Annotated in this window: 54 protein-coding genes (1 of these 54 running past the window's edge); 28 read left to right on the forward strand and 26 right to left on the reverse strand. The window is 59.8% G+C overall.

Features of this window, described 5'->3' with window-relative positions:
• The first annotated feature begins 577 nt into the window (after nt 1-577).
• The 6 genes from GNF76_RS00005 (at nt 578) to moaE (ending at nt 8875) form a co-directional block, all read left to right on the forward strand.
• Nucleotides 578-1702 (forward strand): polysaccharide deacetylase family protein, encoded by a 1125-nt coding sequence (locus GNF76_RS00005; protein ID WP_178123102.1) that lies wholly within the window; start codon nt 578-580, stop codon nt 1700-1702.
• Between the two features lie 348 nt (nt 1703-2050).
• Complete coding sequence (locus tag GNF76_RS00010) at nt 2051-3445, forward strand: PhoH family protein (RefSeq protein WP_155581154.1); 1395 nt, start codon at nt 2051-2053, stop codon at nt 3443-3445.
• Nucleotides 3446-3767: 322 nt separating this feature from the next.
• Nucleotides 3768-7502 (forward strand): autotransporter domain-containing protein, encoded by a 3735-nt coding sequence (locus GNF76_RS00015; protein ID WP_155581155.1) that lies wholly within the window; start codon nt 3768-3770, stop codon nt 7500-7502.
• Between the two features lie 208 nt (nt 7503-7710).
• Entirely contained in the window at nt 7711-8184 is a 474-nt protein-coding gene (moaC, locus tag GNF76_RS00020) for a cyclic pyranopterin monophosphate synthase MoaC (protein ID WP_178123103.1), read from the forward strand.
• Nucleotides 8181-8423: a molybdopterin converting factor subunit 1 gene (gene moaD / locus GNF76_RS00025; protein WP_155581156.1), complete on the forward strand. Its 243-nt coding sequence runs from the start codon at nt 8181-8183 to the stop codon at nt 8421-8423. Before moaC ends, moaD begins: the two co-directional genes overlap by 4 nt.
• Before the next feature lie 2 nt (nt 8424-8425).
• Nucleotides 8426-8875, forward strand: a complete 450-nt coding sequence (gene moaE / locus GNF76_RS00030) for a molybdopterin synthase catalytic subunit MoaE (protein WP_155581157.1) — start codon at nt 8426-8428, stop codon at nt 8873-8875.
• An 84-nt stretch (nt 8876-8959) separates the two neighbouring features.
• Here moaE and GNF76_RS00035 read toward each other — a convergent pair whose 3' ends face one another.
• The 3 genes from GNF76_RS00035 to GNF76_RS00045 form a co-directional block, all read right to left on the reverse strand.
• Nucleotides 8960-10087, reverse strand: a complete 1128-nt coding sequence (locus GNF76_RS00035; protein WP_155581158.1) for an NAD(P)/FAD-dependent oxidoreductase — start codon at nt 10085-10087, stop codon at nt 8960-8962.
• A gap of 162 nt (nt 10088-10249) precedes the next feature.
• On the reverse strand, nt 10250-11725 hold the full coding sequence (gene rhlB / locus GNF76_RS00040; protein WP_155581159.1) for an ATP-dependent RNA helicase RhlB: 1476 nt from the start codon (nt 11723-11725) through the stop codon (nt 10250-10252).
• Nucleotides 11726-11821: 96 nt separating this feature from the next.
• A complete protein-coding gene (locus tag GNF76_RS00045; RefSeq protein WP_155581160.1) occupies nt 11822-12478 on the reverse strand; it encodes an alpha/beta hydrolase in 657 nt (218 codons plus the stop codon).
• A 345-nt stretch (nt 12479-12823) separates the two neighbouring features.
• Between GNF76_RS00045 and GNF76_RS00050 the strand changes: the two genes are divergently transcribed.
• From GNF76_RS00050 to GNF76_RS00065, 4 genes are all read left to right on the forward strand, one after another.
• Nucleotides 12824-13852, forward strand: a complete 1029-nt coding sequence (locus GNF76_RS00050; RefSeq protein WP_155581161.1) for an amino acid ABC transporter substrate-binding protein — start codon at nt 12824-12826, stop codon at nt 13850-13852.
• Between the two features lie 72 nt (nt 13853-13924).
• Nucleotides 13925-15106, forward strand: coding sequence for an amino acid ABC transporter permease (locus GNF76_RS00055; protein ID WP_155581162.1), 1182 nt, complete (start codon nt 13925-13927; stop codon nt 15104-15106).
• A 10-nt stretch (nt 15107-15116) separates the two neighbouring features.
• Nucleotides 15117-16214 carry an amino acid ABC transporter permease gene (locus GNF76_RS00060; protein ID WP_155581163.1) on the forward strand — a complete coding sequence of 366 codons (1098 nt, stop codon included), beginning with the start codon at nt 15117-15119 and terminating at the stop codon, nt 16212-16214.
• A gap of 28 nt (nt 16215-16242) precedes the next feature.
• On the forward strand, nt 16243-17007 hold the full coding sequence (locus GNF76_RS00065; protein ID WP_150765918.1) for an amino acid ABC transporter ATP-binding protein: 765 nt from the start codon (nt 16243-16245) through the stop codon (nt 17005-17007).
• 57 nt (nt 17008-17064) lie between these two features.
• On the opposite strand, the gene GNF76_RS00070 is transcribed toward GNF76_RS00065, so the two are convergent.
• Together GNF76_RS00070 and GNF76_RS00075 are read right to left on the reverse strand one after the other, a co-directional pair.
• The gene (locus GNF76_RS00070) at nt 17065-17559 is read right to left on the reverse strand and encodes a type II toxin-antitoxin system MqsA family antitoxin (RefSeq protein ID WP_155581164.1); all 495 of its coding nucleotides are present in this window, start codon (nt 17557-17559) and stop codon (nt 17065-17067) included.
• Nucleotides 17556-17867, reverse strand: coding sequence for a type II toxin-antitoxin system MqsR family toxin (locus GNF76_RS00075; RefSeq protein ID WP_155581165.1), 312 nt, complete (start codon nt 17865-17867; stop codon nt 17556-17558). Before GNF76_RS00075 ends, GNF76_RS00070 begins: the two co-directional genes overlap by 4 nt.
• A 158-nt stretch (nt 17868-18025) precedes the next feature.
• Between GNF76_RS00075 and GNF76_RS00080 the strand changes: the two genes are divergently transcribed.
• Together GNF76_RS00080 and GNF76_RS00085 are read left to right on the forward strand one after the other, a co-directional pair.
• A complete protein-coding gene (locus tag GNF76_RS00080) occupies nt 18026-18685 on the forward strand; it encodes a FadR/GntR family transcriptional regulator (RefSeq protein WP_155581166.1) in 660 nt (219 codons plus the stop codon).
• Nucleotides 18675-19955, forward strand: coding sequence for a CynX/NimT family MFS transporter (locus tag GNF76_RS00085; RefSeq protein ID WP_155581167.1), 1281 nt, complete (start codon nt 18675-18677; stop codon nt 19953-19955). The genes GNF76_RS00080 and GNF76_RS00085 overlap by 11 nt, the downstream gene beginning before the upstream one ends.
• Here GNF76_RS00085 and GNF76_RS00090 read toward each other — a convergent pair.
• From GNF76_RS00090 to GNF76_RS00125, 8 genes are all read right to left on the reverse strand, one after another.
• Nucleotides 19952-20599, reverse strand: coding sequence for a DUF1120 domain-containing protein (locus GNF76_RS00090; protein ID WP_178123104.1), 648 nt, complete (start codon nt 20597-20599; stop codon nt 19952-19954). The genes GNF76_RS00085 and GNF76_RS00090 overlap by 4 nt on opposite strands.
• Before the next feature lie 17 nt (nt 20600-20616).
• A complete protein-coding gene (locus tag GNF76_RS00095; protein ID WP_155581168.1) occupies nt 20617-21756 on the reverse strand; it encodes a DUF1120 domain-containing protein in 1140 nt (379 codons plus the stop codon).
• An 11-nt stretch (nt 21757-21767) separates the two neighbouring features.
• On the reverse strand, nt 21768-24200 hold the full coding sequence (locus GNF76_RS00100; protein ID WP_178123105.1) for a fimbria/pilus outer membrane usher protein: 2433 nt from the start codon (nt 24198-24200) through the stop codon (nt 21768-21770).
• Nucleotides 24201-24294: 94 nt separating this feature from the next.
• The gene (locus GNF76_RS00105; protein WP_155581169.1) at nt 24295-24987 is read right to left on the reverse strand and encodes a fimbria/pilus chaperone family protein; all 693 of its coding nucleotides are present in this window, start codon (nt 24985-24987) and stop codon (nt 24295-24297) included.
• A 33-nt stretch (nt 24988-25020) separates the two neighbouring features.
• On the reverse strand, nt 25021-25647 hold the full coding sequence (locus GNF76_RS00110) for a DUF1120 domain-containing protein (protein WP_155581170.1): 627 nt from the start codon (nt 25645-25647) through the stop codon (nt 25021-25023).
• 86 nt (nt 25648-25733) lie between these two features.
• Nucleotides 25734-26354 (reverse strand): DUF1120 domain-containing protein, encoded by a 621-nt coding sequence (locus GNF76_RS00115; protein WP_155581171.1) that lies wholly within the window; start codon nt 26352-26354, stop codon nt 25734-25736.
• 39 nt (nt 26355-26393) lie between these two features.
• Nucleotides 26394-27008: a DUF1120 domain-containing protein gene (locus tag GNF76_RS00120; protein WP_155581172.1), complete on the reverse strand. Its 615-nt coding sequence runs from the start codon at nt 27006-27008 to the stop codon at nt 26394-26396.
• Nucleotides 27009-27054: 46 nt separating this feature from the next.
• On the reverse strand, nt 27055-27693 hold the full coding sequence (locus GNF76_RS00125; RefSeq protein ID WP_155581173.1) for a DUF1120 domain-containing protein: 639 nt from the start codon (nt 27691-27693) through the stop codon (nt 27055-27057).
• Nucleotides 27694-28136: 443 nt separating this feature from the next.
• Between GNF76_RS00125 and GNF76_RS00130 the strand changes: the two genes are divergently transcribed.
• From GNF76_RS00130 to GNF76_RS00150, 5 genes are all read left to right on the forward strand, one after another.
• Complete coding sequence (locus GNF76_RS00130) at nt 28137-28943, forward strand: response regulator (RefSeq protein ID WP_257033947.1); 807 nt, start codon at nt 28137-28139, stop codon at nt 28941-28943.
• A 191-nt stretch (nt 28944-29134) separates the two neighbouring features.
• Nucleotides 29135-29770, forward strand: coding sequence for a response regulator (locus GNF76_RS00135; protein ID WP_155581174.1), 636 nt, complete (start codon nt 29135-29137; stop codon nt 29768-29770).
• Nucleotides 29771-29867: 97 nt separating this feature from the next.
• Nucleotides 29868-30338, forward strand: coding sequence for a nuclear transport factor 2 family protein (locus GNF76_RS00140; protein ID WP_155581175.1), 471 nt, complete (start codon nt 29868-29870; stop codon nt 30336-30338).
• Between the two features lie 36 nt (nt 30339-30374).
• Complete coding sequence (locus GNF76_RS00145) at nt 30375-30665, forward strand: GIY-YIG nuclease family protein (RefSeq protein ID WP_178123106.1); 291 nt, start codon at nt 30375-30377, stop codon at nt 30663-30665.
• Nucleotides 30666-30750: 85 nt separating this feature from the next.
• Entirely contained in the window at nt 30751-31686 is a 936-nt protein-coding gene (locus GNF76_RS00150) for a glutathione S-transferase family protein (RefSeq protein WP_155581177.1), read from the forward strand.
• 24 nt (nt 31687-31710) lie between these two features.
• On the opposite strand, the gene GNF76_RS00155 is transcribed toward GNF76_RS00150, so the two are convergent.
• Together GNF76_RS00155 and yejK are read right to left on the reverse strand one after the other, a co-directional pair.
• Complete coding sequence (locus tag GNF76_RS00155; RefSeq protein WP_155581178.1) at nt 31711-32061, reverse strand: glutaredoxin family protein; 351 nt, start codon at nt 32059-32061, stop codon at nt 31711-31713.
• A complete protein-coding gene (yejK, locus tag GNF76_RS00160; RefSeq protein WP_155581179.1) occupies nt 32061-33065 on the reverse strand; it encodes a nucleoid-associated protein YejK in 1005 nt (334 codons plus the stop codon). The genes GNF76_RS00155 and yejK overlap by 1 nt, the downstream gene beginning before the upstream one ends.
• A gap of 397 nt (nt 33066-33462) precedes the next feature.
• On the opposite strand from yejK, the gene GNF76_RS00165 reads away from it, so the two are divergent.
• Nucleotides 33463-33744, forward strand: coding sequence for an HU family DNA-binding protein (locus GNF76_RS00165; protein ID WP_155581180.1), 282 nt, complete (start codon nt 33463-33465; stop codon nt 33742-33744).
• A 64-nt stretch (nt 33745-33808) separates the two neighbouring features.
• On the opposite strand, the gene rlmF is transcribed toward GNF76_RS00165, so the two are convergent.
• From rlmF to GNF76_RS00190, 5 genes are all read right to left on the reverse strand, one after another.
• Complete coding sequence (gene rlmF, locus GNF76_RS00170; protein WP_155581181.1) at nt 33809-34831, reverse strand: 23S rRNA (adenine(1618)-N(6))-methyltransferase RlmF; 1023 nt, start codon at nt 34829-34831, stop codon at nt 33809-33811.
• A 223-nt stretch (nt 34832-35054) separates the two neighbouring features.
• The gene (locus GNF76_RS00175) at nt 35055-37901 is read right to left on the reverse strand and encodes a valine--tRNA ligase (RefSeq protein WP_155581182.1); all 2847 of its coding nucleotides are present in this window, start codon (nt 37899-37901) and stop codon (nt 35055-35057) included.
• A gap of 213 nt (nt 37902-38114) precedes the next feature.
• Nucleotides 38115-38537, reverse strand: a complete 423-nt coding sequence (locus GNF76_RS00180; protein ID WP_155581183.1) for a DNA polymerase III subunit chi — start codon at nt 38535-38537, stop codon at nt 38115-38117.
• 7 nt (nt 38538-38544) lie between these two features.
• The gene (locus GNF76_RS00185; RefSeq protein ID WP_155581184.1) at nt 38545-38973 is read right to left on the reverse strand and encodes a DNA polymerase III subunit chi; all 429 of its coding nucleotides are present in this window, start codon (nt 38971-38973) and stop codon (nt 38545-38547) included.
• Nucleotides 38974-39024: 51 nt separating this feature from the next.
• On the reverse strand, nt 39025-40515 hold the full coding sequence (locus GNF76_RS00190) for a leucyl aminopeptidase (protein ID WP_155581185.1): 1491 nt from the start codon (nt 40513-40515) through the stop codon (nt 39025-39027).
• A gap of 282 nt (nt 40516-40797) precedes the next feature.
• On the opposite strand from GNF76_RS00190, the gene lptF reads away from it, so the two are divergent.
• The 10 genes from lptF (at nt 40798) to tadA (ending at nt 51165) form a co-directional block, all read left to right on the forward strand.
• On the forward strand, nt 40798-41916 hold the full coding sequence (lptF, locus tag GNF76_RS00195; protein WP_155581186.1) for an LPS export ABC transporter permease LptF: 1119 nt from the start codon (nt 40798-40800) through the stop codon (nt 41914-41916).
• Nucleotides 41909-42988 (forward strand): LPS export ABC transporter permease LptG, encoded by a 1080-nt coding sequence (lptG, locus tag GNF76_RS00200; protein WP_178123107.1) that lies wholly within the window; start codon nt 41909-41911, stop codon nt 42986-42988. The genes lptF and lptG overlap by 8 nt, the downstream gene beginning before the upstream one ends.
• Before the next feature lie 152 nt (nt 42989-43140).
• Nucleotides 43141-44940, forward strand: coding sequence for a translation elongation factor 4 (lepA, locus tag GNF76_RS00205; protein WP_178123108.1), 1800 nt, complete (start codon nt 43141-43143; stop codon nt 44938-44940).
• Nucleotides 44941-44945: 5 nt separating this feature from the next.
• Entirely contained in the window at nt 44946-45800 is an 855-nt protein-coding gene (lepB, locus tag GNF76_RS00210; protein WP_155581187.1) for a signal peptidase I, read from the forward strand.
• A gap of 148 nt (nt 45801-45948) precedes the next feature.
• Nucleotides 45949-46638 carry a ribonuclease III gene (rnc, locus tag GNF76_RS00215; protein WP_178123109.1) on the forward strand — a complete coding sequence of 230 codons (690 nt, stop codon included), beginning with the start codon at nt 45949-45951 and terminating at the stop codon, nt 46636-46638.
• The gene (era, locus tag GNF76_RS00220) at nt 46631-47533 is read left to right on the forward strand and encodes a GTPase Era (RefSeq protein WP_155581188.1); all 903 of its coding nucleotides are present in this window, start codon (nt 46631-46633) and stop codon (nt 47531-47533) included. Before rnc ends, era begins: the two co-directional genes overlap by 8 nt.
• A gap of 166 nt (nt 47534-47699) precedes the next feature.
• On the forward strand, nt 47700-48389 hold the full coding sequence (gene recO / locus GNF76_RS00225; protein ID WP_155581189.1) for a DNA repair protein RecO: 690 nt from the start codon (nt 47700-47702) through the stop codon (nt 48387-48389).
• Between the two features lie 52 nt (nt 48390-48441).
• A complete protein-coding gene (gene pdxJ, locus GNF76_RS00230) occupies nt 48442-49185 on the forward strand; it encodes a pyridoxine 5'-phosphate synthase (RefSeq protein WP_169356208.1) in 744 nt (247 codons plus the stop codon).
• 103 nt (nt 49186-49288) lie between these two features.
• On the forward strand, nt 49289-50668 hold the full coding sequence (locus tag GNF76_RS00235) for a multicopper oxidase family protein (RefSeq protein WP_178123110.1): 1380 nt from the start codon (nt 49289-49291) through the stop codon (nt 50666-50668).
• Nucleotides 50668-51165, forward strand: a complete 498-nt coding sequence (tadA, locus tag GNF76_RS00240; protein WP_155581190.1) for a tRNA adenosine(34) deaminase TadA — start codon at nt 50668-50670, stop codon at nt 51163-51165. The genes GNF76_RS00235 and tadA overlap by 1 nt, the downstream gene beginning before the upstream one ends.
• A 156-nt stretch (nt 51166-51321) precedes the next feature.
• On the opposite strand, the gene cmoB is transcribed toward tadA, so the two are convergent.
• From cmoB to GNF76_RS00270, 6 genes are all read right to left on the reverse strand, one after another.
• On the reverse strand, nt 51322-52278 hold the full coding sequence (cmoB, locus tag GNF76_RS00245; RefSeq protein WP_155581191.1) for a tRNA 5-methoxyuridine(34)/uridine 5-oxyacetic acid(34) synthase CmoB: 957 nt from the start codon (nt 52276-52278) through the stop codon (nt 51322-51324).
• Entirely contained in the window at nt 52275-53018 is a 744-nt protein-coding gene (gene cmoA, locus GNF76_RS00250) for a carboxy-S-adenosyl-L-methionine synthase CmoA (protein WP_178123111.1), read from the reverse strand. Before cmoA ends, cmoB begins: the two co-directional genes overlap by 4 nt.
• 74 nt (nt 53019-53092) lie before the next feature.
• Nucleotides 53093-53728, reverse strand: a complete 636-nt coding sequence (locus tag GNF76_RS00255; protein ID WP_155581192.1) for a lysoplasmalogenase — start codon at nt 53726-53728, stop codon at nt 53093-53095.
• Between the two features lies 1 nt (nt 53729).
• Complete coding sequence (locus GNF76_RS00260) at nt 53730-54122, reverse strand: protease inhibitor I42 family protein (RefSeq protein WP_155581193.1); 393 nt, start codon at nt 54120-54122, stop codon at nt 53730-53732.
• Nucleotides 54123-54257: 135 nt separating this feature from the next.
• Entirely contained in the window at nt 54258-56678 is a 2421-nt protein-coding gene (gene lon / locus GNF76_RS00265; RefSeq protein ID WP_155581194.1) for an endopeptidase La, read from the reverse strand.
• 233 nt (nt 56679-56911) lie between these two features.
• Nucleotides 56912-57671: the 3' portion of a GntR family transcriptional regulator gene (locus GNF76_RS00270; RefSeq protein WP_155581195.1), read on the reverse strand. Its footprint extends 230 nt past the window's final position; only the last 760 of its 990 coding nucleotides appear in the window; its start codon lies beyond the right edge, outside the window; its stop codon occupies nt 56912-56914.

Raw genomic sequence — 57671 nt, forward strand, 5'->3', positions numbered from 1 at the left:
GTGGTAGAAGCAAAAGCAAGGCCCAGCAAGGGCCAGAGCGAAAGCAGATCTGCTTTTCTGTGGGAGCTGGCTTGCCTGCGATGGCATCACCTCGGTGTTCCTGAAAGACCGAGTTGCCTACATCGCAGGCAAGCCAGCTCCCACAGTCGACCGTGCTCGCTTTTGATCTTGCCTTTGCTCCACACCACTCAAGCCGGCCGGTAGGCCGCTGTGTTCTTGATCTGCTTTTGAGGTTGATCTTAGGCGCCCCGTTAAACCACGATGGCTGAACGCAGGCATTGGTCCGTGGGTAAACCGGCAGGACGCCGGTTTAGCCGCACTGGGCCATGGATGGCCCATTGCGGCGGCCCACGGAGTAATGCCGGAGTGAGGGCATGCCGAGCCTAAGCGAGGCACCGAGTGGTGGGGCAAGAGCCTTTTGGTTACTTTTGGGCTCTTTTCAAAAGTGACCCGCTGTAAGAGCGGAACCAATAGCCGCCGTGACCGCAGCAACGGATATGCACACCACACCACACCACACCAACCCAACCACCTGATCAGCTATAGTGCCCGACGACTCTGGATAGGGAGACCCTCCGTGCGAATCGCACTCATACTGTCCGCCTGGCTGCTCTGCCTGACCGCCCAGGCCGCCCCGGTAGACGTGGCCAGCCTCGACCGCAGCACCTGGCCCGAAAAGCTCAGCAGCCCAGCCCTGTTCGACGTCGCGTCCCGCGCAGAAATCCTGATGTTCGCCCATGCCTTGCTGGCCAGCGAAGCCCTGGATGAACCCGGACTCAAACAGCGCCTGGGTCTGAAAAATATCAACCTGGCCTCTATTGATGACCTGCGCCGCCAACTGTGGCAGCGGCTGCTGGAGAACTACACATTTGCCCAACAAAGCTGCGAGCAGGACGCCTCATTCTGCTACCTGGTGGAAAACATGGACGACCTGCGCGAGCAGGCCGGCAAGTTCGCGGTCAGCGACAACTCCTTCTATATAGGCTGGGCCGCACCCAGCCGGGCGTTCCATGAGCGCTATCTGGATGAACAACTGCGCAAGGCCGCTCTATTTCCGCAGATCAGCAGCGAGATTGCCCGCTTCGGCGACCATGAGCGTAATGGCGATGAACTCAACGACCGGTTGTTCCTGCTGACTTTCGATGGCGGTCCGGCGCCGGTCGCTGGCAATACTGATTGGCTGGCTGACTACCTGCGCAAACAGAAAATGCACGCCACGTTTTTTGCCCTTGGCAACAGCCTGCAAACGCGCCTGGAAAAGACGTCGCCAGCGGATGTGCAGCGGCTTTACCAAGGGCAGTGCGTGGGCATCCAGGGGTGGCAATACCGCTCCCACAGCCATTGGGTGGATTGGCAGAATTCCATCACCCGTAGCGCCAGCCTGGTGCAGAACCTGTTGCCGGAGAACTACGTGCCGTTGTTCCGCCCACCCTATGGCCAACGCCGCGCTGACAGCCAGGGATTCTTCCAGTCCCAGGGGTTGCAAGTGGCGTTGTGGGACATCGATTCGGAGGACGAAGCTGGCAAGCTCAGGGCCGACGAATCCGCCCAGCGGGTGCTGACATTGATGCTGTTGTGGCGTCGTGGGGTGATCGTTTTTCATGACACCCAGGACAAGGCACGGGTGGCATTACCCTGGCTGTTGCAGGCGACGGCTGAAAGTGGACTTGGCTGGCAGGATTGCCGGGAAGCGTTTCGCTGAAAATGACAAAACGCCCGGCCCTGTTGGGGCTGAGGTTTTTTGGGGTAAAAATTGGGAGATATTTCGATACAGGCGGACTTCCGACTTTAACGGTGCTTGGGGCGCTCGCCTAGTGCTATTCGTCATCCTGAAAAATAAACTTCAAAAAAACGTCAAAGTGCTTTTTCCTGTCATGGGTTTTGCGGTATTACGAAGACAGACCGCCGAAACCTGCAACACAGGTGGCGTCTTCCAAGACACCTCTTGTGTGCACCGCACTTGACGCCCCTCAGGTGCGTTCGATGGTCAAATCGAGGCGCAGCACTGTCGCGGTATTGCGTCGACTGGCTCCCACAAAGGTGACCGAGTATGGATGATCATGGACGTAACCCTTCTTCCAACCAGCCAATCCTTTATGTGCTTGATACCAACGTATTGATCCACGATCCAAACGCGCTGCTTAATTTCGAAGAACACCACGTCGCCATCCCGATGATCGTGCTCGAGGAGCTCGATAAACTCAAAAGCGGGCACCACAGTGTCGCCGCCGAGTGCCGTCAGGCTATCCGCCTGATCGACAAGACCCTGGGCGAAGCCTCTCCCGAGGACGTTGAGCAGGGCGTGCCGATCCAGCGTGGCAAAAGCGGATCCAAGGGTTTGCTGTCGATCCTGATGAGCAAACGCAGCGAGCCCAACAGCCTGCTGCCGGAAAACCTCAACGACAACAAAATCATCAACCAATTGATCGACCTGCACGCGCGCGACAAGGACCTGCGCCTGGTGCTGGTGACCAAAGACATCAATATGCGCCTCAAGGCTCGAGCGTGTGGGATCGCTGCCGAGGACTACAGTACCGACCAACTGGTTGACGACGTATCGATGCTGTCCCGTGGTTATCACACCATGACCGGCTCGTTCTGGGATCGCGTCAGCAAGGTGGAAACCCGTCAGGACCATGGCCGCACCTGGCACCAGGTACAACTGACCGACAACCTGCCGGCCGTGCACATCAACGAGTTCATTATTGACGAACAGGGCTTTGTTGGCTGGATCAAAGAGATCCAGGTCGACAAGTTGCTGATCCTCGACTTGCATCAAGAGCCCCTGTTGCACCAGGAAGCCTGGGGCCTGAAACCGCGTGATATTTACCAGAGCCTGGCGCTGTATGCGCTGTTGGATCCGGACATCCACCTGGTCAACCTGACCGGCGCCGCCGGTTCCGGGAAAACTATCCTGGCCCTGGCTGCCGCCATCGAGCAGACCATGGTCACCAAACGTTATCGCCGCATCATCGCCACCCGCAGCGTGCAGGGCCTGGACCAGGAAATCGGCTTTCTGCCCGGCACCGAAGCGGAAAAAATGGAGCCGTGGCTGGGGGCGATCACCGACAACCTCGAAGCCTTGCACATGGATGACGAAAACACCCATGGCAGCGTCGATTACATCCTCAGCAAAGTGCCGTTGCAGTTCAAATCCCTCAACTACATTCGAGGTCGCAGCTTCCAGCAAAGCCTGATTCTGATCGATGAATGCCAGAACCTCACGCCGCACCAGATGAAAACCATCATCACCCGTGCCGGCGCCGGTTCCAAAGTGGTGTGCCTGGGCAACCTGGCACAGATCGACACCCCTTACCTGTCCGCGACCAGCTCCGGGCTGACCTACCTGACGGAACGTTTCAAGGACTTCCCCAACGGCGTGCACATCGCCCTGCAAGGGGTCCCTCGTTCGATTCTGGCCGAATACGCCGAGTCGCATCTGTAACCACTCTCGTCGTAGTTAGTGGCTAAATGCCACAAAACAGCCCGGATTTCTCGCGAAATCCGGGTTTTTTATTTTACGCGAGATTTGTCGGTGTTTTACGGGCCAAGGGTGCTTGTGGTTTTTGTATTTATTTTGTTACATTTTTTGTCGCCGCAAACAGACGGCAACCAAAATAAAAATATTGCGTGACCCCGTCGGAAAACTACCTCACTGATTCGACGACGTTTTGAAGCCCATCGTTGGTCTTCAACGTGATCCTGCCTATTACAAAAAGCCCGATACACCGCTCATTGATGACGCACATATCCAAAGGGAAAGGAAAATGGACGCAGCAGGTAATGGTTTCACTCTGTCTCAACGCAAATACGTCACGCGCCTTAAATCGATACCCCTGACCCCTATCGCACTCGGGCTGGCCGTATGGCTGGGTCAGGGGCCAATGGCCTGGGCAGACGACAGCAATCCTTACACCTCTCAGGTGCTGGAGTCGGCCTTCAGGAAAGCTGTTTCATCGTTTGGTCCCAACACCGATGTCTACAAGAACCTGCGGTTTGCCTATTCAGATATCGTGGACCTGGCCGCCAAAGACTTCGCCGCCCAGTCCGGCAAGTTCGATTCGGCCCTCAAGCAAAACTATGAGTTGCAGCCAGAAAACCTGACCATCGGCGCCATGCTCGGCGACACCAAGCGGCCGTTGGACTATGCCTCGCGCCTGGATTACTACCGCAGCCGGTTATTCAGCAACAACGGCAAATACACCACCAATATTCTCGATTTCTCCAAAGCGATCATCGCCAATCTGCCCGCCGCCAAGCCCTACACCTATGTCGAGCCGGGTGTCAGCAGCAACCTGAACGGGCAATTGAACGCAGGCCAGTCTTGGGCGGCCGCTACCCGTGACTGGAGCGCCAACGCGCAAACCTGGAAGACCCCGGAAGCCCAGGTCAACTCCGGCCTGGACCGCACCAACGCGTATTACGCCTATGCCCTGGGCATGACCGGCAAGGGTGTGAATGTGGGCGTGCTGGACTCAGGCATCCTCACCGAACACTTCGAGTTCCAGGGCAAGAATGCCCAGGGTCAGGACCGTGTGCAGGCGGTGACTTCCACCGGCGAGTATTACGCTACCCACCCTCGCTACCTCCACGACACCCCGGATGGCGAGTTTCAGAAGGGCGAGCACTTCAGCATTTCCGGTGAATACGACCCGGTGATCAACGACGGCCACGGTACGGAAATGTCCGGTGTATTGGGTGCCAGCCGCAACGGCACCGGCATGCACGGCATCGCCTTCGATGCCAACATATTTGTCGCCAACACTGGCGGCACCGATGACAACCGCTTCCAGGGCTCCAACGACCTCGACTACAACGCGTTCATGGCCAGCTACAACGCCCTGGCCGCGAAAAACGTCTCGATCGTCAACCAGAGCTGGGGGCAGAACTCGCGCAACGACGTGGAGAATCACTTCGGCAACGTTGGCGACAGCGCGGCCGATAACCTGCGGGACATGACGGCCGCTTATCGCCCGTTCTGGGACAAGGCGCACGCCGGACAAAAGACCTGGATGGACGCCATGGCCGATGCCGGACGGCAAAACACCTTTATCCAGATCATCTCGGCGGGCAACGACAGCCACGGCGCCAACCCGGATACCAACGCCAACCTGCCGTTCTTCAAGCCCGATATCGAATCAAAATGGTTGTCGATCACCGGTTATGACGAGACCAGCGCCCAGGTGTACAACCGCTGCGGCACGTCGAAGTGGTGGTGCGTGATGGGCGTTTCGGGTATCCCGTCCACCGGGCCCGAGGGTGAGATCATCCCCAATGCCAACGGCACGTCAGCCGCCGCGCCAAGCGTTTCCGGGGCACTGGCGCTGGTGATCCAGCGCTTCCCCTACATGACCGCAACGCAGGCCCGTGATGTGTTGCTGACCACCTCCAGCCTGCAGGCACCGGACGGCCCGGACACGCCCGTCGGCAACCTGACCGGTGGTCGAACCTACGACAACCTGCAACCGGTACACGACGCTGCGCCTGGCACGCCGCAAGTGCCGGGCGTGGTCAGCGGTTGGGGCTTGCCCAACCTGCAAAAAGCCATGCAGGGCCCAGGGCAATTCCTTGGCTCGGTGGCCGTGGCATTGCCCACTGGCACCCGGGACATCTGGGCCAACCCGATTTCCGATGAGGCCATTCGCGCTCGTCGTGTAGAAGACACCACCGAACAGGCGACCTGGACCGCCACCAAGCAGCAAAAAGGTTGGCTTAACGGACTGCCGGCCAATGCCTCGGCAGATGATCAGTTCCAGTACGAGATTGGTGCGGCACGGGAACAGGCGACCCTGACACGAGGCAAGGACCTGCTCACCGGTGGTACCTACGTCGGCAGCCTGGCCAAGTCGGGTGACGGCGAATTGGTCCTCGAAGGCAAGAACACTTACTCGGGCAGCACCTGGGTGCGCGGCGGCAAGCTGTCGGTGGACGGCTCACTGATATCTGCCGTGACCGTGGATGGCAGCGCCGTAGGCACGCGCAACGCGGATAACGGCGTAGTGACCACCCGGGGCGGCACACTGGCCGGCAACGGTACGGTCAGCGCCTTGACTGTCAACAGTGGCGGTACTGTTGCGCCGGGTCATTCGATCGGCACACTGAACACCGGCGATGTCACCTTCAACCCAGGTTCAGTCTATGCCGTTGAAGTCGGTCCCAACGGGCAAAGCGACAAGATCCAGAGCACTGGCGTGGCCACCCTTAACGGTGGTGTCGTGACCGTGTCTCTGGAGAACAGCCCCAACCTGCTGTCCGCCACCGAGGCCCGTAGCCTGCTGGGGCAGCAGTTCAACATCCTCAGCGCCAGCCAGGGCATCAATGGCCAGTTTGCGGCCATCTCGCCCAACTATCTGTTCATTGGCACCCAGCTGAACTACCAGCCGAACCAGTTGACCCTGGCGGTGGCGCGCAACCAGACGACGTTCGCCAGTGTCGCGCAAACCCGCAACGAGCGTGCCGTGGCGGCGGTAGCCGATACATTGGGCGCCGGCAACCCGGTTTACGAAAGCCTGCTGGCATCGGACTCGGCAGCCCAGGCGCGGGACGCGTTCAAGCAGCTGTCGGGGCAACTGCACTCGGACGTGGCAGCGGCGCAAATGGCTGACAGTCGCTACATTCGTGAAGCGGTCAACGGCCGGCTGCAACAAGCCCAGGCGCTGGATTCCAGCGCGCAGATCGATGCCCGCGATAACGGTGGTTGGGTACAGCTGCTGGGCGGTCGCAGTAACGTCAGTGGCGACAACAATGCCAGTGGCTACACCTCGTCCACCAGCGGCGTGCTGTTGGGCCTGGACACGGAGGTAGGCGACGGTTGGCGTGTGGGCGCAGCCACCGGCTACACCCAGAGCCACCTCAATGGCGAGTCGTCTGCCTCGGCGGACAGCGACAACTATCATCTGTCGATCTACGGCGGCAAACGCTTTGATGCGATCGCCCTGCGCTTGGGCGGCGCCACCACCTGGCACCGTCTGGACACTTCGCGGCGTGTGGTTTACGCCAACCAGTCGGACCATGAACGAGCCGACTACAACGCACGTACCGATCAAGTATTCGCCGAGGTCGGTTACACCCAGTGGACTGCGTTCGAACCCTTTGCCAACCTGACGTATCTGAACTATCAGAGCGACTCGTTCAAGGAGAAAGGCGGCGCTGCGGCCTTGCATGCCAGCAAGCAAAGTCAGGATGCGACACTCTCCACCCTGGGTCTGAGGGCACATACCCAACTGCCGGTCAGCAGCACCTCGGCGGTGACCTTGCGTGGCGAGTTGGGCTGGGCACATCAGTTCGGCGATACCGATCGTGAGGCCTCGCTGAAATTCACCGGCAGCGACAACGCCTTTGCGGTCAATAGCGTGCCAGTTGCCCGTGACGGCGCGATTATCAAGGCCAGCGCGGAAATGGCCCTGACCAAGGACACTTTGGTGTCCTTGAACTACAGCGGTTTGCTGTCCAACCGTGGCAACGACAATGGGATCAACGCTGGATTCACTTTCCGCTTCTGACCCAGGCTGAACCCTGTAGCCGCTGCCGAGGCACGAGGCTGCGATGGGTCGCGTAGCGACCCTTTGCGGCGCTCCTGCGGCCCGCATCGCAGCCTCGTGCCTCGGCAGCGGCTACAGGTCAGTGCGGCCCTTTTTTTGTTGGATAAACAGCCCTGCGCAAAATTGACCCACGGGTTTACAATTGCGGCTCCTGATCAGGAGTATCCCTGTGCTGACTCATCTCGATTCCCAAGGTCGCGCCCACATGGTCGACGTCACTGAAAAAGCCGTGACGTTCCGTGAGGCGGTGGCCGAAGCGCGGGTGCGCATGCTGCCCGAAACCCTGAAAATGATTGTCGACGGCGCTCATCCCAAGGGTGACGTATTTGCCGTGGCCCGAATCGCCGGGATCCAGGCGGCGAAAAAGACCAGTGATTTGATTCCCCTGTGCCACCCGCTGATGCTGACGGGCGTCAAGGTCGAGCTCAGTGCAGAGGGTGATGACGCGGTGCATATCGTCGCCCGGTGCAAGCTCTCCGGCCAGACTGGTGTGGAAATGGAAGCACTGACGGCAGCCAGCGTCGCCGCGCTGACGATCTACGACATGTGCAAGGCCGTGGACCGCGGCATGACCATCGAAAACATTCGCCTGCTGGAAAAGCTCGGCGGCAAGAGCGGGCATTTCAAGGCGGATGAACAATGAGTATCACGGTGCTGTTTTTTGCCCGTTACCGCGAAGCCTTGGACCTGGACTCGCTGGAGGTCGAAGGTGACTTCGCCACGGTCGAGGCGGTGCGCCAGACATTGGCGGCGGATCCCGGCTTTGAAGTTCTCAACGAGACGGGCTTGATGTGCGCCCGTAATGAAGAACTTTGCTCCCTCAGTGAGCCGCTCAATGACGGCGACGAAGTAGCCTTTTTCCCCCCAGTGACAGGAGGCTGAACATGGCTATTCGTGTGCAGTCCGAGGCGTTTGATCCCGGTGCTGAAGTCAACGCCATGCACGCGGCGAATGTGGGCGTGGGTGCGGTGGTGAGTTTTGTCGGCTACGTGCGCGACTTCAATGATGGTCTCGATGTGGCGGGGATGTTTCTGGAGCATTATCCGGGCATGACCGAAAAGGCCCTCGGCAAGATCGCCGTGGAGGCCGAGCAACGCTGGCCGCTGCTCAAGTTGGAAGTGTTGCACCGCATTGGCGCGTTGGAGCCGGGGGAACCGATCGTCTTCGTTGCGGCTGCCAGTGCCCATCGCCAGGCAGCCTTCGATGCCTGTGCGTTTGTAATGGATTACCTGAAGACGCGTGCGCCGTTCTGGAAGAAAGAAAACACCACTGAAGGGCCGCGCTGGGTAGAAGGGCGGGACAGCGATCATACCGCCGCCGATCGCTGGAAATAATCCTTCAAACACACAACAACGAACGCCGTTGTAGCCGCTGCCGAAGTATGAGGCTACACGTTCGCGAGCAAGTCCATGCAGGGGTTAGACAAGGCGTTTGGGCGACAACATTGCCTCGGTCAATCCTAATGCCGCCAATGCCTCTGGCAACTTCTCACCGCGCACCAATGCCGCACTGGCCTGCCCCATGGCCGGTGACGTCTGAATTCCGTAGCCACCCTGGGCCGCGATCCAGAAAAAGCCGTCCACCTGCGGATCAAACCCGCACACCAGATCCCCATCGCTGACAAAACTGCGCAGCCCCGCCCAAGTCCGCGTAGGGCGGCGGATGGTCAGGGTGGTGGCTTCCTCGATGTGATAGATACCCGTCGCAATATCCAGCTCTTCAGGCTGCACATCATGGGGGGCCACCGGGTCGGCATTGGCCGGCGAGCCGAGGAACATGCCGGCGTCTGGCTTCATGTAGAACGAGCCGTCGAGGGCTGCCAGCTCCGGCCAGGCATGGATGTTCACATCCGCGGGCGGGGCGAAGATGAAAGCACTGCGGCGTTTGGGTTGCAGGCCGATTTTACGGGCGCCGGCCAACTCACCGATAGCGTCGGCCCAGGCGCCGGCAGCGTTGATGATCACCGGGGCACTGAAGCGTTGTTGTGAGGTGCGTATTTGCCACTGGCCTTCGCCGTCTCGGGTCAGTTTCTGCACGTCGTTATCGGTGTGGATTTCACCGCCGTTGCGCCGAATACCGCGCAAGTAACCTTGGTACAGCGCATCGGTGTCGATGTCGCAGACCGTTGGATCGTAGATCCCGCCATGGACTTTTTCCCGGCGCAGGATCGGCATCATCGCCATGGCTTCATCGACGTCGAGCAAGCGGGTTTCCGGCACCAGGGCCTTGGCACTCAAGTATTGGCGCTGCAGTTCTTCAGGATCACCGATCAGGTCCACCAGCAGCTCGGCGCGGGGTGTGAGCAGCAGGTGTTCGGCAAAGCCTGTAGGCGGATGATCGAAGAAGGCACGGCTGCCCAGGGTCAGGGCGCGGACTTGCGGCGTGCCGTAGGCGGCGATGTACAGGGCGGCGGAGCGACCGGTGGAGTGATAGCCCGGCAGCGACTCACGCTCCAGCACGATTACCCGGGCGTGTCGGGACAGCCAGTAGCCGGCAGATGCCCCGGCGATTCCGCCACCGATGATGATGTAGTCGGCCTGGTTCATACCTTCCTCCTGGAATGCAGACTTGAGCACACTAAAACCAAATGTGGGAGCTGGCTTGCCTGCGATAGCATCACCTCGATGTATCAGTTACACCGAGGTGATGCTATCGCAGGCAAGCCAGCTCCCACACAAGCCAGCTCCCACAGTTTATTGCGTTTGCGCTTAAGGGCGTTTGCGCTCCACTGGACGCAACAAATGCGTCGGTGGCGTTTCGCAGCTGATCTTGCGACCCAGCAGGGTCTCGATCGACGGCAACTGGTACGAGTCATCTTCGCCGGCAAAGCTGATGGACACCCCGGCAGCACCGGCACGGCCAGTACGGCCAATGCGGTGTACGTAGTCGTCTGGCACTTCCGGCAGGGTGAAGTTGATCACATGGCTGATGCCGTCGATATGAATCCCACGGCCGGCCACGTCGGTGGCCACCAGCACGCGAATCTTGCCTTCGCGAAAGCCTTCAAGGGTCTTGATCCGTTTGTGCTGCGGCACGTCGCCGGACAGTTGCGCGGCGTTGACACCATCGCGCACCAGGCGCTCTTCAATGCGGCGCACTTCGTCCTTGCGGTTGGCGAACACCATGACCCGCTCCCAACCGTTGTCGTTGACCAGGTTGTAGAGCAGCTTGTACTTGTCGGCACCGGCCACGGCGTAGATGTGTTGTTCGACGTTTTCGCTGGCGACGTTTTCCGCTTCGATCTCGACGATGGACGGGTCGGTGGTCCACTGCTTGGCGAGGTTCATCACGTCTTCGGTGAAGGTCGCGGAGAACAGCAGGGTCTGGCGTTCGTTTTTCGGCGGGGTCTGGCGAATGATCTGACGCACTTGCGGGATGAAGCCCATGTCGAGCATGCGGTCGGCTTCGTCCAGTACCATCACTTCGACCATGTCCAGGTGCACGTCGCCGCGCTGGTTGAAGTCCAGCAAACGGCCCGGTGTGGCGACCAGGATGTCGCAGTGGCGCGCTTCCAGGTGCTTGAGCTGTTTGTCGAAGTCCATGCCACCGACGAACGTCATCACGTTGAGGCCGGTGTACTTGGTCAGGTCGGCAGCGTCCTTGGCGATCTGCACCACCAGCTCTCGGGTCGGGGCGATGATCAGCGCACGCGGTTCACCCATGTAGCGCTCTTTGGGCGGCGGGGTTTGCAGCAGTTGGGTGATGATCGAAATCAGGAACGCGGCCGTCTTGCCGGTGCCGGTCTGGGCGCGACCAATGGCGTCTTTGCCCGCCAGGGTGAAGCCCAATACTTGTGCCTGGATCGGCGTGCAGTACGGGAACCCCAGGTCCTGGATGGCGTGCATCAGCTCCGGGGCCAGCTTGAAATCGTGAAAGCGGGTCTTGCCTTCCTGGGGTTCGACAACGAAGTCTTCCAGTTTCCAGGGAATGACCACCGGTTTCGGTGCGCGCTCGCGGCGCGGTTTTTCCTGGCGCGTGTGTGCTACAGGCTGTTCTTCAGCGGCTTCTACCGGCGCAGGTTGGGTCACCGGCGGTTTTTTTGGCGAGGCAACAGGTGCGGTCCGGCCAGGCTGTTTACCGTCATTGCGGCTGCCGTGTGCGTGGACAGGAGCGCTGGGAACAGGGGCGAGCGGCTCAGCCTCGCTTTTACCGAACATCTTCTTGAGTGCTTTGAGCACGGTCATCTCATCAATTGGTTAAGGAATGTACGCCGGCCAGTGTAATGCAAGAATCGGGCGCGGCGTAGTGCGTTGGTCATACGGCTACACAATGTGTGGTTTTCAGCCCAGGCGCTTGCTCAGCCAGTCCCCAATGTCGCGTATCTCCTGGGGTAACACTTCGTGGCCCATTGGGTATTCCTGCCATGTGACGGTGACACCGCGCGTCTTTAAATGCTCAAAGGCGCTTCGGCCCATGGAAGGCAGTACCACTTCATCCTCCACGCCGTGCAGGCACAGCACCGGAATGCGTTGCTGGCTGGCGGACAACTCCAGCTCGTCGCCGAAAGTAGGCGCGTAGGTGGAGAGGGCAAGTACGCCACCCAAGGCACCCTGCCATTTCAGGAAAGCGGTGTGAAACACCACGGCGCCGCCTTGGGAAAAGCCTGCGAGAAAAATCCGCGAAGGGTCTATCCCGCTGCTTTTTTGCTCCTCGATCAGGTCAGTGACCATTTTGGCCGACGCTTCGAGTTCCTCGATGCTGATGGAGCGGGCCGGACTCATGGCCTTGATGTCGTACCAACTGGGCATCTCGTAGCCGCCATTAATGGTCACCGCACGGGTCGGTGCCTGGGGCAAAACGAAACGGGTGGACAGCAGTTGTTCTTGTAGGGCTTCGGCCACCGGCAGGAAGTCGTAGCGATCGGCGCCCAGGCCATGCAACCAGATAACGCAGGCGTCTGCGGGCTTGGCGGGCTGAAGAATCAAGGGGTCGGTCATATCTGCTCCATTAATGTGCGTGCGCGCTGATTGGGTGCGTCGGCACGGTGCGCGACGGGATGATCTGTTAAGAAGATGTCGCAAGGTTGAATCTTTTTGGGTTGACCTGCGGCTGAAACGACTCGCCCGGCAGTCTGGTACGGGGCTTGCTATGAGAACCCCGATGTCAACGCTTACCTCAGGCGGTAACACTATCAGTGACTGGCGCTTGAGGGATAGCAACTGGACTTACAGCGACAGTCTCATGCCGTTTGACCTCAAAAAAAGCCAACACAGGTCAATCTCGCCTCATAAGGGTGCGGCAGGGCTCAAGCTCCGACACAACAAGAGCAACTGGAGGTTTGAATGAAGGTATTGAAATCCACCCTGGCCATCGTTTGCGCGGCCGCCGTATTGGGTGTCAGTGGTTTCGCCCAAGCCGGCGCCACCCTGGATGCCGTGCAGAAGAAAGGCTTCGTGCAGTGTGGCGTGAGCGACGGTTTGCCGGGCTTCTCGGTGCCGGATGCCAGCGGCAAGATCCTCGGGATCGACGCTGATGTGTGCCGTGCCGTAGCGGCCGCTGTTTTCGGTGACGCCACCAAGGTCAAATTCAGCCAGTTGAATGCCAAGGAGCGTTTCACCGCGCTTCAGTCCGGCGAAGTCGACGTGCTGTCGCGTAACTCCACCTGGACCAGCTCTCGCGATGCGGGCATGGGCCTGGTGTTCACCGGTGTCACCTACTACGACGGCGTTGGCTTTCTGGTCAACAACAAGCTGGGCGTGAAAAGTGCCAAGGAACTGGACGGTGCAACCATCTGCATCCAGGCCGGTACCACCACCGAGTTGAACGTCTCTGACTTCTTCCGTGCCAACAACCTCAAGTACACCCCGATCACCTTCGACACTTCCGACGAAAGCGCCAAGTCGCTGGAATCCGGTCGTTGCGACGTGCTGACCTCCGACAAGTCCCAGCTTTACGCACAGCGCAGCAAGCTGGCTTCGCCGAAAGACTACGTGGTTCTGCCGGAAACCATTTCCAAGGAGCCCCTGGGCCCAGTGGTTCGCCGTGGCGACGAAGAGTGGTTCAGCATCGTCAAGTGGACCCTGTTCGCCATGCTTAACGCTGAAGAAGCCGGCGTGACCTCGAAAAACGTCGAAGCTGAAGCCAAGTCCACCAAGAACCCGGACGTTGCTCGTCTGCTGGGCGCTGACGGTGAATACGGCAAGGACCTGAAAGTACGCAAGGACTGGGTCGTACAGATCGTCAAGCAGGTCGGTAACTACGGCGAAGTCTTCGAGAAGAACCTCGGCAAGAGCACGCCGCTGGAAATCGACCGTGGCCTGAACGCCCTGTGGAACAACGGCGGCATTCAATACGCACCCCCTGTGCGCTGATCGCTGATGGTTCTATCACCCGGTGGGCCAACCGCCGGGTGATGTTCTGTACCATTCTTTCTGGGGCACTCCATGCAAACTCAAATCGGCGCACCCAAGCAGAAGCTCAGCTTCAGCGATCCCAAAGTGCGTGCGTGGCTATTCCAGATCATCACCCTTGTGGCGGTGGTCTCGTTGGGCTGGTACCTGTTCAACAACACGCAAACCAACCTTCAACACCGGGGCATTACCTCGGGTTTCGACTTCCTTGAGCGCAGTGCCGGTTTTGGCATCGCGCAGCACCTGATCGACTACACCGAATCGGACAGCTATGCCCGGGTCTTTGTGATCGGCCTGCTGAACACCTTGCTGGTGACCGTGATCGGCGTGGTCCTGGCGACCATCCTCGGCTTCATCATCGGTGTGGCGCGGCTGTCGCCGAACTGGATCATCAGCAAGCTGGCGACGGTTTATGTGGAAGTGTTCCGCAACATTCCACCGTTGCTGCAAATCCTGTTCTGGTACTTCGCGGTATTCCTGACCATGCCGGGGCCGCGTGCCAGCCATAACTTCGGCGATATGTTTTTTGTCAGCAGCCGTGGCCTGAACATGCCGGCAGCGATTGCCGCTGACGGGTTCTGGCCATTCTGGATCAGCGTTGCGGTCGCGGTCGGCGCTATCGTGCTGATGACCCGCTGGGCCAACAAACGCTTTGAAGCCACCGGTGTACCGTTCCACAAGTTCTGGGCGGGCCTGGCGTTGCTGTTGGTGATTCCTGCGCTGACAACCCTGGTGTTTGGCGCGCCGGTGCACTGGGAAATGCCGGAACTCAAAGGTTTCAACTTCGTCGGCGGCTGGGTACTGATTCCCGAACTGTTGGCGTTGACCCTGGCCTTGACCGTGTACACCGCGGCATTTATCGCCGAGATCGTACGGTCGGGCATTAAGTCCGTCAGCCACGGCCAAACCGAGGCCGCTCGCTCCCTGGGCCTGCGCCCTGGGCCGACGCTGCGCAAGGTGATCATCCCGCAAGCCCTGCGAGTGATCATTCCGCCGCTGACCAGCCAATACCTGAACCTGGCGAAAAACTCGTCCCTGGCCGCCGGTATCGGTTACCCGGAAATGGTTTCGCTGTTTGCCGGCACGGTGCTCAACCAGACCGGCCAGGCCATCGAAGTCATTGCTATCACCATGAGCGTGTACCTGGCGATCAGCATCAGCATTTCCTTGCTGATGAACTGGTACAACAAGCGCATTGCGCTGATCGAGCGGTGAGGAAACCAGCATGAGTACGCATACGTTCAAACCTGACATGCCACCCCCGGGCAAAGTCTTCGGGCCGGTGGCGTGGATGCGCGCCAACATGTTTTCCAGCTGGCTCAATACCCTGCTGACATTCCTGGCGTTCTACCTGATCTACCTGATCGTGCCGCCGATCCTGCATTGGGCAATCCTCGATGCGAACTGGGTCGGCACCACCAAGGCCGATTGCACGAAGGAGGGCGCCTGCTGGGTGTTTATCCAACAGCGCTTCGGGCAGTTCATGTACGGCTACTACCCCGGCGATCTACGCTGGCGCGTGGACATGACCGTGTGGCTGGCCATCGTCGGTGTAGCGCCGTTGTTCATCTCGCGCTTTCAACGCAAGGCAGTCTACGGCCTGGGCTTTCTGGTGCTGTACCCGATCATTGCCTACTTCCTGCTGCATGGCGGGATCTTCGGCCTGACCAATGTTGCGACCAGCCAGTGGGGCGGTTTGATGCTGACCCTGGTGATCGCCACCGTCGGTATCGCCGGGGCCTTGCCGTTGGGAATCATACTGGCATTGGGTCGTCGTTCGAACATGCCGGCGATTCGTGTGGTCTGCGTGACCTTCATCGAGTTCTGGCGCGGCGTGCCGTTGATCACCGTGCTGTTCATGTCATCGGTGATGCTGCCACTGTTCCTGCCCGAAGGGATGAACTTCGACAAGCTGTTGCGGGCATTGATCGGCGTGATCCTGTTCCAGTCGGCCTACGTGGCCGAAGTGGTGCGCGGTGGTTTGCAGGCGATTCCCAAGGGCCAGTACGAAGCGGCTGCGGCAATGGGCCTGGGGTACTGGCGCAGCATGGGCCTGGTGGTGTTGCCCCAGGCGCTGAAGATGGTGATTCCGGGCATCGTCAACACGTTTATTGCGCTGTTCAAGGACACCAGTCTGGTGATCATCATCGGCCTGTTCGACCTGCTCAACAGCGTCAAGCAAGCCGCCGCCGACCCGAAATGGCTGGGCATGGCCACCGAAGGCTACGTGTTCGCCGCCTTGGTGTTCTGGATTTTCTGTTTTGGTATGTCGCGCTATTCCATGCATCTGGAACGCAAGCTCGACACAGGCCACAAGCGCTAAGTCCCTACCCAATTTAGGAAGTTTTTTGATGAGCGAAGCAATCAAACAGCCTGTGAGCCCTGAAGGCATTATTCAGATGCAGGGCGTCAACAAATGGTACGGCCAGTTCCACGTGTTGAAAGACATCAACCTCAACGTCAAGCAGGGCGAGCGCATCGTGCTGTGCGGTCCGTCGGGTTCGGGCAAGTCCACCACCATTCGCTGCCTCAACCGGCTGGAAGAGCACCAGCAGGGTCGCATTGTGGTCGATGGCGTGGAACTGACCAACGACCTCAAGCAGATCGAAAGCGTGCGCCGGGAAGTCGGCATGGTGTTCCAGCACTTCAACCTGTTTCCGCACCTGACCATCCTGCAAAACTGCACGTTGGCGCCGATGTGGGTACGCAAGATGCCCAAGCGCAAGGCCGAAGAAATTGCCATGCACTACCTGGAACGCGTGCGTATTCCGGAGCAGGCCCACAAGTTTCCGGGGCAACTCTCCGGCGGCCAGCAACAGCGCGTGGCGATTGCCCGGGCGCTGTGCATGAAGCCGAAAATCATGCTGTTTGATGAGCCGACTTCGGCCCTCGATCCGGAGATGGTGAAAGAGGTGCTGGACACCATGATCGGCCTGGCCGAAGACGGCATGACCATGTTGTGCGTGACCCACGAAATGGGTTTTGCCCGGACCGTAGCCAACCGCGTGATCTTCATGGACAAGGGCGAGATTGTGGAGCAGGCGGCGCCGAATGACTTCTTCGACAACCCGCAGAATGATCGGACCAAGTTGTTCTTGAGCCAGATTTTGCATTGATTTGTGGCTGAAGCTTAAAAATAAACCCGGCGTGGCGCCGGGTTTGTTTTTGGTATTTTAAGAAGCTTTGAGCGTTTCAGGCTTGTTGTTTACGGTGTATGTGAAGGCGCCTCGCAGATCCGCCCCTTCGCCTAGGACCTTGGTGTCGGCGAGCAAGTGCGGATAGCGATCCAGCAGGCGCATCAGTAGCATCAATGCTTTTGGTGGAAGTACTTCACCGCGCTCGTAGCGCGAAAATGCATTGTGTCCACCACCGGATAGCAACTGCACCGTTTCCTTTTGCGTAAGGTGCAGTTTGCGGCGGATGCGCTTCATCTCGGTACCAATCATTTTCCGGGCGGCGAGGACCAGTTCGTCACCCGCTTCGCCATAACGATCTGCACTGTCGGTATCGGGGTCCCAAAAGCCATCGCCGCAGACCTCGCATTCCCAGCCTGAAAGATTGTCAACCCGACGCTCCATGCCTTTGACGCTGATGGTTTCGCTACGGCCCTCGAAATAACTCAAGGCATCGGGGGCGCCACAGATGTAGCACCGCTCGTTTTTTTTCATGGGTTTTTCTCCTTGAAGGAGATTACCGGAGGCCTACCGTCTGTGCGGTAAGTGACCTTGATGTAAATCTCCATATCTTTTGAGTGGGTGTGGTAGACGTCCTGCCAAACCCGATGATCTCCATAGGTGGTCATCGACTTGTACAACATCCTGTTTTGTAGCTCGTAAATGACGGTCTGCATTTCCTCGATGCTGAAGCCGAGGCCCTGGCCGCATTCGTTTGCTGTCCAGGTAAACGCTTTCCTTCCAAGCCGCCTGACATCCGCCTTTATCACCGCCAAATCGTAATGAGGTGTGTACTTTTCCATAAGACACCTAGGGCTGAAATTACCCTCTAAGGGTAATTTTAACAATCGAAAATCCCGCTCCTTTTGTTGCTTAAAAACCCTAGTGCGTTGCTCTTGTAGGCAAGTCTGACTACCATGTAGGAAAATTCATCCTATGATTGGACGAAAACACGAATCACATGACAGATATTGCCCCACTGATCAAACGCTCCCTTGTCGACCAGGCCCTGGAGCAATTGCGCCAGCGCATCACCGAGGGCAAGTGGGCCATCGGCGAACGCCTGCCCACCGAGCCCGAGCTGTCTGCCGAGCTGGGCATCAGCCGCAATACCGTGCGTGAGGCCATGCGGGTGTTGGCGTTTTCCGGATTGATCGAGATCCGCCAGGGTGACGGCAGTTACCTGCGTTCGATGACCGACCCTCTGGGGGCGATGAAGGCCTTGTCCCACTGCACCCTGGCCCAGGCGCAAGAGACGCGGCAGATCATCGAGACCGAGGCCATTGGCCTGGCGGCGTTGCGCCGTACCGATGAAGACTTGCAGGCCTTGCGCGAGGCGTTAAAGACCAGCGGCGAGCACTATCACGGCGATCTGGAGCACTACATCAGTTGCGACCTGGTGTTCCACAAGCGCCTGGTGGATGCCGCACACAACCCGGCGTTGAGCGAGCTGTACCAATACTTCTCCAGCATCGTCGGTGCGCAGTTGCGCCAGACCCTGAACATCAAGCCTCGCCGTCAGGCCGTTTTCGATCTGCACACTGAACTGCTCGATGCTGTGGAACAGCAGGACCCTGAGCGCGCCAAAGCCCTTTCACGGCAACTGATCAATGAACCTTGAGCCCGAGAACACCATGCCCCGCCCAGACAATGCCCTTGAAGAACTGCTGATCGACGCCGAGGCCGATGACGAAGAGGTCCAGCACAGCCCTCCGGTGGTGAGCCGCCCGTGGCTGTTGCTGCTGGGCCTGATTCTGGTGGCGTTGAACCTGCGCCCTGCGTTGTCGAGCATGGCGCCGTTGCTCAGCGAAGTGTCCAGCAGCCTTGGTCTCTCGGCGGCCAAGGCCGGCTTGCTGACCACCTTGCCAGTGTTGTGCCTGGGTTTGTTTGCGCCGATGGCGCCGATCCTGGCCCGGCGTTTCGGTGCTGAGCGGGTGGTACTGGGGATTTTGCTGACGTTGGCGGCCGGCATCATTCTGCGCAGTTCGTTCGGTGAAGCCGGACTGTTCGCCGGTAGCCTGCTGGCTGGCGCGAGCATCGGCATCATCGGTGTGTTGTTGCCGGGCATCGTCAAGCGCGACTTCGCCCAGCACGCTGGCACCATGACTGGCGTCTACACCATGGCCCTGTGTCTGGGGGCGGCGCTGGCAGCTGGCTCGACGGTGCCTTTGAGTCACTACTTTGGCGACAGCTGGAACATCGGCCTGGGCTTCTGGATTCTGCCGGCGCTGGTGGCTGCGCTGTTCTGGTTGCCTCAAGTGGGCCAGAAGCACGGTGCGCACCAAGTGGCCTACCGCGTGCGCGGTTTGCTGCGCGATCCACTGGCCTGGCAGGTGACCTTGTACATGGGCCTGCAATCGTCCCTGGCCTACATCGTGTTCGGTTGGCTGCCGTCGATTCTGATCGGCCGTGGACTGACGGCCACCCAAGCCGGGCTGGTACTTTCCGGTTCGGTGATTGTGCAACTGGCCAGTTCCTTGGCGGCGCCCTGGTTGGCCACACGCGGCAAGGACCAGCGCCTGGCCATCGTGGTGGTCATGTTGCTGACCCTCGGGGGCCTGTTCGGCTGCTTGTATGCACCGCTGGATGGGCTGTGGGGCTGGGCGATTCTGCTGGGCCTGGGGCAGGGCGGTACGTTCAGCCTGGCACTGACGTTGATCGTACTGCGCTCGCGCGATTCCCATGTGGCCGCCAACCTGTCGAGCATGGCCCAGGGCATTGGCTACACCCTGGCTTCCCTTGGCCCGTTCGCGGTCGGCCTGGTGCATGACTGGACCGGCGGCTGGACGGCTATCGGCTGGATCTTCGCAGTGATTGGCCTGGGCGCGATCATCGCCGGGCTGGGCGCCGGCCGTGCGCTGTATGTGCAGGTCACCAGCGAGAAACTCTAGAGGTAGACCACTTCCATCGTCGCCGAGCCGTCGAGCAGGATATCGGTGCTCAGGTCCAGGTTCTGTTTGGCATTGATCACGGCTTCGATCTTGACCGTGCTGATCAGCTCCTGGATCGCTGACGGTCCGGTGGTGCTGCCGTCGGTGTCGGTGAACCCCAGGTAACTGTTGGCGCCGATATCGATGGGGTTCAGGTTGGCGGTGCGCCAGGCCAGGCCGCCGGTGGTGGATTCAGTGCCGTAGATCAGCGCGCTGCTGTCGATCACGGTCTGCCTGGGATCGAACGTCAATGAATACAGGCCGATGCGGTTGCCGCTGTTGTCGAGCCCCAGCCCGTAGTAAATCTCACTGTTGACCATGGCCGAACCGTCGCGATTGTCGCGCATGCGCAGGGCAAAACGGCTCGGGCCATTACAGCCGACGCTGACTTGCAGGTGCTTGACCGGCAAGCGCGTGCCCTTGTCGAGATTCAAATCCTGTTGGGAAATCTTGCCGTAGTCGATCAGCCCGCCGCTGGACAGCAGCGGGGTGCAGGCGGTAGGGATAACGACACCTTTGACACTCAGGTCCACGGTCGAGGCGGCCAGCGAGTGCTGGGCACCGGTCAGCAGCAGGATGGAAACGGCAAGGTAATGCATCTTCATGAGGCGGACTCCAGAGGTTACAGGTAGATGATTTCGAGGGTGCCGGAGCCGTTGATCTGCACCACGTTGCGCAGGTCCAGGGCCTGGGTGGGCGCAAGGTAGGCCTTGATACGCACAGTGCCGGCCAGGTTCTGGATCGCCACGGGGCCGAGTGTGCTACCGGCGCTGTCGGTAAAGCCCATGAGGCTGTTGGCCGCCATGGGGATCTGACGGGAACTGGAGCTGCTCCAGGCTGCGCCACTGCTGGTGGAGTCCGTGCGATAGAGTGTGGCGAAGGTATCGGCCGTGAACTCCGCCGGGTCAATGGTCAAGTAATAACGGCCAATCTTGTTATGGCTGCTGTCCAGGTCCAGGCCATAGGCTGTTTCATCGGTGCCGCCGGTGGCCGAGCCATGGCGGTTGTCGTGCATGCGCAAGGCGAACGGCGCGGGCGCGTCGCAACTGACGGAAAACTGCAAGGTCCGGGTGGGGAGCGGCGTTTCGTTGGTTGCACTCAAGTCCTTGGCCAGCAAGGTGCCGTAATCCACCAGGCCACCATTGGACAGGTGTGGGTTGCATGCGACGGGGGCGAAGTGGGCACGCAATGTCAGTTCCCGGTAGCGTCCGCTTTGACTGCCGTAGACCGTACCGGAGACCTCCCAGGTGGTAGCGTCCTTGACGTGTGTGGCGGCGGTGTCGGCCCAGGCATTAAGGGTCAGTTGCAGGGAAAAATTCTTGCCCAATAGCACTGAGCCGGCCAGCACGGGCGAGATGCCGTGGCCTGGACGCCAGTTCAACGCCGTGCCAATGCTGATGGGCGGTTGGCCGTTGGCCGGTAACAATCCCAGCTCCACGGCCTGGCCATCCAGCACGCCATCGCTGACCTGCATTTCGTAGCTGCCCTGTTCAGTAAATTGCAGCCGTTGTGTACTCGCCGCCAGGGCGCGATAGAACAGGCTCATGTCCGCCGGTTGTGGGCAATTGAAGGTCAGGCTTAACCGACGCTCGCCCAGCAATCGCTGGGGCGTGCTGTCGCTTTGTGCAACGCGGCTCATCAGCCCGAAATCCAGCAGCGGTTCGCTGATGTTCAACTGGCACTCGTCTTGAGCCTGAGCGTTGCCCAACGCACCGATCAGCAGGCAGGCGCTCAGCCGTCGCAGGCAGGTTTGAAGGGGCATATCGGTCTTCCTCAAGGTGTATGGCAACGGGCAGGCGCGGTTTCGAAATACACCGATGGATCACCCTTTTGCGGCAATTCGAAGCGCAGTTCGCAGCGGTTGTTTCCGGGGGCCGTGATCCACAGCGTGGTTTGATCCAACACATTGGGCAGGAACACTTGGCTACCTTCCTGAACCAGCGTGACGAACTCGCCATCAGCCGTACTGACGGTGGCACCTCGGGGCAGCGGTGTGCCCTGATCGGTGCTGACGGTCAGCAATACCCGGCGAGTCAGGCTTACGCCGAATTCGACCCGGTCCACCGCACCGCGCCCAGCCGAGATCATCGCCAGGCCATTGCTGATATCGGCATTGCGCGGCAGCGAACGGGTCTGGACCTCCACCGGGCTACGGCCATACGCGGTCACTTGGGGCACCACCGCCTGACCTTGCCAATCGGTCCACACCGGACCGCTGGGCGTGCTGAGTTTGATGCCGCTCATGTCGCCGACCGAGACCACGGCGAAGGTGTCGCGTACCGGATAAGGCGACAACGTGACGCCGCCGCCATGCAGTACCACACCGCCCCGGGCGCCGCCCTGATAGCTTGAACGTTCGGCGTCGGAGCGGCTGTAGCTGAAATCGAGTTGGCTGTAACGGGGCAGGGCCGAGATACCCAGGGTGGTTTCCACCTGCTGGTCACGGGTGTCGTGTTCGGCACTGACCCGATAGCCAAGCTGATCGTTGATCTGTTCGTTCAGACCCAGACCGGTACGGTGTTCACCACCTGAATTGCGTAGCCAACCGCGTACCCGACGGCTCTCACCCAACGGCACGCTGACGTTCAGGTAGACGGCGTTGTCCTGCTGCTGGCGTCCACCCATCTGCCATTCGGCACTGGCCGACAGCGACACCCCGCCGACGCTGGTGCCCCAGGATGCGATGCCGCGACTGCTGCTGTTCCCGTCAAAGTTGCTGGAGCGGGAAGCCCCGGCACTGAAAGCCCCGAGCCACGGATGGGACCAGCCCAGGGTGAGGCTTTGTTGATCGCGATAACGCGAGCGCCGCTGTTGGGTGGTTTCCGGTTCGTAGGTCGCCTCCTCCAGCTCTCGATAGCCAGGAGAGCGCCAGGAGTTTGCCGCACTGAACGACCACTGATCACTCAACCGCTGGGACCATGAGAGATCGGTTTGCACGCCTCGAACCTTATCCCGCGCCCGCGCATCGGAGACCTGGCTGGACAGTTGCACCTGGCTGTCCAGCCACGGCAACCAACCCAGGCTCAAACCGGCAGCACTGTATTCGCTGGACGTCAGCACACCGCTGCCCAGCGACAGTTGCGGATGCACGGCACCGGTCCAACCCGCGCTGATCACCCACGGGTCGTCACCCTGGGCATCGCCGATATTTCGCACGCGTCCTGCAGCCACCGAATAGCCAGGTGCCGGTAACCCGAGACCGAGCATGGCGGCCGGCACGGTGAAGCGTCGCTCGCCACCGCTGCTTTCCTTGACCGTGACTTCGACGTCCGAGCGCGTGTTCAAACGTCGCACATCGGTCAGGGAAAACGGCCCGGCGGGCACCACCGTGGAGTGAATCAAGGCACCGTTCTGACGCACCTCGACCTGCGCCGGGCTGTTGGCGATCCCGTCGATGGTCGCGCCCTGGCCCTGCTCTTGAAGGGCCTGCTCGGTGAGTATTTGTACCCCGGTGATCTGCGCACCGGATAGCACCGGGTTGTAGAGGTTGATCTGCCCGGCCTGCAACACCGCCTGATGGCTGGCGAAGGTGCGCTGGGCGTAGGCCTCCAGGTGAGTGCTGCGGGACAGGCCATCCTGCCAGGTTTGTACCTGGCGGCTGCGCACGATCCAGTCGCCGGCATTGAAACCGACTTCGGTATTGGCCGAGCCAAAACGGCTGGCATCATCGCCATAACGGTTGTAAAAGCCGGTGAGGTCGTAATTGAGCAGGCCCGCGAAACCACCGGTCTCATACCCGGAGACATCCTGCTGTAACGGTCGCAAGGCTTCGGTCGGCACCACCAGCGAAACCGTGAGCGTGGCTGGGTCCGGCTCCACCAGGCTTCGCGGATACCGGGCGAGAAAATCATGGCAACGCTCGCTGTCGTCAGGGATCAGCAGATTGGCGGTGTCCAGCAACGTGCGGTCAAAACACAGGGCGCCGTGTGGGTCAACGCTGACCTCCAGCCGACCACGGCGCTGGCCGTTGACCCGCAAGGTGACGGCATGGCGACCCGCGGCAAAGCGCGGTGCGTCCAGCAACAGGCTGGCCAGTTGCGGGTCAATGCCGCGCTGGTGCAGGGTCTTGGCGTCAAAGCCCGGCCGCTCTTCAGCCCAGGCCTCGGCGGGCAGCAGGGCACAGGCCAGCAGCGTCGCGGCCAAGGCGAGGCGAGAGGGTGCGCCGGGCACGGCTTCGCCGTCACGGTAACTCAATACTGTTTTCACGAAAGGCACTCGAGTGATGGACGCCTGTGCGTCCTGGTGACGGTCATCGAGCCGTCACTTCGTTATGCAGACGCCAGGGCGCCTGAAGTTTTCGTCAGCGGGTGATGGGAGCTTCGTAGGCGGCTACGGCAAAGCCATATACCGTCGCTGGCTGCAGCCGGACTTTACTGGCCGCCCCGCCTGTTGCCGGGACACTCAGGCTTTCCCCCGGCAGCACATACGTGCGGGGCAACATCGCTCTGCCGTCACCGGGTAACAGACGCAGTTCCTGGGCCAGTCGCACCACATAAGGGGTGTTGTTGCGCACCTGTAATGTGCCAGCGTTCAGCGACCAGGTCAGGCCGGTCCAGGGGGTACGATTGGGCGCGAGTCCCTTGGGGTGAATGATCACTGGCAGGTTCTGGCGTACCGTTACACCGACCCGGGCATGCCCGGCTTCAGTGGCGGGGCGGCCTTGGGGCATGCCTTCGAAAATCACCCGCTTGAGGCGCTGGGTCTGTAGCGGCTGCTGGCTTTGCAGAATGAAGCGCACCAGTTGTGATGTGTTCGCTTCGACCCGCGACAGCGGCGGGGTGACCACCAGCAATGACTCGGTGTCCTCGGGAATGTCTTCCAGGGTGACATGCAGCAGCGCCAGTTGATTGTCGGTGTTGGTGACTGAGACAGCGGCTTCACCTTCGGCTTCGTGAATGATCACCACCGAGGTCTCCGGAACCATGCCGTCAGCTTGCGCCTGCGTATTGAGCAGTAAGGCCAGGGCCGCGATTTTCAACAATGTCGTCGTCATGACGGGATTTTCCATTGGGACAGAATGAGTGGGTCAGAGGTAACGCAAGTCCAGCACGATGGAACCGTCTAGCGGTACTTCCTGGTCCAGAGTCAGGTAGCGCGACAAGTTGATCGAGGTGTCTACCCGTAATTGGGTGGTCAACTGGCTGATGAAGTCGGGTTGGCGATCCCCTGGCAGGGCAAAGCCCATGTAGGAACGAGGGTAGGCATTGGATTCCGCTGCCCAGGTTTCACCACTGTTACTTGAGGCCAGTGTTTGCAGGGGTTGTGCATCGCCCACCGGGTTGCGATAGGACAGCGCCACGGAGCCCAGTCGTTCGTCGGGGGCGTGGATGTTTCTTCCCAGGCCATAGAAAAAATCGGGTGCGAGCGAGGACTCGGAGCGATTGTCGAGCCCCACCAGTGCGAACAGCATTGGCCTGGCGCATTGCACAGTCAGTTCCAGCAATTGGCTGGGCAGCACGGTGAACTCACTGGCGTTGAGTGTGTGGGAGGGGATTTTCCCGTGATCGACAGTGCCCTCGCCAGACAGCACGACATGACAGGCATCAGGCGTTAATCGACCGGTCACCGCAACCTCGACAAATGAGAGGGCGAAGGTTGTGGCGGCAACGGTCAGCAATAGCGGCACGGCTAAAAAACGAGAGAGCATGGTCATCGGTTGGGTCACTGGCAGAGATGAGTGTGGCCGACACGAAAAAGCCCATGCCTGTAAATGGCTTTCAGGCATGGGCGTCCATGGTGTTACAGGTACTTCACTTCCAGGGTGGCCGAGCCATCGAGGGTGACCTCGTTGCTCAGGTCCAGGCCATCGGTGCGGGCGATGCTAGTGGACACTTCCAGGTCTACCATCAGTTCCTTCACCGCCACCGGCTGGGTCGCGTCGTCCATGGTTGCGACCGACATGTACAGGCCCGAGTCCCAGAATTTTTCGCTGTACCAATTATCCTTGCCGTTGAAGGAGGCAATGGGTTGTACCGCTACGCCGTCAGCGATGGGATTGCGCAGTGTCAGTTGAAACCAGCCCAGTTTCTGGTTGCCGTTGATCAAGCCCAGACCGAAATCGGAAGGCCTGAGGGAGGTGCCCGTGCGGTTGTCGATCGAATGCAGTGCAAACTGAATCGCGCTATCGCAAATCACCGCCATGGTCATGACATGAGTGCCAATATTCGTTGGGTTGTCTGGTCGCAAGTCCTTGGCGGAAATCTTGCCGTGGTCGATCACACCACCGCTGGACAGGCTGGGGGTGCAGGCGCTGGGCACGATGAGCCCTTTAACGGTCAGGTCGACGGTGGAGGCGGCGAAAGTGGCGGCAGAGCCAAGTAGCATCAGGGTGGAGGCGAGGGCGGTAAGCAGGGTTTTCATGAGGTGCGAGTTCCTTTCGATTGAGGCTGTTTGCAGCGATTACAGGTAGGTGAGTTGCATCGTGGTGTCCCCATCAATAGGAACCTCATCGGTAAGGGTTAAGTTGTCGCTGTGGTCGATGGTGGGATAAATACCCAGATCGGCATCGAGTTCCTTAACGGCAATCGGCACACTGGCGCCGTCTGCTGAGGCTATGGCGGTAAGCGCCGCGTGTCCCAGATAAGACCCCGTCCTCCAGCTGGCTCCGCCGTTGATCGAGATGATTGTGCGTGCCGGTACGGAATCGGCGACAGGGTTGCTTAATCCGAATGCCACCGCGCCGAGTCTTTCGTCGCTGAGTGTCATGCCCAGCCCATGCAAGCTGTTGACGATGGATGAGCCGGCCCGGTTGTCGAAGGTGCTCAGGGTAAACAGGGTCGGACCTTCACATCGGATGCGCAGTCGCAGTGTTTGCGTTGGCAGGTAGGTGTGTTGATCCGGGTTGAGCATCTTGGCCGAAATTTTTCCGTAATCGGCGTTACCGCCACTGGAAATCGTTGACCCGCAGGCATTGGGAGTAATGGTGCCCTTGACGGTGAGGTCGGTGGTGCTGGTTGCATACACCTGCGGTGTGAACAGGAGTGTGGCCAGAAGCCCAGGGACAAAAGTCTTCATGGGTAAATAACCTTTGCAAAGGCGGTCAATGAGGCGTGTGTCGGCGTTACAGATAAATCATCTCCAAAGTTGCCGAACCGTCTTTCTCCACTTCGTCGGTCAACGTCAAGGAGTTGGTGGGCGCAATAGCGGTATTGAGCGTTATATCCACCGTCACACTTTGGAGCGGTAGGGGCGCCCAGGCCCAGTCGTCTCCACGGCTGCCAAAGGCAAATAGTTGGCCTGGTATGGCTGCGTCACCATCTAAATGCTCTCCCCAGGTGGCACCGTTGTTGGCCGAATACAGAGCCGTCAATGGGATGTCGGATACGGGGTTGATAAAATTCAAAAAGTACCGGCCCAGTTTTTCATTCCCGTTAATCATTCCCAAACCGTAGGAGATGTTGCCAGGGATGCTTGAGGAGCCTGATCGGTTATCGCGGGGCTTGATCGCAAACCGAGTGGATGCCTCACAGGTTACGATCAATTGAACCGCCCTGTTTTCGAGATTGGTATGGCGATCCGGCTTCAGGTCTTTCGCCGAAATTTTTCCGAAATCAACAACCCCATTTCCGGACAGGGCTGGCGTGCAGGCACTGGGTGTGATTTTCCCCGTGACGGTCAGCTCCACTCGACTGTCTGCAAACGTTGGGAGGGATGCGGTGATCAATAGTGCGCTGCCGAACGCAATCAAATGCTTGTTCATGTAATGCTGTTCCGGTGTGTGGCTGACAGACACATACGCGCCCACAGCTGAGCACAAAAAGCTGGCGCAGTTGAGCGGTGTGTCAGGTCTGGTTGATAGCCGCCCGTTGAAGTGGCGGATCGTCACCCTCTAACGGGGTGGTGCAAAATTTAGCGGTCGATAGGGCTTGGGGATATACAACTTTTACGACAATGAACGGGGCCCGTCATGACAGGTGTAATGGCATCAGAAGAAATGATTATGCATGTAGGAAAAGATGTTTTTTCGTAGTTTTCGTATCGTCAAAAACGAACTCATACAGGTATTTCTTTTTAGGCGACGATAGTCATGTGAGTGTCATATTGACGCTGCACGGTGCGCTCCCTTGACTGTTGCGTCAGTGCCGCCCTTATCTTGATCTTCTGGGTGCTGAAGGAACGAAAGCAACGATGAGGTAAGCGAGCGTGCTTTCGAGCGATGTCGCTTCGCAGGAACTGATGCTGATGGTGCCCTCGCCGGCTCATTGGCGGCATTTGTGCGTGCTGGTGGTGGAAGACCATTCAACGTATAGAACGATGATGGGCTGGTTTCTGCAAAAGTTCGGGCTACGCCACGAGTTGGTCGAAGATGGCCGCAGTGCATTGGTAGCCATAGCTCGTCGGCGTTTTGACCTGGTGATCAGTGATTGCCAAATGCCGTGCATGGATGGTTACACCATGGCTCGGGCTATTCGTCTGCATGAGCGGGCTCTTGGTCATGGGCGGGTCCCCATCATTGCCTTGACGGGCAACCTGGTGCACGACGACCCGCAACGTTGCCGCAATGCCGGTATGGATGCCTGGTTGCTCAAGCCGCTGACGCTTGAGCAATTACGTGAAGTGCTGATGCACTGGCTTCCTGGCCCGCCTCATGTCCAGCCGCCTCTGTCACCCGCAATGTTATCGGTGGCATGGCCTACCCGCGCCAGCCTTATCGAGATGTTTGGTAGTGCTCAGGTGGTGGAACAGATGCTTGGCAGCCTGCTCATCGAAGCGAGTGAAGACAGTGCGGCCCTGGCGCATGCACGCATGACCCTGAACCCTTCGTTGACGGCGCAGCGCCTGCATCGACTGGTGGGCAGCCTGGCGTTTCTGGGCGCGGCCGACCTGGAGGTGAGAGGGAGCATGCTGATCGCAGAGGTCCGTGCCCATGGGGTGGTGCTCAACAAACCTCAGTTGGAAGCGTTTCAACGCGACTTGGTGGTCTACCTCACTTACTTGAGCACGTTGTAACCGTCTGGGGGTGTTATTCGAATTTGTCGTGTTTTGAGTATGTAAGAGTTTTCTTTTTGTTTTGTAGGTTGAAAATGGCGAGCTACAAAACATTGGACGAGGCTTGAAACGCTGTTTGTGTTGCCGGTTGTTGAGGATCGCCTGCGGGGTTACTTTGCGCGGATTCAAGTTGCCATCATCCGTGGGTCCCTATGCTTCGAGTAATTATTGCTGATGATCACCCCATTGTTTGTATTGGGCAGAGGGTGGTGATCGAGGCGAGCGGCAGGTGCAAAGTAGTGGGCGAAGCCAACGGCCCCGATGAATTGCTCAGGCTGCTGAGCACAACGCCGTGCGATGTACTGGTGACCGATTTCGCGATGCCCGGCGACCAGCAGGCTGACGGTTACAGCTTGTTGAGCTTGCTGCACCGTCAGTACCCGAAGTTGCCGGTGATTCTGGTGACCATGTTTGCCAACATCGCGACCTTGCGTGCTTCCTTTGCCCATGGTGCCCAGGCCATCGTCGCCAAAAGTGCTTCGGCCAGGGAGCTGCCGCTGGCAATCAAGGCTGTGCGCGCAGGCCAGACCTTTGTCAGTGAGTGCCTGCGGGTCCAACTGGTTGAGGCGGGGCCCGGCGACCAGTCGCAACAGCCGCAGTTGTCCGGCAAGGAGCGAGAAGTGGTACGGATGCTGGCCAGTGGCATGACCGTCAGCCAGATTGCGGCGCGGGTCAATCGCAGTATTTCTACCATCAGCAAACAGAAAAGTACGGCCATGCACCGACTGTGTATTTCCACCGATGTGGATTTGTTCGCCTATGCTCGCAGTTGCGGCATGGTGCCTTAAGGGCGTACCCGTGGCATTCCTGCCGTAAATGCCGATAGTGTTCCAGGCGCTTGCGCACTATCGTAAGCGGCCCTCAACCCTTTTTCGGAGGCTGCCCATGAGCGACGCCCATAACGCCTTGATCACCGAGTTCTACAGCGCCTTCCAGCGATTGGATGCCGAGGCCATGAGCGCCTGCTACACCGAAGACGTGGTGTTCAGCGACCCGGCGTTTGGCGAACTGCGCGGGCGCGATGCCGGTGACATGTGGCGCATGCTTACCTTGCGGGCCAAGGATTTCTCCCTGACCTTCGATCAGGTGAAGAGTGACGAGATCACCGGCAGCGCCCATTGGGTGGCGACCTATCTGTTCAGCCAGACCGGTAATACCGTGGTCAACGACATCCAGGCACGCTTTGTGTTTCGCGACGGCAAGATCTGCGAGCACCATGATCACTTTGACCTGTGGCGTTGGTCGCGCCAGGCGCTGGGCACAAAGGGCCTGCTGCTGGGCTGGACGCCACTGGTGCGCAATGCGGTGCGTGCCCAGGCGTTGAAAGGGTTGAAGGCGTTCCAGGCCAGTCGTTGATAAGATTGGCGCTCTTTTCGTTTGCCAGAACATTCTGTGAATAGTCCATCGACCTGCGTTGAAGCTGAGCCCAAGCCGTGGTTTGTCTACCTGGTTCGAGCGGCCAATGGTTCGCTGTATTGCGGGATCAGTAATGACCCAGTGCGCCGTTTTGCCTCTCACCAGAGCGGCAAGGGCGCGCGATTTTTTCTTTCAAGCCCGGCGGTAGCGCTGGTGTACACCGAAGCCTGCGCTAGCAAGAGCGAAGCGTTGCGCCAGGAGCGGCTGATCAAAAAACTGAAAAAGAGCGCCAAGGAATGCCTGGTGGCGAGTGGTTTATCAATCTGACTGATACGTTCCCATCAGGCCGACGGGTAGGCCGGATGATTTTTGCGCGCTAAGCTGGATTCTCATTCGTTTAGCGGATTCCAGCATGTCAGAGTTAATTCTCCACCATTACCCGGCGTCCCCATTCGCAGAAAAAACCCGCCTTTTGCTTGGCTTCAAAGGCTTGTCCTGGCACTCGGTGCACATCTCGCCGGTGATGCCAAAACCCGGCCTCACAGCCTTGACGGGTGGCTACCGCAAGACGCCGGTGTTACAGGTCGGTGCTGATATCTACTGTGACACCGCGCTGATCGCCCGGCGCCTGGAGCAGGAGAAGGCCTCACCCGCGTTGTTTCCCGAGGGGCAGGAACTGATCACCCAGGCATTTGCCGCCTGGGCCGATTCGGTCGTGTTCGCACATGCCGTCAGCCTTGTGTTCCAGCCAGAGTCAGTGGCGGTACGTTTTGCCAAATTGCCGCCTGAAGCGGTCAAGGCGTTTATCGCCGACCGTGCTGCCTTGTTCAGCGGTGGGACAGCTGCCCGCATACCGGCCGAACAGGCGCGCCATCAGTGGCCAGTCATCATGGGCCGTCTGGAGCAGCAGTTGCAGCGCGAGCAGGGGGACTTCCTGTTTGGCGAGCCGTCGATTGCCGACTTCTCCATGGCGCACCCGTTATGGTTTCTCAAGGCAACACCGGTGACTTCGCCCTTGGTCGATATTTATCCTGCCGTGTCTGCCTGGCATGCGCGGGTCATGGGGTTTGGTCATGGTTCTGCGGCTGAAATGAGCGCCGAAGACGCGTTGGCGGTCGCGCGAAACGCCACACCGGCAGCCTTGCCGGATGAGTTGTTTGATGAACCGAATGGCTTCAAGGCTGGCCAGCAGGTGACCCTCTCGGCGACGGATTATGGTGTTGATCCGGTGGTGGGTGAGTTGTTGTTCGCCGGCCACGAGGAGTTGATCCTGCGCCGTACCGATGAGCGGGGCGGCACGGTACATGTGCACTTTCCGCGCCTGGGTTTTCGTATTCAGGCCAATTGAGGGTGTAAACACAGGTGGCGCTCGTTACTTGAGCGCCGCCATGATCGCATCCGGGTTGTAATCGCGAACCAGCGTGCCATTCACGTCCACAAACGGAATTCCACCACCGCCTAATGCCGTGTAGGCCTTGCGCCCCTCAGCATCCTTCTCGATATCAACGGTTTTGTAGGGAATGCCTTTCTGATCCAGAAAACGCTGGGTCTGCTTGCAGTACCCGCACCAGTCGGTGGTGTACAACGTCACCCGGGCGTTGGCCCGAACCTGTTCGGGCGCCACTTGTGACGGGTTGAACACCCGCTCGATCTTGCCCCAGTTCTGGAAAACCACCACCACCAGCAACACCAGCAGGACTTTCTTCAGGACCCCGCCCAGCATCAGTTACGGCGCTTGAGCTGGTCGGTCAGTTGGGTCGGCAAACCCTTGATGATCAGGGTACCGGCGGCTTCGTCATACTCGATCTTGTCGCCCAGCAGGTGCGCTTCAAAGCTGATGGACAGGCCCTCGGCGCGCCCGGTGAAGCGGCGGAACTGGTTGAGCGTGCGTTTATCTGCCGGAATTTCCGGCGACAGGCCGTAATCCTTGTTGCGGATGTGATCGTAGAAGGCTTTCGGCCGGTCTTCGTCGATCAGGCCGGAGAGCTCTTCCAGGCCCATGGGTTCGCCGAGCTTGGCCTGGCTGCTGGCGTAATCCACCAGGGTCTTGGTTTTCTCGCGGGCGGACTCGTCCGGCAAGTCTTCGCTTTCAACGAAGTCACTGAAGGCCTTGAGCAGGGTGCGGGTTTCACCCGGGCCGTCGACGCCTTCCTGGCAGCCGATAAAGTCGCGGAAGTACTCCGAGACCTTCTTGCCGTTCTTGCCCTTGATAAAGGAGATGTACTGCTTGGACTGCTTGTTGTTCTGCCACTCGGACACGTTGATGCGCGCCGCGAGGTGCAGTTGGCCCAGGTCCAGGTGACGCGAAGGCGTTACGTCCAACTGGTCGGTCACCGCCACGCCTTCACTGTGGTGCAACAGGGCAATAGCCAGATAGTCGGTCATGCCTTGTTGATAGTGGGCGAACAGCACGTGGCCGCCCGTGGAGAGGTTGGACTCTTCCATCAGCTTTTGCAGATGTTCCACGGCTACCCGGCTGAAGGCGGTGAAATCCATGCCGCCGTCGAAATATTCCTTCAACCAGCCACTGAACGGGTGCGCGCCGGACTCGGCATGGAAAAATCCCCAGGCCTTGCCTTGTTTGGCGTTATAGCTCTCGTTGAGGTCGGCAAGCATGTTCTCGATGGCCGCCGACTCGGCAAGTTCGGAGTCGCGGGCGTGGAGAACTGCGGGTGTGCCGTCGGGTTTTTTGTCGATCAGGTGGACGATGCAATGACGGATCGGCATGGGCTTCTCGGCTGGTTGATTGGGAGGAGGGCGGCCTCCCGGAAAAAGTCGCCAGTGTACCGCACCCGCTGGTCGCGGAGGGTGTGAAGGGCGTTTTGGGCGCCGTCCGACCGCCTATATGCCTTTTTTTCACGGTTTAGAGCGATAAAGCTGACCAAATGGGTATGTTGAGGCGGATATTTCCCCGTCTCTGTGCTAGTTTTGCCCCGTCTTACGCGAAGTCTCAGCGTTAAGCGTGCATTCAGCATCTGTCAGGTCGAACCAAACCCCGTTTCAGGTATCTATAACCCCGATCTGTCGTGGTTTAGAGCCGTGGGTGCCAGGCCTCATGGTCGGGCTCGATGGCTGACACTGCACTCTGCAATCCAAATGAATTTGATAGGGAAGGAACACCACAATGGCTATTACTAAAGACCAACTGATCGCTGATCTGGCTGAAGCTGTAGACGCACCGAAAACCACCGTGCGTGCTCTGCTGGACCAACTGGGCCAGATCGTTGCTGATCAGCTGGAAAACGGCGGCGAAATCACTCTGCCAGGCGTTGGCAAGCTGAAAGTGACCGAGCGTCCTGCCCGTACTGGCCGTAACCCTTCGACTGGCGCTGCCATCGAAATCGCTGCCAAGAAAGTGATCAAGCTGGTTGTGGCCAAAGGCCTGACCGACTCGGTTAACAAGTAAGACGCAGCAAAAAAAACCGTGCTTCGGAGCGATCCGGGCACGGTTTTTTGTTGCCTGCGATTTGTCAGTCCTTGCGAACCCAACGCTGGCGCCAGGTTTGCTGCTCGCTCTTGGTCTGGAAGGTCCAGGCGACGAAGCGGCTCTGTTTCTGGCCCTGAGACATCTCCACGACCTGACTTTCCAGCACTCCGGCCTTTTTCAGCGCTGTCTGAATCGCCGGCAGGTTTGATGCCTTTGACACGAGCGTGCTGAACCACAGCACTTTGTGCTGGAAATGCGCGCTTTCAGCAATAAGTTGCGTCACAAACCGCGCTTCACCGCCTTCACACCACAACTCTGCCGATTGGCCACCGAAGTTCAGTACCGGCAATTTGCGTTTCGGGTCGGCCTTGCCCAAGGCCCGCCATTTACGCTCACTGCCTTTGGTCGCCTCATCCATGGAGGCATGGAACGGTGGGTTGCACATGGTCAGGTCAAAGCGTTCGCCCGGCTCCAGCAGGCCCAGCAGGATGTGCTTGGGGTTGCTTTGCTGGCGCAGCTGGATGGCCTTGTTCAGACCGTTGGATTGCACGATGGCCTTGGCGGCGGCCACGGCCGTCGGGTCGATTTCCGAGCCGAGGAAGTGCCAGCGGTAATCGCTGTAGCCGATCAACGGATAAACGCAGTTGGCGCCCATGCCAATGTCCAGCACCTTGACCGGAGCACCACGGGGAATCTCGCCTTCGTTGACGCTGGCCAGCAGGTCCGCGAGGAAGTGCACGTAATCGGCACGCCCCGGAACGGGAGGGCACAGGTAATCAGCCGGGATATCCCAGTGCTGGATGCCGTAGAAAGCCTTGAGCAGCGCCCGGTTGAACACCCGTACCGCGTCGGGGCTGGCGAAGTCGATGCTTTCCTTGCCGTAAGGGTTAAGGATCACAAACTGGGCCAGTTCCGGCGTGGTTTTGATCAGCGACGGAAAGTCATAACGGCCCTGGTGGCGGTTACGCGGGTGCAGAGTGGCCTCTTTGCGCGCAACGACGGGCTTGGCCGGCGTGGCAGGTTTAGGCTTCTTGCGCGGTGCTTTGGGTGTGCTGGGAGCGGTCATGGGCTGCGTCGATTCTGGGGTTGTTTCAAAAGTGGTGGGTATTGTCCCACATTCCAGAGTCAATCTCGGTCAAATGTGGGAGCTGGCTTGCCTGCGATGCAGACGACTCGGTGTATCAGCCAGATCGAGTTGATGCTATCGCAGGCAAGCCAGCTCCCACATTGATCGGGTTTTCAAGCCAAAAAAAAGAGGCCCGAAGGCCTCTTTCTGATACGGCTCCACCTTACAGGCTGGAAATCCGTGCATGTTGCTCCGCCAGCTTGCCCAGGGCCTGTTCGGCCTCGGCCAGTTTGGCGCGTTCTTTCTCGATCACTTCAGCCGGCGCCTTGTCAACGAACGCTGCGTTGGACAGTTTGCCGCCCACTCGCTGCACTTCGCCTTGCAGGCGCAGGATTTCCTTGTCGAGACGGGCCAGTTCCGCGCCCTTGTCGATCAAGCCGGCCATCGGCACCAGCACTTCCATATCGCCAACCAATGCGGTGGCGGACAGTGGAGCTTCGGCGTCAGCGGCCAATACGGTGATCGACTCCAACTTCGCGAGCTTCTTGAGCAGCGCATCGTTCTCGGTGAGGCGACGCTGGTCTTCGGCACTGGCGTTCTTCACAAACACTGCCAGCGGCTTGCCCGGGCCGATGTTCATCTCGGCGCGGATGTTGCGCGTGCCGAGCATCAGGGTCTTGAGCCACTCGATGTCGCTTTCGGCCGCCTCATCGATGCGTGCTTCATTGGCCACTGGCCAAGGTTGCAGCATGATGGTCTTGCCTTCGATACCGGCCAGCGGCGCCAGGCGCTGCCAGATTTCTTCGGTGATGAACGGCATGAACGGATGCGCCAGGCGCAGCGCCACTTCCAGTACGCGCACCAGGGTGCGACGGGTGCCGCGCTGACGTTCGATCGGCGCGTTTTCGTCCCACAGCACCGGCTTGGACAGTTCCAGGTACCAGTCGCAATACTGGTTCCAGATGAACTCGTACAAGGCCTGTGCCGCCAAGTCGAAGCGGAACTGGTCAAGTTGACGGGTCACTTCGGCTTCGGTGCGTTGCAACTGGGAGATGATCCAGCGATCGGCCAGGGACAGCTCATAAGCTTCGCCGTTCTGCCCGCAGTCTTCGCCTTTATCCAGCACGTAGCGCGCGGCGTTCCAGATCTTGTTGCAGAAGTTGCGATAGCCTTCGACGCGGCCCATGTCGAACTTGATGTCGCGACCGGTGGACGCCAGCGAGCAGAAGGTGAAGCGCAGCGCGTCGGTGCCATAGCTGGCAATGCCGTCGGCGAATTCGTCGCGGGTCTGCTTCTCGATCTTCTTCGCCAGTTTTGGCTGCATCAGGCCCGAGGTGCGTTTCTGCACCAGGGTTTCCAGGTCGATGCCGTCGATGATGTCCAGCGGGTCCAGGACGTTGCCCTTGGACTTGGACATCTTCTGGCCCTGGCCATCACGCACCAGGCCGTGCACGTACACGGTCTTGAACGGTACCTGTGGGGTGCCGTCTTCGTTCTTCACCAAATGCATGGTGAGCATGATCATCCGGGCAACCCAGAAGAAAATGATGTCGAAGCCGGTGACCAGCACGTCGGTGGAGTGGAATTTCTTCAGGAATTCGGTCTGCTGCGGCCAACCCAGGGTGGAGAAGGTCCACAGGCCCGAGCTGAACCAGGTGTCCAGTACGTCATTGTCCTGTTGCAGCGCCACGTCCGGGCCGAGGTTGTGCTTGGCACGTACTTCAGTTTCGTCGCGGCCAACATAGACCTTGCCCGACTCGTCGTACCAGGCCGGAATGCGGTGGCCCCACCACAGCTGGCGGCTGATGCACCAATCCTGGATGTCACGCATCCACGAGAAGTACATGTTTTCGTACTGTTTAGGCACGAACGCGATGCGGCCGTCTTCCACGGCAGCAATCGCAGGCTCTGCCAACGGCTTGGTAGACACGTACCACTGGTCGGTCAGCCACGGCTCGATGATGGTGCCGGAACGGTCGCCTTTCGGTACTTTCAGGCCGTGGTCGTCAACACTCACCAGCAGGCCAGCAGCGTCGAAGGCGGCAACGATTTGCTTGCGCGCGTCGAAACGGTCGAGGCCGGCGTATTCGGCCGGGATCTTGCCGTCGATGCTTTCGTTCAGCGTGCCGTCGAGGTTGAACACCTGGCAGGCCGGCAGAACAGCGGCGTTCTTGTCGAAGATGTTCAGCAGCGGCAGGTTGTGGCGCTTGCCAACTTCATAGTCGTTGAAATCGTGGGCCGGGGTGATTTTCACGCAGCCGGTGCCGAATTCAGGGTCGCAGTAATCATCGGCGATGATCGGGATGCGACGGCCAACCAATGGCAACTCGACGAACTTGCCAATCAGGGCCTGGTAGCGCTCGTCGCTTGGGTTAACCGCGACAGCGGCGTCGCCGAGCATGGTTTCCGGGCGGGTGGTGGCGACGATCAGGTAATCGTTGCCTTCGGCGGTCTTGGCGCCGTCGGCCAGCGGGTATTTGAGGTTCCACAGGAAGCCTTTCTCGTCGTGGTTTTCCACTTCAAGGTCGGAAATCGCCGTGTGCAGCTTGGTGTCCCAGTTGACCAGGCGCTTGCCGCGGTAGATCAGGCCGTCTTCATGCAGGCGCACGAAGGCTTCTTTCACGGACTCGGACAGACCGTCGTCCATGGTGAAGCGCTCGCGGCTCCAGTCGACGGACGAACCCAGGCGACGGATCTGACGGCTGATGTTGCCGCCGGACTGATCCTTCCATTCCCAGATTTTCTCCAGAAACTTCTCGCGCCCCAGGTCGTGACGGTTCTGGCCGGTGGCTTCCAGCTGGCGCTCCACCAGCATCTGCGTGGCGATACCGGCGTGGTCGGTGCCTGGTTGCCACAGGGTGTTGCGACCCTGCATGCGGCGGAAACGAATCAGGGCATCCATGATCGCATTGTTGAAGCCATGGCCCATGTGCAGGCTGCCAGTGACGTTCGGTGGCGGAATCATGATGGTGTAGGAATCGCCCGCGCCTTGCGGAGCGAAATAATTCTCGGACTCCCAGGTCTGGTACCAGGAAGTTTCAATAGCGTGCGGCTGGTAGGTCTTATCCATGCGCGGCGGGACCCTAGTTGGCATTAATTCAGGAAAGCCGACAAGTATAACGGGGGATAGGGGAGAGGGCGAGTTGAAGAGGGGCTTAAGGCACATGCAAAACCAATGTGGGAGCTGGCTTGCCTGCGATAGCGGTTTCTCAGCCAACATCTTCTGTTACTGATACACCGCTATCGCAGGCAAGCCAGCTCCCACAAGGGGTTGGGCTCAAGTTCAGGATTGGTACTGACTGAGCAACCGCTCCATTCGCGCATCCAGCCGACGCTTGATCTCGGTTTCGATATGCGGGGCAAAATCGTCGATCACGTCTTGCATGATCAATTGCGCAGCGGCGCGCAGTTCGTTATCCAGGTGCAGCAGCAGGGCGTCCGGGGCTTTTGCGGCCTCGGGTTCGGCGGCCGGAGTGTGTGCTGGCGCGGCGGCCGGGATCGGGTCCGCTTCTACAACGGGCGATTCGACCGGTACCGGCGCAGGTTTGCCGCCGACCATATCGAACAGCAGGGGAATTTGTACGTCACTGGCCGCTTCGGTCTGCGACGCCGGCTGCAGGTTGTCATCATCACCCAACAACTGGCGGATCGACTCAAGGTCGTCCAGCAGATGGTCAGACGGTTTTAGCGGGTTTGGAGTGTCCATCGTGTGCTCAGAGTCGCTGTAATCGGTGATCTTGCAGAGAATAGCCCTGTTCGCGGTAGAAACGGAAACTCTCCCGCGCGGCCTGACGAATAGCTGGATCTTCCACCACCACTTCCGCGACACGGGCGAACCCCTTGGCGAAGGCCGGTACTTTCAGGTCCAGGTTGACCAGCAGGTCACGGTGATCGCCGCAGCTGTCGCCCAAACCCAGTACAACCAAGCCGTCAGGCTCTGCTTCTGCGGGGCCATGAGGCACGAAGCTTTCACCCTTGAACCGCCACAGGCGGGCATCGAGGTCGTCGCGTTGGGTGGCATCGCTGCAATGCAGGTAGATGCGGTGGCCCATGCGCCAGGCTTTTTCGGTGAGTTTGCAGGCAAAGTCCAGGCGTGCGGAAGGATCGGCGCTGGGCAATATATAGAAGTCGACTTGGGTCATTGCGGTTCCTGAGCCCCGGGCGGCTTTACAGACGCCCGGGGATCTTCAGTTTCAGGCTTTGGCGCGATCCAGCAGGTACTGGGTCAGCAGTGGAACCGGACGGCCAGTGGCGCCTTTATCCTTGCCGCCGCTGGTCCAGGCCGTGCCGGCGATGTCCAGGTGAGCCCAGTTGAAGTTCTTGGCGAAGCGCGACAGGAAGCAGGCCGCGGTGATGGTGCCGGCTTTCGGGCCGCCGATGTTGGCGATGTCGGCGAACGGGCTGTCCAGCTGTTCCTGGTACTCGTCGAACAGCGGCAGTTGCCAGGCGCGGTCGTCGGCTTGCTTGCCGGCGCTGAGCAGTTGCTCGATCAACTCGTCGTTGTTACCCAGGAGGCCCGAAGTGTGAGCGCCCAGGGCGACTACGCAAGCACCGGTCAGGGTGGCGATGTCGATCACGGCTTGCGGCTTGAAGCGCTCGGCATAGGTCAGGGCATCGCACAGCACCAGGCGGCCTTCGGCGTCGGTGTTGAGGATTTCCACGGTCTGGCCGCTCATCGTGGTGACGATGTCACCCGGACGGGACGCGCCGCCGCTTGGCATGTTCTCGGCGCAGGCCAGGATGCACACCAGGTTGATCGGCAGCTTGAGTTCCAGCACGGCGCGCAGGGTACCGAAGACGCTGGCGGCGCCGCCCATGTCGTACTTCATCTCGTCCATGCCCAGGCCCGGCTTGAGGCTGATGCCGCCGGTGTCGAAGGTGATGCCTTTACCGACGAGGGCGAAGGGCTTCTCGGACTTCTTGCCGCCGTTGTATTGCATGACGATCAGGCGGGGCGGCTGGTCGCTGCCCTGGCCTACGGCATAGAACGAGCCCATGCCCAGTTCCTTGATTTTCTTTTCATCAAGTACTTCGACTTTCAGGCCCTTGAATTCCTTGCCCAGCGCCTTGGCTTGCTCGCCCAGGTAGGTGGGGTGGCAGATGTTCGGCGGCAGGTTGCCCAAGTCGCGAGTGAAGGCCATGCCGCCGGCAATCGCCTGGGCGTGGGTCACGGCGCGCTCGACTTCAGCCTGGGCAGCCTTGATGGTCAGCAGGGTGATTTTCTTCAGTGCGCGGGGTTCGGCTTTCTGGCTCTTGAACTGGTCGAAGGTGTATTCGCCATCGGCCAGGGTTTCCGCCAGCAGGCGGGTCTTGCCGTAGCTGTCGCGGCCCTTGACCACGATTTCGTCCAGCGCCAGCGCTGCATCGCTGCCGCCCAGGCCCTTGAGGGTATTGAGCACGCCGCTGATGATCTTGCGGAACGGACGGTCGCCCAGTTCGGCTTCCTTGCCCACGCCCACCAGCAATACGCGATCGGCTTTCAGGTTGGGCAGGCTTTGCAGCAGCAGGCTCTGACCGACTTTGCCGGCCAGGTCGCCGCGCTTGAGCACAGCGCTGATGGCGCCACCGCTCAGTTCGTCCAGCTGCTTAGCGGCTACGCCGAGCTTGCGGCCTTCGCCGACAGCGACCACGAGGGTGGCGGTTTTCAACGTTTGCGGGCTAACGCTTTTTACAACCAGTTCCATTTTCGGGTCCCTTGATGAGGTCTGAGAACCAGGCGTTTGTACACCCGGCTTATAAGCCTGGCCACCTGTAGGCAGCCTGCGACAAAGGCCGCAGTTTGAACCTCGCAACGTTCGGCTGACAACCCTTGCAGGCAGCTTTGTGCGCCTGCTTGAGCGTGCGCAGTGACAGGCGCGGTCAATCACAGGATAATGCGCCATCTTTTTAGCCGACCTGTGCCAATGGGTCGACTCGATATGCTTGCTTGTTTGGCCGCTTAGCCTGACAACCCTGGAGTGTCTGGTTTGATTGTCTTCCGTTATTTGTCCCGCGAAGTCCTGGTGACCCTGAGTGCCGTAAGTGCGGTATTGCTGGTCATTATCATGAGTGGTCGCTTCGTCAAGTTTCTGGCTCAAGCCGCCTCTGGCGCACTTGATCCGGGTTCCCTGTTTTTGATCATGGGCTTTCGGATGCCCGGCTTCCTGCAGCTGATTCTGCCGCTGGGGCTGTTTCTGGGTATTTTGCTGGCCTATGGCCGGCTCTACCTCGAAAGTGAAATGACCGTGCTTTCGGCCACGGGCATGAGCCAGCAGCGTTTGCTGGCCATGACCCTGGTGCCTGCGACCGGCGTGGCCCTGGTGGTCGCCTGGTTGAGCCTGAGCCTGGCGCCTCAGGGTTCCATGCAATTTCAGTTGGTGCTCAATAAACAGGATGCGATGACCGAGTTCGATACCTTGGTCCCTGGGCGTTTCCAGGCGTTGAATGACGGCTCGCGAGTGACGTACACCGAGCGGATGACCGAAGACCGCGCCAACCTGGGCGGGGTGTTCATTTCCGAGAAGCGCTTGGGCCAGGACCAGAAGGACCGTGGTATCTCGGTATTGGTCGCCGACAGTGGTCGCCAGGAGATCCGTCCGGACGGCAATCGCTACCTGATCCTGGAAAACGGCTACCGCTATGACGGCAGCCCAGGCCAGGCGGATTACCGGGCCATCAAGTACGACACTTATGGCGTGTTGTTGGCCAGGCCTGAGATCAGCAACGAAGTGACCGACCGCGACGCCATGCCCACCAGCGCCCTGTGGGGCAACCCGGAGCCGCGTGCGGTGGCCGAGTTGCAATGGCGCCTGTCGCTGCCACTGCTGGTGTTTATCGTGACCCTGATGGCGGTGCCCTTGTCGCGGGTCAACCCGCGCCAAGGGCGATTCCTCAAGTTGCTGCCGGCAATCCTGCTTTATATGGCTTACCTGACCATCCTGATTTCCGCCCGGGGCTCCCTGGAGAAGGGCAAGATTCCGCTGGGCCTCGGGTTGTGGTGGGTCCACGGGATCTTCCTGTCCATCGGCCTGGGGTTGCTCTACTGGGAACCGTTGCGTTTGAAAATGGCGAGTCGTCGCAGCATGAAGGAGATGGCTCGTGGTTAAGCTCGATCGCTACATTGGTAGCAGCGTGTTGGTGGCGATCCTCGCCGTACTGGGCATTATCCTGGGCCTGGCCTTGCTGTTCGCGTTCATCGACGAGGTGGGCAACGTCACCGACAGCTACACCGTGACCGACGTTCTGAGCTACGTGATGCTCACCGCGCCGCGTCGTCTCTACGAGATGCTGCCGATGGCGGCGCTGATCGGCTGCCTGATCGGCCTGGGCAGCCTGGCCAGCAACAGCGAACTGACGATCATGCGTGCCGCTGGCGTGTCCATCGGCCGTATTGTCTGGGCGGTCATGAAGCCCATGCTGGTGCTGATGGTGGTGGGTGTGTTGATTGGCGAGTACGTGGTGCCGCCGACTGAAAGCCAGGCCCAGGCCAACCGGGCCCTGGCCCAAGGGTCGGGCGATGCGCAAAGCGCCAAGCACGGTCTGTGGCACCGCCAGGGCGATGAGTTCATTCACATCAACGCCGTGCAACCGGGCGGCTTGCTGCTGGGGGTGACCCGCTATCACTTCGACAAGGAGCGGCACATGCTGTCGGCAAGCTTTGCCAAGCGTGCGCAGTATGGAGACGAAAAGTGGCAGTTGAGTGAGGTGACCACTACCTTTTTCCGTGGGATCGGTACCGGTAAGGCGGCCACTACTGAGGTGATCAACGCCCCACAAGAAACCTGGGACATCGCCTTGAGCCCGGACCTGCTCAATACCGTGGTGATGGTACCGGAAACCCTGTCTATTGCCGGCTTGTGGAGTTACATCCACTACTTGAGCGACCAGGGTCTGAACAATGGCCGTTACTGGCTGGCGTTCTGGGTCAAGGTATTGCAACCGGTGGTGACCGCAGCGCTGGTATTGATGGCCATTTCCTTCATCTTCGGCCCGTTGCGCTCGGTGACGTTGGGGCAGCGTGTGTTCACCGGCGTGCTGGTGGGCTTTACCTTCCGTATCGCCCAGGACCTGCTGGGGCCGTCCAGCCTGGTATTCGGCTTCTCGCCATTGTTTGCGGTGCTGGTGCCTACGCTCATTTGTGCGCTGGCCGGGTTCTGGCTGTTGCGCCGAGCCGGTTGATTGCCTGCTTATGAACAAAAAATGCCCCGTTCGACCGATCGGGGCATTTTTGTTCTTGGTCGCCAAAGATGACGTCTGGCCTGAGCATCAGGTACAATTCCCGGCTATTTTTCAGCGGGCAGTCTGCCTGCAGCCTTTTTGAGTGTTGATCCGTGAGTGATTTGAGTCATATCCGCAATTTCTCCATCATCGCCCACATTGACCATGGCAAGTCGACGCTGGCCGATCGATTCATCCAGATGTGCGGCGGCCTTGCCGAGCGTGAAATGGAAGCCCAGGTGCTGGACTCCATGGACCTCGAGCGCGAGCGCGGGATCACCATCAAGGCCCACAGCGTTACTCTGTATTACACCGCCCGTGATGGCATCAAGTACCAGTTGAACTTCATTGACACCCCAGGCCACGTTGACTTCACCTACGAAGTCAGCCGGTCGCTGGCAGCCTGTGAAGGCGCGTTGCTGGTAGTGGATGCGGGGCAGGGCGTTGAAGCTCAGTCCGTGGCCAACTGCTACACCGCCATCGAGCAAGGCCTGGAAGTCATGCCGGTGCTGAACAAGATCGACCTGCCACAGGCCGATCCGGACCGCGTGAAAGAAGAAATCGAAAAAATCATCGGCATTGACGCCACCGACGCCGTCGAGTGCAGCGCCAAGACCGGCCTGGGCGTCGACGAAGTGCTCGAACGCCTGGTGAAAACCATTCCGGCCCCCACCGGCAACTACGAAGATCCGCTGCAAGCGTTGATCATCGACTCCTGGTTCGACAACTACCTGGGCGTTGTTTCCCTGGTACGCGTGCGCCACGGCCGTGTGAAGAAGGGCGACAAGATCCTGGTCAAGTCCACCGGCAAGATCCACCTGGTGGACAGTGTCGGTGTATTCAACCCCAAGCACACCGCGACCGTTGATCTGAAAGCCGGCGAAGTAGGCTTCATCATTGCCGGTATCAAGGACATTCACGGTGCACCGGTGGGTGACACCCTGACCTTGAGCTCCACCCCTGACGTCGACGTGCTGCCGGGTTTCAAACGCATCCAGCCGCAGGTCTACGCCGGCCTGTTCCCGGTCAGCTCCGACGACTTCGAAGATTTCCGCGAAGCCCTGCAAAAGCTGACCCTCAACGACTCGTCGTTGCAGTACACCCCGGAAAGCTCCGATGCTCTGGGCTTCGGCTTCCGTTGCGGCTTCCTCGGCATGCTGCACATGGAGATCATTCAGGAGCGCCTCGAGCGCGAATACGACCTGGACCTGATCACCACCGCGCCGACGGTTATTTTTGAGCTGGCGCTGAAAACCGGTGAAACGATTTACGTCGACAACCCGTCCAAGCTTCCGGATCTGTCTTCCATCGAAGACATGCGCGAGCCGATCGTGCGGGCCAATATTCTTGTGCCGCAAGAGCACCTGGGCAACGTCATTACCCTGTGTATCGAAAAGCGTGGCGTGCAGCACGACATGTTGTTCCTGGGTACCCAGGTACAAGTGACTTACGATTTGCCGATGAACGAAGTGGTCCTGGACTTCTTCGACCGTCTCAAATCCACCAGTCGCGGCTATGCTTCGCTGGATTACCATTTTGATCGTTATCAGTCAGCTAATCTGGTGAAACTGGATGTGCTGATCAACGGTGACAAGGTCGACGCCCTGGCGTTGATCGTGCACAAGGATAACGCGCACTACAAAGGTCGCCAGTTGACCGAGAAGATGAAGGAACTGATTCCGCGCCAGATGTTCGACGTCGCGATCCAGGCCGCCATTGGCGGGCAGATCATTGCGCGGACCTCCGTCAAGGCACTCAGAAAGAACGTACTGGCCAAATGCTATGGCGGCGACGTCAGCCGTAAGCGCAAGCTGCTTGAGAAGCAAAAGGCCGGTAAAAAACGCATGAAGCAAGTGGGCAACGTGGAAATTCCACAAGAAGCCTTCCTTGCGGTGCTCAGGTTGGATAGTTAGGTCCTATGTCACTAAATTTCCCGCTGTTGCTGGTCATCGCCGTTGCCGTTTGTGGTCTCCTGGCGTTGCTTGATCTGGTGTTCTTCGCTCCGCGTCGGCGTACGGCCATCGCGTCCTATCAGGGCAGCGTCAGCCAGCCTGATGTGGCCGTGGTCGAGAAACTGAACAAGGAACCGCTGCTGGTTGAATACGGCAAGTCGTTCTTCCCGGTTCTGTTTATCGTGCTGGTGCTGCGTTCGTTCCTGGTGGAGCCGTTTCAGATTCCTTCGGGATCGATGAAACCGACCCTGGACGTGGGCGACTTCATCCTGGTGAACAAGTTTTCCTACGGGATCCGCTTGCCGGTGATCGACAAGAAAGTCATCGAGATCGGTGATCCGCAGCGCGGCGATGTGATGGTGTTCCGCTACCCAAGCGACCCGAACGTCAACTACATCAAGCGTGTGGTAGGCCTGCCGGGCGACGTGATTCGCTACACCAGCGACAAGCGCCTGTTCGTCAACGGTGAATCGGTGGCGGAAAAACTGATTGGTTCCGAGCCGAACACCCTGGGCAGCGCCGAGCTGTACCAGGAGAAGCTCGGGGCGGTAGAGCACGAAATCCGCAAGGAAATGAGTCGCTACCGTTCGCCGCCCGATAACCAGTGGACAGTGCCTGCCGGGCATTACTTCATGATGGGCGACAACCGCGACAACTCCAATGACAGCCGGTACTGGGATGACCCCAACATTCCCAAGGACATGTTGGGCATGGTCCCCGACCAGAATATCGTCGGCAAGGCCTTCGCGGTCTGGATGAGCTGGCCGGAACCCAAGCTCAGCCACCTGCCGAACTTCTCGCGGGTCGGGCTGATCAAGTAATCCATGCGGCGCTGTGAACACAGCGCCGAATGCTTTTCTGGGGCTTGGACAATTGTCCGGCCTCATGCAGCAACCACCAGGATTTGAATTTGAACACAGCGTTAATCGTCGTAGGCCTTTGGCGCCACGAACTGAATGTGGGTAAACCGTGAGCGTTTCTCTAAGCCGTCTCGAGCGTCAGCTCGGTTACACCTTCAAGGATCAGGAGTTGATGATCCTTGCCCTCACACACCGCAGCTTTGCCGGGCGTAACAACGAACGCCTGGAATTCCTCGGTGATGCCATTCTCAACTTTGTTGCCGGTGAAGCCCTGTTCGACCGCTTCCCGCTGGCCCGTGAAGGCCAGCTGTCGCGTTTGCGTGCCCGCCTGGTGAAGGGCGAAACCCTGGCCGTACTGGCCCGTGGTTTTGACCTTGGCGAATACCTGCGCCTGGGTTCCGGCGAGTTGAAAAGCGGTGGTTTCCGTCGCGAGTCGATTCTGGCCGATGCCCTCGAAGCCCTGATCGGTGCAATCTACCTCGATGCCGGTATGGAAGCCGCCAAGGAGCGGGTAGTGGCCTGGCTGGCTTCGGAGATTGAAAGCCTGACGCTGGTGGACACCAACAAAGATCCCAAGACCCGCCTGCAAGAGTTTCTGCAGTCTCGCGGGTGTGAACTGCCACGCTACGAAGTGGTGGATATCCAGGGTGAGCCACATTGCCGAGTGTTCTTCGTCGAATGTGAAATCACCTTACTGAATGAAAAAAGCCGAGGTCAGGGTGTGAGTCGTCGTATTGCCGAACAGGTAGCGGCCGCCGCAGCACTGATTGCCCTGGGCGTGGAGAATGGCCATGACTGATTCAACTGCAACACGCTGTGGCTATGTTGCCATCGTCGGCCGCCCCAACGTGGGCAAGTCCACGTTGCTGAACCACATCCTGGGGCAAAAGCTCGCGATCACGTCGCGCAAGCCGCAGACCACCCGTCACAACATGCTGGGCATCAAGACCGAAGGCAACATCCAGGCGGTCTACGTTGATACCCCAGGCATGCACAAAGGCGGCGAGAAAGCCCTCAACCGCTACATGAACAAAACCGCTTCGGCCGCGTTGAAAGACGTCGACGTGGTGATCTTCGTCGTTGACCGCACCAAGTGGACCGAAGAAGACCAGATGGTCCTCGAGCGCGTGCAATACGTGACTGGCCCGTTGATCGTCGCGTTGAACAAGACCGACCGTATCGAAGACAAAGCCGAGCTGATGCCGCACCTGAGCTGGCTGCAGGAGCAACTGCCGAACGCCCAGATCATCCCGATCTCGGCCCAGCACGGGCACAACCTGGAAGCGTTGGAGCGGGTCATCGCCCAGCACCTGCCGGAGAACGAGCACTTCTTCCCGGAAGACCAGATCACCGACCGCAGCAGCCGTTTCCTGGCGGCTGAACTGGTGCGCGAAAAAATCATGCGCCAGATGGGCGCCGAGCTGCCGTACCAGATCACCGTTGAAATCGAAGAGTTCAAGCAGCAGGGCAAGACCCTGCATATCCACGCGCTGATCCTCGTCGAGCGTGACGGCCAGAAGAAAATCATCATTGGCGACAAGGGCGAGCGCATCAAGCGTATCGGCACCGAAGCGCGCAAGGACATGGAGCTGCTGTTCGACTCCAAGATCATGCTCAACCTGTGGGTCAAGGTGAAGGGTGGTTGGTCTGATGATGAGCGCGCGTTGCGTTCGTTGGGTTACGGCGACCTGTAACTTCGGTAGCAGGCTCACCGCAAAACCTCTGTGGGAGCGGGCTTGCCCGCGATGAGGGTGTAACATTCAACGAAAATGTTGATTGTGGCACCGCCATCGCGGGCAAGCCCGCTCCCACATTAGGTTTGTGTTGTTTTCAAGACCGCGCTCCTCCAGCGAGAACTCAATGTCTCAACCCCAACCCACCGGCCAACCTGCTTACGTCCTGCACAGCCGCGCCTACCGCGAGACCAGCGCCCTGGTGGACTTCCTCACGCCCCAAGGCCGCCTGCGGGCAGTCTTGCGCAGTGCGCGAGGCAAGGCGGGGACGTTGGCACGTCCGTTCGTGGCCCTGGAAGTGGAGTTTCGCGGACGCGGCGAGCTGAAGAACGTCGGCCGCATGGAAGCCGCCGGTGCCTCCAACTGGCTCAATGGCGAGGCGCTGTTCAGCGGCCTCTACCTCAACGAATTGCTGATTCGCCTGCTGCCGGCCGAAGACCCGCACCCTGCAGTCTTTGACCACTACGCCGCCACCTTGCTCGCCCTGGCCGAGGGCCGCCCTTTGGAACCTCTGCTGCGCGCCTTCGAATGGCGCTTGCTGGACGATCTGGGCTACGGCTTTGAACTGAGCAACGACCTGCACGGCGACCCCATCGCCGCCGACGGCATGTACCGCCTGCAAGTGGACGCGGGCCTGGAGCGGGTGTACCTGCTGCAACCTGGCCTGTTCCAGGGCACCGAGCTGTTGGCCATGAGCGAGGCCGACTGGAGCGCTCCAGGCGCCTTGTCCGCCGCCAAACGCCTGATGCGCCAGGCCTTGGCCGTGCATCTGGGCGGTCGGCCGCTGGTCAGTCGCGAGTTGTTTCGAAAGCCCTGACATCCCCGTGTATGCTGTGCAGCGATTCCTTCCCTCTTCAGGAGCGCTTTTCGTGACCACCAGCAATCGCATTCTTCTCGGCGTGAACATCGACCACGTAGCCACCCTGCGCCAGGCCCGGGGCACCCGTTACCCGGATCCGGTCAAGGCCGCGCTGGACGCCGAAGAAGCGGGCGCCGACGGCATCACCGTGCACCTGCGCGAAGACCGCCGGCACATCCAGGAGCGCGACGTGCTGTTGCTCAAGGACGTGCTGCAAACCCGCATGAACTTCGAGATGGGCGTCACCGAAGAAATGATGGCGTTCGCCGAGCGCATCCGTCCGGCGCACATCTGCCTGGTCCCGGAAACCCGTCAGGAACTGACCACTGAAGGTGGCCTTGATGTGGCTGGCCAGGAAGCGCGGATCAAGGCCGCCGTGGAACGCCTGTCGAAGATCGGCAGTGAAGTCTCGCTGTTTATCGACGCCGATGAGCGGCAGATCGAAGCGTCGAAACGCGTGGGTGCTCCCGCCATCGAGCTGCACACTGGCCGTTACGCCGACGCCACCACGCCAACTGAAGTGGCCGATGAGTTGCAACGCATCATCGATGGCGTCAACTGCGGCCTCGGCGAAGGCCTGATCGTCAACGCCGGCCATGGTCTGCACTACCACAACGTCGAAGCCGTGGCCGCGATCAAAGGTATCAACGAGCTGAACATCGGTCATGCCTTGGTCGCTCACGCGCTGTTTGTCGGTTTCAAAGGCGCGGTGGCCGAGATGAAAGCCCTGATCCTGGCTGCCGCCAAGGCCTGAAAACCACACTGCGGCAACGCGAACCCTTACTGTTTCGCATTTGCGGGTGTATCGTATTTGCCCTTTGCGGGGCTTGGACCCGCGGCAGATACGTGAGGTTGTTGTGTCCCAATCCTTTTCCCGTCGACAAATCCTGGGTGGTCTGGCCGGTCTTGCAGTGGTCGGTGTCGGTGCCGGTGGCGCCTACCGCTACTGGCTGGGGAAGGTGGCCGAGGCCGAGGCGGGGCATGATTACGAGCTGATTGCCGCACCGTTGGATGTGGAATTGGTTGCGGGACACAAGACCCAGGCTTGGGCCTTTGGCCCATCGGCACCAGGTACCGAGCTGCGGGTGCGCCAGGGTGAATGGCTGCGGGTGCGTTTCATCAACCACCTGCCGGTTGCCACGACCATCCACTGGCATGGCATCCGCCTGCCACTGGAAATGGACGGCGTGCCCTATGTCTCGCAACTGCCGGTACTGCCTGGTGAGTACTTCGATTACAAATTCCGTGTGCCCGATGCCGGCAGCTACTGGTATCACCCTCATGTGAACAGCAGCGAAGAGCTCGGCCGTGGCCTGGTGGGCCCGCTGATCATCGAAGAGCGCGAGCCTACCGGTTTCAAACACGAACGCACCCTGAGCCTGAAAAGCTGGCATGTGGATGAAGAGGGCGCGTTTGTCGCCTTCAGTATCCCGCGTGAAGCCGCGCGCGGCGGCACCGCCGGGCGGTTGTCCACCATCAACGGTGTGTCCCAGGCGGTGATCGATTTGCCGGCCGGGCAGATCACCCGGGTGCGCCTGCTCAACCTCGACAACACCCTGACCTATCGCATCAACATTCCCGACGTCGAGGCGCAGATCTATGCCCTGGACGGCAATCCCATCGAGCCGCGGCCGTTAGGCAAGGAATACTGGTTAGGCCCGGGCATGCGTATTTGTCTGGCGATCAAGGCCCCACCTGCCGGAGAAGAACTGTCTATTCGCAACGGCCCGGTGCGCCTCGGTACCTTCCGCTCGGTGCCCAACACCGATGCGCCGAACGAATGGCCGCCCGCGCTGCCCGCCAACCCGATTGCCGAGCCGGACCTGGCCAATGCCGAGAAACTCAACTTCAATTTCGAATGGGTTGGATCGGTTTCGGTGAACGTGGACAATAAGCCGCCAAGCCTGTGGCAGATCAACGGCCAGGCCTGGGACATCACTGACAAGACCTGCGCCGACCGCCCGATTGCCAAGCTTGAAAAGGGCAAGAGCTACATTTTCGAATTGAAGAACATGACCCAGTACCAACACCCGATTCACCTGCACGGCATGAGCTTCAAGGTGATTGCCTCGAACCGGCACAAGGTGATCCCGTATTTCACCGACACCTACCTGCTGGGCAAGAACGAGCGCGCCCGTGTTGCCCTGGTGGCGGATAACCCGGGCGTGTGGATGTTCCACTGCCATGTCATTGATCACATGGAAACCGGCCTGATGGCCGCCATCGAGGTAGCGTGATGCGCCAGTTCCGCCCAATGGCGATTATCGATCGCAGCCGCGACCAGGACTTCATGCGTGAAGCCCTGGCCCTCGCCGCCCAAGGCGCAGCATTGGGTGAGGTGCCGGTGGGCGCGGTGCTGGTGCAGGACGGTGAAATCATCGGTCGGGGCTTCAACTGCCCCATCAGCGGCAACGACCCCAGCGCTCACGCGGAAATGGTCGCCATCCGCGCCGCCGCCCAGGCAGTCAGCAACTACCGCCTGTCGGGCAGCACCCTGTATGTGACGTTGGAGCCGTGCAGCATGTGCGCCGGGTTGATCGTCCACTCGCGGATCGCTCGAGTGGTGTATGGCGCGCTGGAACCCAAGGCGGGAATTGTGCAAAGCCAGGGGCAATTTTTTACCCAGGGCTTTCTCAATCATCGGGTGCTGTTTGAAGGCGGGGTGCTGGCCGAGGAGTGCGGGACGGTGTTGAGCGAGTTCTTCAAGGCGCGAAGAGCCAAACCTGCTCTTTAAGCAACCCCCAAAAACCTCAATGTGATAACCCAATCAATGTGGGAGCTGGCTTGCCTGCGATGCAGGCACCTCGGTGTATCAGGCAAACCGAGGTGATGCTATCGCAGGCAAGCCAGCTCCCACATGTGATCTCCATTTTTCAGGAGGAGACGGGTTTTATTTCTTGGCGACGATAACCGCCCGCATCGGTGCCGGCAGCCCTTCGATGGTCTTGCTGTGGTCCTCGGGATCAAGGAAGTCGCTGAGGGACTGATACTTCATCCACTCCGTCCCACGCTGTTCTTCGACCGTGGTCACGCTCACGTCCACACAGCGCACCTCACTGAAGCCTGCACGCCGCAGCCACAGCATCAGCGCCGGCACAGACGGCAGGAACCATACGTTACGCATCTGCGCATAACGGTCCTCCGGCACCAGCACTTGTTGCTGATCGCCCTCAACCACCAATGTTTCCAGGACTAACTCGCCACCCTTTACCAGGCAATCCTTGAGCGCAATCAAATGCTCGATGGGCGAGCGACGGTGATAAAAAACGCCCATGGAAAACACCGTATCAAAACCTTCCAGATTCGACGGCAGGTCTTCAAACGGGAACGGTAAATGCCAGGCATTCGGCGCTGACAAGTAACGCTGCACCGCCTGGAACTGGCAGAAGAACAACCAGTTCGGGTCAACACCAATCACGCTGTCCGCGCCCGCACCGAGCATGCGCCACATGTAATAACCGTTACCGCAACCGACATCGAGGATGCGCTTGCCTTTGAGGTCTAGGTGCGGGGCCACTCGCGACCACTTCCAGTCCGAGCGCCATTCGGTATCCACATGCACACCAAACAGGTCAAACGGCCCTTTGCGCCACGGGCACAAGCCCATCAGCGCGGTGCGCATTTGCGCGCGGGTGTCGTCATCGCAATCGGTGTCCAGCACCAGCCCGTTCAGCAGGTCGACTTCGCTGGGCATAATCTTCGGGAGCGCATCCAGCGCGCTCTGCCAGCGCTCCAGGTCGCCATGACCCTTTTCCATCTTGCTATCGAGTTGCGCTTGCAGGCCCTGGGCCCATACAGCCAAAGGGGTGCCGACCAGATGGCGGGCGAGGGGAGACAGATCAATCATGGCAAGGCAATCAACGAGGCAAAGTTAAGACACTGGAACCACGGCACGACTTTCGAGAACCCGGCCGCCATCAGGCGTTCGCGGTGTTCTTCGAGGCTGTCGGGTTTCATGACGTTTTCGATGGCGCTGCGCTTCTGGGCGATTTCCAGTTCGCTGTAGCCGTTGGCACGTTTGAAGGCAATGTGCAGGTCGGTCAGCAGCGCGTGTTCTTCGGGATCATTGAAGCGCAGCTTTTCCGAGAGGATCAGCGCGCCGCCCGGCAGCAACGACTGACGAATCCGTCCAAGTAACGCCAGGCGTTCTTCGGGGGCAATAAATTGCAGGGTGAAATTCAACGCCACCACCGAGGCCGGTTGGAACTGCAGCGCGAGGATATCGCCCTCGACCACTTCCACCGGCAGTAACTCCTGAAACATCGAGTCCTGGCCGTTCAGGTATTCCCGGCAACGCTCGACCATCGCGGCAGAGTTATCCACAGCGATCACCCGGCAACCGTCGGTGCGCACGTGACGGCGCAGGGCCTGGGTCACCGCACCGAGGGACGAACCCAGGTCGTAGAGCACACTGCCCGGCTGGGCAAACTGCGCCGCCAGTACGCCGAGGTTCTCGACAATGGTCGGGTAGCCGGGCACCGAGCGCTTGATCATGTCCGGGAATACCCGCACCACGTCTTCGTTGAAGGCGAAGTCCGGCACCTGGGGCAAGGGCTGGGCGAATAGGCGATCGGGTTCTTTGCTCACGGCTGTTCCGGCGACGAAGGGGGAAAAGCCGGCATTGTAGCCGCTGCCGCAGGCTGCGATAAGGCCGAAGGCCTTCAGCGGTCTTTTTGGCCGAACGCCGAGGCGGTAATCCCCCACTGCCCCAGCCAGTAGCTGACGATCAACACATACGGCGCCGCTTCAAACGCTACTACAAACCGATTGATTCCGATCAGCGTGTCGGAAAACACAAACGACACCGCGCCTGCCGCCGCCAATAGTGCCGAGCGCTTGGGCACATCGCTGCCCAGTCGCGCCAGGGCTCGCCAGAGCATGGCGCTGATCACCAGGGCGTAAACCACCACGGGCACGAGCAATGGACCGAGGCCGTGGGAAATCAGGATGCTCAGCAAGATTGCACCTACCACCAGTGCCAGCACCAAGGGCAGCAGTGCTGGTCGGCGGCAATCACTCAAATAGGCTTTGAGGTATGCCAAATGGGCGAATAAAAACGCGCCGAGGCCGAAGATAAACAGGTCGCCGGGCCACGCCAGCAATACATCGCCCACCAGGGAGAAAATCAGGCCCAGGCTGATCCAGCGTCGATAGTCAGTGGGTGGCGCGTCATGCAGCCAGCCCAGCAGTGCCAGCACTGGCAAAGGTTTGACCAGCAGGCACAGCAGCGTGGCGTGGGTACTCAAACCGTAGATAAAAGTGCCGGCGCCCATCAGCGCGAGAATCAGCCATGGCATATCAGTTCACCGTAATGGCGCAGTCGAAGGTTTCGGCCGGTTCTGCTTCCGGTTCCCAGGGTTGCTGGGAGGTCAGGCGCAAGCGGCCTTGGCCTTGGGCAAAAGCCTGGAAGCGCCAGGTGGACTTGCCGCCGGCACCGACGAGGCCAGTGTTTTCCGGGTTGCTGTAGACCTCGGGACTGAGGCTGCGCAACACGCCGCCGGCTGAATCCTGGATCGCCCAGCGATAGCCGGTGGTGGGGTTGCTGGGCAAGGTCAGGATCAGGTTTTGCCCGGTTTTAAGCACGAGAGGGCAGGCGCTCTGTTTTTCCACGGTGACGTTTTGCTTCGGCGCACTGGCGCAAGCGGCGAGCAACAGGAGGCTCAGGGGGAGAAGCAGGCGGACAGCGGTCATGGGGGCTCCGTTGATTCACGACGAAGGGCGAGCATAACCGAAGATGAGACAAGGTGTGACAGGATAGCCTTGCGTTGGCTGTACAGGCCCCTTCGACTTGCTCGCGAAGAGGCCAGCCCAGGCGCTACATAACCATCAGAACAACACCTTCGCCACATCCGCAAAGCGCTTGGCAAAGTGCACCGTCATGCCTTCTTTCAGATACTCCGGCAACTCCTCGAAACTCCCGCGATTGGGCTCCGGCAAAATCAGCTCATGAATCTTCTGCCGCCGCGCCGCAATCACCTTCTCCCGCACCCCGCCAATCGGCAGTACATGCCCGGTCAGTGTCAGCTCACCGGTCATGGCCACGCCTTTTTTCGGCGGCTGGTTACGTGCCAGCGACAGCAGCGCACTGGCCATGGTCACCCCGGCGCTCGGGCCGTCTTTCGGCGTGGCGCCTTCCGGTACGTGCAGGTGCACGAAGGCTTCGTCGAAGAACTTCGGATCACCGCCAAACGACTTCAGGTTGGAGCTGATGTAGCTGTAGGCAATCTCGGCGGATTCCTTCATCACATCGCCCAGTTGCCCGGTGAGCTTGAAGCCGCGATTGAGGGTATGGATGCGCGTTGCTTCGATCGGCAAGGTCGCGCCGCCCATACTGGTCCAGGCAAGGCCGGTGATCACACCGGTGCCCGACAGAACTTGCTCGTTACGGAACACCGGCATACCCAAGGAGTTTTCCAGGTCCTTGTTACCGATCTTGATCACGGTGTCTGGCTCATCCAGCAACTTGACCACCGCCTTGCGCACCAGTTTGCCCAGTTGTTTCTCCAACTGACGCACCCCGGCTTCGCGGGCATAGCCGTCGATCAACGCACGCAGGGCGCCGTCGGTGATGCTCAGGCTGGTTTTTGATACGCCGGCCTTGTCCAGTTGCTTGGGCCACAGGTGGCGCTTGGCAATGGCGACTTTTTCTTCGGTGATATAACCCGACAGGCGAATCACTTCCATCCGGTCCAGCAACGGGCCGGGGATCGAGTCCAGGGTGTTGGCGGTGCACACGAACAGCACTTTCGACAGGTCCAGGCGCAGGTCCAGGTAGTGGTCGAGGAATTCGACGTTCTGCTCCGGGTCGAGGGTTTCCAGCAAGGCCGAGGCCGGGTCGCCCTGGAAGCTCTGGCCCATCTTGTCGATCTCGTCGAGCATGATCACCGGGTTCATCACTTCCACATCTTTAAGCGCCTGCACCAGCTTGCCCGGCAGGGCGCCAATGTAGGTACGACGGTGGCCCTTGATCTCGGCCTCGTCGCGCATGCCGCCGACACTGAAGCGGTAGAACGGCCGGCCAAGGGATTCGGCGATGGACTTGCCAACGCTGGTCTTGCCCACGCCGGGCGGGCCCACCAGCAGCACGATGGAGCCGGCGACTTCGCCTTTGTAGGCGCCGACGGCGAGAAACTCGAGGATGCGGCTCTTGATGTCGTCCAGGCCGGCGTGATGTTTGTCCAACACTTTACGGGCATGCTTGAGGTCGAGTTTGTCCTCGCCATACACCCCCCACGGCACCGAGGTGGCCCAGTCCAGATAGTTGCGGGTCACGGCATATTCTGGCGAGCCGGTTTCGAGGATCGACAGCTTGTTCATTTCTTCAGTGATGCGTTTTTGCGCCTGGGATGGCAGCACCTTGCCCACCAGCCGTTGTTCGAACTGTTCGACATCGGCGCTGCGGTCATCCTTGGTCAGCCCCAGCTCCTGCTGGATGACCTTGAGTTGTTCCTTGAGAAAAAACTCACGCTGATGCTCGCCGATCTTGCGGTTAACTTCCGCGGAGATTTCTTTTTGCAGACGTGCGACTTCGACTTCCTTGCGCAGCATCGGCAGGACTTTTTCCATGCGCTTGAGCATGGGTACGCAGTCCAGCACTTCCTGCAACTCGTTACCGGTGGCCGAGGTCAGCGCAGCGGCGAAGTCGGTCAGCGGGGACGGATCGTTGGGGCTGAAGCGGTTGAGGTAGTTCTTCAACTCTTCGCTGTACAGCGGGTTCAGCGGCAGCAGTTCCTTGATCGCATTGATCAGCGCCATGCCGTAGGCCTTGACCTCATCGGTCGGCTCGGTGGGCTGGTGCGGGTATTCGACCTCCACCAGGTACGGTGGGCGGTGGTGCTTGAGCCAGGTTTTGATCCGTACGCGCGTCAGGCCCTGGGCGACGAATTGCAGCTTGCCGTTTTCGCGGCTGGCGTGATGGACCTTCACCAGGGTGCCGTAGAGCGGCAGGCTGGAGGTGTCGAAATGCCGTGGATCTTCCGGCGGCGTGTCCATGAAAAACAGGGCAAGGGAATGGTGATCGGACTTGCTCACCAGCTCCAGGGTTTCGGCCCACGGCTCTTCATTGACGATCACCGGCAGCACTTGCGCGGGGAAGAAAGGCCGGTTGTGGATCGGGATGATGTAGACCTTGTCGGGCAGGTTTTGCCCAGGCAGGGCCAAGCCCTTGTTGGAGGACGTTTCGTGTTCAGCGTTTTCGGGGTCGGCGTATTCGTTGAAGTCTTCAGGGAATTCTTGCTGGTCGCTCATGGGGCACCTGCATAGGGAAGTATGGAGGTTAGATGGGGCGGGTCAGCGGTGGTTTCAATGGCAGGGATCAGTTAGCAACAAATTGCATGATATTCGCCACGCCACGCCACGCCACGCTGTAGCCGCTGCCGAGGCACGAGGCTGCGATGCGTGTCCGCAGGACCGCCCTCGGGGTCTGCTGCGCAGCCCATCGCAGCCTCGTGCCTCGGCAGCGGCTACAGCAAGCCGTGTAGTCAGCTGATTTTGCTGAGATAGCCCGGCAATGGCTGCTCTGGCAGCACCGACAGCACCTTCAGCCGCTGCAACATCCGTTGCCGCGCCCGTTGCACGTGTTCCCGCAGGTTCATGGCCGCCGCGTCGAAGGCGCCGTGCAGCAGCAACTCCAGGATCAAGCGGTGCTCGGCCAGCATCGCCGGATCGGCACCGATGCCCAGCAGCCGGTAGAAAATCCGGCTGATGATCATCGGGCTCTGCCCTTGGCGGATCAGTGCGGCGATCTTGCGGTTTTGCAGGCCGGCCAGGCAGTGCTGGTGCAGGTCCTCTTCAATCTGTTCGATTTCTGCCAGGCTGCAATGGGCACTGTTTTGCGCGTCGAGTACCCGCTGCAACATGGCTTCCAGCTCTTCACGTTCCAGGCTCGGCGCGCTCTGGCGCAAGGCTTCCGGTTCCAGGCAGGCGCGTAGTTCGTAGTCTTCGGTGATTTCGCGGGCGGTCAGCGGCCCGGCCAGCCACTGCGAGTACGGCTCTTTTTCCACCAGGCCTCGATCGCGCAGGCGCATCAGCGCTTCACGCACCACTGCGCGGCTGACGCCGTAGTGATCGGCGGCGGCTTGCTCATCGAGGCGGTAGTGGCCGAAGGCGATGCAGGTAGAAAGTGCCGCGCCGATTTCCTCGACGATTCGTTCGCCCAATGGCCGGATGTCCACCCGTTCATCGTCACCGTTGAGGCCCAGGTGCGCATGGGTCAAGGGTAGGCGCAATGGCTCCAGCGCC

The organism is Pseudomonas spelaei, assembly GCF_009724245.1.
Classification (GTDB): domain Bacteria; phylum Pseudomonadota; class Gammaproteobacteria; order Pseudomonadales; family Pseudomonadaceae; genus Aquipseudomonas; species Aquipseudomonas spelaei.

Bases quoted from the DNA above. Each gene is read 5' to 3' on its own strand.
- GNF76_RS00190 (WP_155581185.1), bottom strand. From the start codon at position 40,515: ATGGAACTGGTTGTAAAAAGCGTTAGCCCGCAAACGTTGAAAACCGCC.
- GNF76_RS00185 (WP_155581184.1), bottom strand. From the start codon at position 38,973: ATGACCCAAGTCGACTTCTATATATTGCCCAGCGCCGATCCTTCCGCA.
- GNF76_RS00135 (WP_155581174.1), top strand. From the start codon at position 29,135: ATGCTTCGAGTAATTATTGCTGATGATCACCCCATTGTTTGTATTGGG.
- rhlB (WP_155581159.1), bottom strand. From the start codon at position 11,725: ATGACCGTGCTCAAAGCACTCAAGAAGATGTTCGGTAAAAGCGAGGCT.
- tadA (WP_155581190.1), top strand. From the start codon at position 50,668: ATGCGCCAGTTCCGCCCAATGGCGATTATCGATCGCAGCCGCGACCAG.
- GNF76_RS00085 (WP_155581167.1), top strand. From the start codon at position 18,675: ATGAACCTTGAGCCCGAGAACACCATGCCCCGCCCAGACAATGCCCTT.
- GNF76_RS00125 (WP_155581173.1), bottom strand. From the start codon at position 27,693: ATGAACAAGCATTTGATTGCGTTCGGCAGCGCACTATTGATCACCGCA.
- GNF76_RS00175 (WP_155581182.1), bottom strand. From the start codon at position 37,901: ATGGATAAGACCTACCAGCCGCACGCTATTGAAACTTCCTGGTACCAG.
- GNF76_RS00045 (WP_155581160.1), bottom strand. From the start codon at position 12,478: ATGACCGACCCCTTGATTCTTCAGCCCGCCAAGCCCGCAGACGCCTGC.
- GNF76_RS00055 (WP_155581162.1), top strand. From the start codon at position 13,925: ATGCAAACTCAAATCGGCGCACCCAAGCAGAAGCTCAGCTTCAGCGAT.
- GNF76_RS00075 (WP_155581165.1), bottom strand. From the start codon at position 17,867: ATGGAAAAGTACACACCTCATTACGATTTGGCGGTGATAAAGGCGGAT.
- GNF76_RS00150 (WP_155581177.1), top strand. From the start codon at position 30,751: ATGTCAGAGTTAATTCTCCACCATTACCCGGCGTCCCCATTCGCAGAA.
- GNF76_RS00060 (WP_155581163.1), top strand. From the start codon at position 15,117: ATGAGTACGCATACGTTCAAACCTGACATGCCACCCCCGGGCAAAGTC.
- GNF76_RS00015 (WP_155581155.1), top strand. From the start codon at position 3,768: ATGGACGCAGCAGGTAATGGTTTCACTCTGTCTCAACGCAAATACGTC.
- GNF76_RS00115 (WP_155581171.1), bottom strand. From the start codon at position 26,354: ATGAAAACCCTGCTTACCGCCCTCGCCTCCACCCTGATGCTACTTGGC.
- moaE (WP_155581157.1), top strand. From the start codon at position 8,426: ATGGCTATTCGTGTGCAGTCCGAGGCGTTTGATCCCGGTGCTGAAGTC.
- cmoB (WP_155581191.1), bottom strand. From the start codon at position 52,278: ATGATTGATCTGTCTCCCCTCGCCCGCCATCTGGTCGGCACCCCTTTG.
- GNF76_RS00035 (WP_155581158.1), bottom strand. From the start codon at position 10,087: ATGAACCAGGCCGACTACATCATCATCGGTGGCGGAATCGCCGGGGCA.
- GNF76_RS00095 (WP_155581168.1), bottom strand. From the start codon at position 21,756: ATGCCCCTTCAAACCTGCCTGCGACGGCTGAGCGCCTGCCTGCTGATC.
- GNF76_RS00010 (WP_155581154.1), top strand. From the start codon at position 2,051: ATGGATGATCATGGACGTAACCCTTCTTCCAACCAGCCAATCCTTTAT.
- GNF76_RS00065 (WP_150765918.1), top strand. From the start codon at position 16,243: ATGAGCGAAGCAATCAAACAGCCTGTGAGCCCTGAAGGCATTATTCAG.
- GNF76_RS00080 (WP_155581166.1), top strand. From the start codon at position 18,026: ATGACAGATATTGCCCCACTGATCAAACGCTCCCTTGTCGACCAGGCC.
- GNF76_RS00105 (WP_155581169.1), bottom strand. From the start codon at position 24,987: ATGACGACGACATTGTTGAAAATCGCGGCCCTGGCCTTACTGCTCAAT.
- GNF76_RS00070 (WP_155581164.1), bottom strand. From the start codon at position 17,559: ATGAAAAAAAACGAGCGGTGCTACATCTGTGGCGCCCCCGATGCCTTG.
- GNF76_RS00155 (WP_155581178.1), bottom strand. From the start codon at position 32,061: ATGCTGGGCGGGGTCCTGAAGAAAGTCCTGCTGGTGTTGCTGGTGGTG.
- GNF76_RS00165 (WP_155581180.1), top strand. From the start codon at position 33,463: ATGGCTATTACTAAAGACCAACTGATCGCTGATCTGGCTGAAGCTGTA.
- GNF76_RS00140 (WP_155581175.1), top strand. From the start codon at position 29,868: ATGAGCGACGCCCATAACGCCTTGATCACCGAGTTCTACAGCGCCTTC.
- era (WP_155581188.1), top strand. From the start codon at position 46,631: ATGACTGATTCAACTGCAACACGCTGTGGCTATGTTGCCATCGTCGGC.
- GNF76_RS00110 (WP_155581170.1), bottom strand. From the start codon at position 25,647: ATGACCATGCTCTCTCGTTTTTTAGCCGTGCCGCTATTGCTGACCGTT.
- GNF76_RS00090 (WP_178123104.1), bottom strand. From the start codon at position 20,599: ATGAAGATGCATTACCTTGCCGTTTCCATCCTGCTGCTGACCGGTGCC.
- GNF76_RS00255 (WP_155581192.1), bottom strand. From the start codon at position 53,728: ATGCCATGGCTGATTCTCGCGCTGATGGGCGCCGGCACTTTTATCTAC.
- GNF76_RS00050 (WP_155581161.1), top strand. From the start codon at position 12,824: ATGAAGGTATTGAAATCCACCCTGGCCATCGTTTGCGCGGCCGCCGTA.
- GNF76_RS00120 (WP_155581172.1), bottom strand. From the start codon at position 27,008: ATGAAGACTTTTGTCCCTGGGCTTCTGGCCACACTCCTGTTCACACCG.
- recO (WP_155581189.1), top strand. From the start codon at position 47,700: ATGTCTCAACCCCAACCCACCGGCCAACCTGCTTACGTCCTGCACAGC.
- rlmF (WP_155581181.1), bottom strand. From the start codon at position 34,831: ATGACCGCTCCCAGCACACCCAAAGCACCGCGCAAGAAGCCTAAACCT.
- lon (WP_155581194.1), bottom strand. From the start codon at position 56,678: ATGAGCGACCAGCAAGAATTCCCTGAAGACTTCAACGAATACGCCGAC.
- yejK (WP_155581179.1), bottom strand. From the start codon at position 33,065: ATGCCGATCCGTCATTGCATCGTCCACCTGATCGACAAAAAACCCGAC.
- lepB (WP_155581187.1), top strand. From the start codon at position 44,946: ATGTCACTAAATTTCCCGCTGTTGCTGGTCATCGCCGTTGCCGTTTGT.
- GNF76_RS00180 (WP_155581183.1), bottom strand. From the start codon at position 38,537: ATGGACACTCCAAACCCGCTAAAACCGTCTGACCATCTGCTGGACGAC.
- GNF76_RS00260 (WP_155581193.1), bottom strand. From the start codon at position 54,122: ATGACCGCTGTCCGCCTGCTTCTCCCCCTGAGCCTCCTGTTGCTCGCC.
- moaD (WP_155581156.1), top strand. From the start codon at position 8,181: ATGAGTATCACGGTGCTGTTTTTTGCCCGTTACCGCGAAGCCTTGGAC.